46 protein-coding genes, 1 tRNA gene, 1 pseudogene and 2 riboswitches (2 of these 50 cut by a window edge) are annotated in these 56,900 nt (G+C 69.1%); of the genes and pseudogenes, 24 read left to right on the forward strand and 24 right to left on the reverse strand.

Going from position 1 to position 56,900, the window contains the following annotated elements; all coding sequences use genetic code 11:
* Nucleotides 1-978, reverse strand: partial view of an acyl-CoA dehydrogenase family protein gene (locus CFB49_RS00545; protein ID WP_089490529.1) — the 5' portion only. It extends 675 nt beyond the left edge of the window; the window shows 978 of its 1,653 coding nt (coding positions 1-978); it begins with the start codon at nt 976-978; its stop codon lies beyond the left edge, outside the window.
* Nucleotides 979-1,099: 121 nt separating this feature from the next.
* Here CFB49_RS00545 and CFB49_RS00550 point away from each other — a divergent pair, with 121 nt between their 5' ends.
* The 4 genes from CFB49_RS00550 (at nt 1,100) to CFB49_RS00565 (ending at nt 5,415) form a co-directional block, all read left to right on the forward strand.
* A complete protein-coding gene (locus tag CFB49_RS00550) occupies nt 1,100-1,768 on the forward strand; it encodes a TetR/AcrR family transcriptional regulator (protein ID WP_069618773.1) in 669 nt (222 codons plus the stop codon).
* A 208-nt stretch (nt 1,769-1,976) separates the two neighbouring features.
* Nucleotides 1,977-3,131 (forward strand): pyridoxal phosphate-dependent aminotransferase, encoded by a 1,155-nt coding sequence (locus CFB49_RS00555; protein ID WP_011694020.1) that lies wholly within the window; start codon nt 1,977-1,979, stop codon nt 3,129-3,131.
* 49 nt (nt 3,132-3,180) lie between these two features.
* On the forward strand, nt 3,181-3,969 hold the full coding sequence (locus CFB49_RS00560; protein ID WP_089434426.1) for an ABC transporter substrate-binding protein: 789 nt from the start codon (nt 3,181-3,183) through the stop codon (nt 3,967-3,969).
* 15 nt (nt 3,970-3,984) lie between these two features.
* Nucleotides 3,985-5,415 (forward strand): FAD-binding oxidoreductase, encoded by a 1,431-nt coding sequence (locus tag CFB49_RS00565; protein ID WP_089490530.1) that lies wholly within the window; start codon nt 3,985-3,987, stop codon nt 5,413-5,415.
* A gap of 45 nt (nt 5,416-5,460) precedes the next feature.
* On the opposite strand, the gene CFB49_RS00570 is transcribed toward CFB49_RS00565, so the two are convergent.
* Nucleotides 5,461-6,033, reverse strand: coding sequence for a PadR family transcriptional regulator (locus CFB49_RS00570; protein WP_069618771.1), 573 nt, complete (start codon nt 6,031-6,033; stop codon nt 5,461-5,463).
* A 68-nt stretch (nt 6,034-6,101) separates the two neighbouring features.
* On the reverse strand, nt 6,102-6,533 hold the full coding sequence (cadR, locus tag CFB49_RS00575; protein ID WP_006477300.1) for a Cd(II)/Pb(II)-responsive transcriptional regulator: 432 nt from the start codon (nt 6,531-6,533) through the stop codon (nt 6,102-6,104).
* 82 nt (nt 6,534-6,615) lie between these two features.
* Here cadR and CFB49_RS00580 point away from each other — a divergent pair, with 82 nt between their 5' ends.
* Nucleotides 6,616-9,162 (forward strand): heavy metal translocating P-type ATPase, encoded by a 2,547-nt coding sequence (locus CFB49_RS00580; RefSeq protein WP_089490531.1) that lies wholly within the window; start codon nt 6,616-6,618, stop codon nt 9,160-9,162.
* 10 nt (nt 9,163-9,172) lie between these two features.
* Nucleotides 9,173-9,547, forward strand: coding sequence for a zinc ribbon domain-containing protein (locus tag CFB49_RS00585; RefSeq protein WP_089490532.1), 375 nt, complete (start codon nt 9,173-9,175; stop codon nt 9,545-9,547).
* Between the two features lie 159 nt (nt 9,548-9,706).
* Here CFB49_RS00585 and CFB49_RS00590 read toward each other — a convergent pair whose 3' ends face one another.
* Nucleotides 9,707-10,588: an AraC family transcriptional regulator gene (locus tag CFB49_RS00590; RefSeq protein ID WP_089490533.1), complete on the reverse strand. Its 882-nt coding sequence runs from the start codon at nt 10,586-10,588 to the stop codon at nt 9,707-9,709.
* A 275-nt stretch (nt 10,589-10,863) separates the two neighbouring features.
* Between CFB49_RS00590 and CFB49_RS00595 the strand changes: the two genes are divergently transcribed.
* The 4 genes from CFB49_RS00595 to eutC all read left to right on the forward strand — a co-directional run bounded on the left by CFB49_RS00595 (nt 10,864) and on the right by eutC (nt 16,253).
* Nucleotides 10,864-12,327, forward strand: coding sequence for a mechanosensitive ion channel (locus CFB49_RS00595; RefSeq protein ID WP_089490534.1), 1,464 nt, complete (start codon nt 10,864-10,866; stop codon nt 12,325-12,327).
* A gap of 221 nt (nt 12,328-12,548) precedes the next feature.
* Complete coding sequence (gene eat, locus CFB49_RS00600) at nt 12,549-13,961, forward strand: ethanolamine permease (protein ID WP_069618767.1); 1,413 nt, start codon at nt 12,549-12,551, stop codon at nt 13,959-13,961.
* A gap of 100 nt (nt 13,962-14,061) precedes the next feature.
* Nucleotides 14,062-15,459 (forward strand): ethanolamine ammonia-lyase subunit EutB, encoded by a 1,398-nt coding sequence (locus tag CFB49_RS00605; RefSeq protein ID WP_059580563.1) that lies wholly within the window; start codon nt 14,062-14,064, stop codon nt 15,457-15,459.
* Nucleotides 15,456-16,253: an ethanolamine ammonia-lyase subunit EutC gene (gene eutC, locus CFB49_RS00610; protein ID WP_069618765.1), complete on the forward strand. Its 798-nt coding sequence runs from the start codon at nt 15,456-15,458 to the stop codon at nt 16,251-16,253. Before CFB49_RS00605 ends, eutC begins: the two co-directional genes overlap by 4 nt.
* Here eutC and CFB49_RS00615 read toward each other — a convergent pair.
* Nucleotides 16,246-17,130, reverse strand: a complete 885-nt coding sequence (locus CFB49_RS00615; RefSeq protein ID WP_069618838.1) for a LysR family transcriptional regulator — start codon at nt 17,128-17,130, stop codon at nt 16,246-16,248. The two genes, eutC and CFB49_RS00615, sit on opposite strands and share 8 nt — an antisense overlap.
* A 157-nt stretch (nt 17,131-17,287) precedes the next feature.
* On the opposite strand from CFB49_RS00615, the gene CFB49_RS00620 reads away from it, so the two are divergent.
* The gene (locus CFB49_RS00620) at nt 17,288-18,901 is read left to right on the forward strand and encodes an MFS transporter (RefSeq protein ID WP_089490579.1); all 1,614 of its coding nucleotides are present in this window, start codon (nt 17,288-17,290) and stop codon (nt 18,899-18,901) included.
* A 246-nt stretch (nt 18,902-19,147) separates the two neighbouring features.
* On the opposite strand, the gene CFB49_RS00625 is transcribed toward CFB49_RS00620, so the two are convergent.
* On the reverse strand, nt 19,148-19,576 hold the full coding sequence (locus CFB49_RS00625; protein ID WP_069618837.1) for a pyridoxamine 5'-phosphate oxidase family protein: 429 nt from the start codon (nt 19,574-19,576) through the stop codon (nt 19,148-19,150).
* Nucleotides 19,577-19,907: 331 nt separating this feature from the next.
* Between CFB49_RS00625 and exaC the strand changes: the two genes are divergently transcribed.
* The 3 genes from exaC (at nt 19,908) to CFB49_RS00640 (ending at nt 23,378) form a co-directional block, all read left to right on the forward strand.
* Nucleotides 19,908-21,434 (forward strand): acetaldehyde dehydrogenase ExaC, encoded by a 1,527-nt coding sequence (gene exaC / locus CFB49_RS00630; protein ID WP_089490580.1) that lies wholly within the window; start codon nt 19,908-19,910, stop codon nt 21,432-21,434.
* A gap of 176 nt (nt 21,435-21,610) precedes the next feature.
* The gene (locus CFB49_RS00635; protein WP_089490535.1) at nt 21,611-22,156 is read left to right on the forward strand and encodes a hypothetical protein; all 546 of its coding nucleotides are present in this window, start codon (nt 21,611-21,613) and stop codon (nt 22,154-22,156) included.
* 205 nt (nt 22,157-22,361) lie between these two features.
* Nucleotides 22,362-23,378, forward strand: coding sequence for a helix-turn-helix domain-containing protein (locus tag CFB49_RS00640; protein WP_069618761.1), 1,017 nt, complete (start codon nt 22,362-22,364; stop codon nt 23,376-23,378).
* A gap of 196 nt (nt 23,379-23,574) precedes the next feature.
* Here CFB49_RS00640 and CFB49_RS00645 read toward each other — a convergent pair whose 3' ends face one another.
* Both CFB49_RS00645 and CFB49_RS00650 read right to left on the reverse strand, forming a co-directional pair.
* Nucleotides 23,575-24,672, reverse strand: coding sequence for an ADP-heptose--LPS heptosyltransferase (locus tag CFB49_RS00645; RefSeq protein ID WP_089490536.1), 1,098 nt, complete (start codon nt 24,670-24,672; stop codon nt 23,575-23,577).
* Nucleotides 24,669-26,372 carry a thiamine pyrophosphate-binding protein gene (locus CFB49_RS00650; RefSeq protein ID WP_089490537.1) on the reverse strand — a complete coding sequence of 568 codons (1,704 nt, stop codon included), beginning with the start codon at nt 26,370-26,372 and terminating at the stop codon, nt 24,669-24,671. The genes CFB49_RS00645 and CFB49_RS00650 overlap by 4 nt, the downstream gene beginning before the upstream one ends.
* Nucleotides 26,373-26,663: 291 nt before the next feature.
* On the opposite strand from CFB49_RS00650, the gene CFB49_RS00655 reads away from it, so the two are divergent.
* From CFB49_RS00655 to CFB49_RS00670, 4 genes are all read left to right on the forward strand, one after another.
* Entirely contained in the window at nt 26,664-27,125 is a 462-nt protein-coding gene (locus tag CFB49_RS00655; RefSeq protein ID WP_069618758.1) for an antitoxin PaaA2 family protein, read from the forward strand.
* The gene (locus CFB49_RS00660) at nt 27,122-27,406 is read left to right on the forward strand and encodes a type II toxin-antitoxin system RelE/ParE family toxin (protein ID WP_069618757.1); all 285 of its coding nucleotides are present in this window, start codon (nt 27,122-27,124) and stop codon (nt 27,404-27,406) included. The genes CFB49_RS00655 and CFB49_RS00660 overlap by 4 nt, the downstream gene beginning before the upstream one ends.
* 119 nt (nt 27,407-27,525) lie before the next feature.
* Nucleotides 27,526-27,762, forward strand: a complete 237-nt coding sequence (gene vapB, locus CFB49_RS00665) for a type II toxin-antitoxin system VapB family antitoxin (RefSeq protein ID WP_069618836.1) — start codon at nt 27,526-27,528, stop codon at nt 27,760-27,762.
* Complete coding sequence (locus CFB49_RS00670) at nt 27,762-28,163, forward strand: type II toxin-antitoxin system VapC family toxin (protein ID WP_069618756.1); 402 nt, start codon at nt 27,762-27,764, stop codon at nt 28,161-28,163. Before vapB ends, CFB49_RS00670 begins: the two co-directional genes overlap by 1 nt.
* Before the next feature lie 67 nt (nt 28,164-28,230).
* Here the strand turns inward: CFB49_RS00670 and CFB49_RS00675 are convergent, their stop codons facing one another.
* The 8 genes and pseudogenes from CFB49_RS00675 to CFB49_RS00710 form a co-directional block, all read right to left on the reverse strand.
* Nucleotides 28,231-29,619 carry an L-serine ammonia-lyase gene (locus CFB49_RS00675; RefSeq protein ID WP_069618755.1) on the reverse strand — a complete coding sequence of 463 codons (1,389 nt, stop codon included), beginning with the start codon at nt 29,617-29,619 and terminating at the stop codon, nt 28,231-28,233.
* Between the two features lie 30 nt (nt 29,620-29,649).
* On the reverse strand, nt 29,650-30,792 hold the full coding sequence (locus tag CFB49_RS00680) for an alginate lyase family protein (RefSeq protein WP_089490581.1): 1,143 nt from the start codon (nt 30,790-30,792) through the stop codon (nt 29,650-29,652).
* A 154-nt stretch (nt 30,793-30,946) separates the two neighbouring features.
* Complete coding sequence (gcvP, locus tag CFB49_RS00685; protein ID WP_089434359.1) at nt 30,947-33,874, reverse strand: aminomethyl-transferring glycine dehydrogenase; 2,928 nt, start codon at nt 33,872-33,874, stop codon at nt 30,947-30,949.
* Nucleotides 33,875-33,935: 61 nt separating this feature from the next.
* A complete protein-coding gene (gene gcvH / locus CFB49_RS00690) occupies nt 33,936-34,316 on the reverse strand; it encodes a glycine cleavage system protein GcvH (protein WP_069618752.1) in 381 nt (126 codons plus the stop codon).
* A gap of 124 nt (nt 34,317-34,440) precedes the next feature.
* Complete coding sequence (gcvT, locus tag CFB49_RS00695; protein ID WP_069618751.1) at nt 34,441-35,559, reverse strand: glycine cleavage system aminomethyltransferase GcvT; 1,119 nt, start codon at nt 35,557-35,559, stop codon at nt 34,441-34,443.
* Nucleotides 35,560-35,642: 83 nt separating this feature from the next.
* Nucleotides 35,643-35,776, reverse strand: a riboswitch (glycine riboswitch).
* Nucleotides 35,777-35,808: 32 nt separating this feature from the next.
* Nucleotides 35,809-35,911, reverse strand: a riboswitch (glycine riboswitch).
* 114 nt (nt 35,912-36,025) lie between these two features.
* Nucleotides 36,026-36,391, reverse strand: coding sequence for a hypothetical protein (locus CFB49_RS00700; protein ID WP_027811833.1), 366 nt, complete (start codon nt 36,389-36,391; stop codon nt 36,026-36,028).
* A gap of 227 nt (nt 36,392-36,618) precedes the next feature.
* Nucleotides 36,619-37,671, reverse strand: coding sequence for an oxidoreductase (locus CFB49_RS00705; protein WP_089490538.1), 1,053 nt, complete (start codon nt 37,669-37,671; stop codon nt 36,619-36,621).
* 241 nt (nt 37,672-37,912) lie between these two features.
* Nucleotides 37,913-38,095 (reverse strand): annotated as a pseudogene (locus CFB49_RS00710) (SGNH/GDSL hydrolase family protein); the annotation flags it as partial.
* A gap of 311 nt (nt 38,096-38,406) precedes the next feature.
* Here CFB49_RS00710 and CFB49_RS00715 point away from each other — a divergent pair.
* Nucleotides 38,407-40,494, forward strand: coding sequence for a UvrD-helicase domain-containing protein (locus CFB49_RS00715; protein ID WP_089490539.1), 2,088 nt, complete (start codon nt 38,407-38,409; stop codon nt 40,492-40,494).
* Nucleotides 40,495-40,606: 112 nt separating this feature from the next.
* On the opposite strand, the gene CFB49_RS00720 is transcribed toward CFB49_RS00715, so the two are convergent.
* Nucleotides 40,607-41,494 (reverse strand): c-type cytochrome, encoded by an 888-nt coding sequence (locus tag CFB49_RS00720; RefSeq protein WP_050015913.1) that lies wholly within the window; start codon nt 41,492-41,494, stop codon nt 40,607-40,609.
* 251 nt (nt 41,495-41,745) lie between these two features.
* On the opposite strand from CFB49_RS00720, the gene CFB49_RS00725 reads away from it, so the two are divergent.
* Both CFB49_RS00725 and CFB49_RS00730 read left to right on the forward strand, forming a co-directional pair.
* Nucleotides 41,746-41,821, forward strand: a tRNA-Arg gene (locus CFB49_RS00725).
* A gap of 189 nt (nt 41,822-42,010) precedes the next feature.
* Nucleotides 42,011-43,558 carry a TIGR04222 domain-containing membrane protein gene (locus CFB49_RS00730; RefSeq protein ID WP_089490540.1) on the forward strand — a complete coding sequence of 516 codons (1,548 nt, stop codon included), beginning with the start codon at nt 42,011-42,013 and terminating at the stop codon, nt 43,556-43,558.
* A 70-nt stretch (nt 43,559-43,628) separates the two neighbouring features.
* Here the strand turns inward: CFB49_RS00730 and CFB49_RS00735 are convergent, their stop codons facing one another.
* The 7 genes from CFB49_RS00735 to CFB49_RS35415 form a co-directional block, all read right to left on the reverse strand.
* On the reverse strand, nt 43,629-46,997 hold the full coding sequence (locus tag CFB49_RS00735; RefSeq protein ID WP_089490541.1) for a glycosyltransferase: 3,369 nt from the start codon (nt 46,995-46,997) through the stop codon (nt 43,629-43,631).
* A gap of 2 nt (nt 46,998-46,999) precedes the next feature.
* Nucleotides 47,000-48,157, reverse strand: coding sequence for a dTDP-4-amino-4,6-dideoxygalactose transaminase (gene rffA / locus CFB49_RS00740; protein WP_089434367.1), 1,158 nt, complete (start codon nt 48,155-48,157; stop codon nt 47,000-47,002).
* A gap of 56 nt (nt 48,158-48,213) precedes the next feature.
* Nucleotides 48,214-48,861: a class I SAM-dependent methyltransferase gene (locus tag CFB49_RS00745; protein ID WP_069618720.1), complete on the reverse strand. Its 648-nt coding sequence runs from the start codon at nt 48,859-48,861 to the stop codon at nt 48,214-48,216.
* A 10-nt stretch (nt 48,862-48,871) separates the two neighbouring features.
* Nucleotides 48,872-49,594, reverse strand: a complete 723-nt coding sequence (locus CFB49_RS00750; RefSeq protein WP_089434369.1) for a WbqC family protein — start codon at nt 49,592-49,594, stop codon at nt 48,872-48,874.
* Entirely contained in the window at nt 49,591-50,976 is a 1,386-nt protein-coding gene (locus CFB49_RS00755) for an NAD(P)/FAD-dependent oxidoreductase (RefSeq protein ID WP_089490542.1), read from the reverse strand. The genes CFB49_RS00750 and CFB49_RS00755 overlap by 4 nt, the downstream gene beginning before the upstream one ends.
* Complete coding sequence (locus CFB49_RS00760) at nt 50,973-51,758, reverse strand: TylF/MycF/NovP-related O-methyltransferase (RefSeq protein WP_089490543.1); 786 nt, start codon at nt 51,756-51,758, stop codon at nt 50,973-50,975. The genes CFB49_RS00755 and CFB49_RS00760 overlap by 4 nt, the downstream gene beginning before the upstream one ends.
* A 144-nt stretch (nt 51,759-51,902) precedes the next feature.
* Entirely contained in the window at nt 51,903-52,166 is a 264-nt protein-coding gene (locus tag CFB49_RS35415) for a hypothetical protein (RefSeq protein ID WP_124504389.1), read from the reverse strand.
* Here CFB49_RS35415 and CFB49_RS00765 point away from each other — a divergent pair.
* From CFB49_RS00765 to CFB49_RS00775, 3 genes are all read left to right on the forward strand, one after another.
* The gene (locus tag CFB49_RS00765; protein WP_089434373.1) at nt 52,165-53,937 is read left to right on the forward strand and encodes an O-linked N-acetylglucosamine transferase, SPINDLY family protein; all 1,773 of its coding nucleotides are present in this window, start codon (nt 52,165-52,167) and stop codon (nt 53,935-53,937) included. The genes CFB49_RS35415 and CFB49_RS00765 overlap by 2 nt on opposite strands.
* A gap of 199 nt (nt 53,938-54,136) precedes the next feature.
* Nucleotides 54,137-56,335, forward strand: coding sequence for an O-linked N-acetylglucosamine transferase family protein (locus CFB49_RS00770; protein WP_089490544.1), 2,199 nt, complete (start codon nt 54,137-54,139; stop codon nt 56,333-56,335).
* Nucleotides 56,332-56,900, forward strand: partial view of a tetratricopeptide repeat protein gene (locus CFB49_RS00775; RefSeq protein WP_089490545.1) — the 5' portion only. 1,918 nt of this gene lie beyond the right edge of the window; 569 of the gene's 2,487 nt are visible here — the first part of the coding sequence; it begins with the start codon at nt 56,332-56,334; its stop codon lies beyond the right edge, outside the window. The genes CFB49_RS00770 and CFB49_RS00775 overlap by 4 nt, the downstream gene beginning before the upstream one ends.

Raw genomic sequence — 56,900 nt, forward strand, 5'->3', positions numbered from 1 at the left:
CTGGCGCGTGTAGGCGATCGCCTGCACGACGCCCTGGCGCAGCATCGCCGCGCTGCCGAGCACGCAGTTCAGCCGCGTGTAGGTGGCCATCTCGATGATGGTCGGAATGCCGCGGCCTTCGTCGCCGAGCATGATCCCCCACGCGTCGTTCAGCTCGATCTCGCTGCTCGAGTTGCTGCGGTTGCCGACCTTGTTCTTCAGCCGCTGGATCTCGACCGCGTTCTTCGTGCCGTCCGGCCGCCAGCGCGGCACGTAGAAGCACGACGGGCCGCCGGCTTCGGTGCGCGCGACGACGAGGTGCGCGTCGCACATCGGCGCCGAGAAGAACCACTTGTGGCCGCGCAGCCGGTATTCGCCGCCGCGGCCGCCCGCGCCGGCCGGCGTGGCGAGCGTCGTGTTCGCGCGCACGTCGGAGCCGCCCTGTTTCTCGGTCATGCCCATGCCGAACCAGATCGCGCGCTTGTCGGCGATCGGCACGTCGCGCGGGTCGTAGTCGTCGCTGTAGAGCTTGTCGCGCAGCAGCTCCCACAGCGCGGGCTCCTTCTGCAGCACGGGAATCGCGGCCTGCGTCATCGTCGCCGGGCACAGCGTGCCGGCCTCGATCTGGCCGTGCAGGTAGAAGCCGGCGGCCGTCGCGGCCCAGCGGCCGCGGCGCGACTCGCGGAACGCGAGCGACACGAAGCCTTCGTGGCGATACTGGCCGAGCAGCGCGTGCCAGGCGGGATGGAAATCGACGCGGTCGATGCGCCGGCCGCGCCGGTCGAACGCGTTCAGTTCCGGTGTGTGGCGGTTCGCTTCGTCGGCGAGCCGCGCGGTGTCGGCGCTGCCGAGCCGCGCGCCGTACGCGTCCAGCTGCGGCACGGCCCAGTCGGCGCCCGCCCGGGCGAGCGCGTCGCGCAGCGCGAGATCCGTCGCGAAGAGGTTATAGTCGACGAGTTCGTCGAACTGGTTCGTGACGGCGTGAGTCGAGTCGGTCATCGCGGTTGTCTCCGGTCTCGTGCTGCGCGGTCAGCCGGCGTCATGCCGCGCGAAAGGGCGCGTCGGCGCGGGTTCCGGCTTCCGGTAAAACGTATTCCCTGCTGAATTCAGAGTAGCAAATATGCCGCCGCGACATGTTCAGGTTCCGGCGCCGCCCGGCTCGCCGGCGGCGCAACCCGCGCCCGCGTTGCGCCGCCGGCCGCGCCAGTCGCGCGCGCAGGCGAGCTCCGACGCGCTGCAACAGGCGTTCGTTCAGCTTTTGCTCGAACGCGGCTACGCGAAGGCGACGATCCGCGAGATCGCGGCCGTCGCGGGCGTCAGCATCGGCACCTTCTACGAGTATTTCGGCGACAAGCAGAGCCTCGCGGCGCTCTGCATCCACCGCCGCGTGCTGGCACTGGCCGACCGGCTGCGCGACACGGTGCAGCGGTTGCGCGGCGCGCCGCGGGCCGCGCTCGCCGGCGCGCTGGTCGATCTGCAGGTCGATACGATCGCCGCCGACGCGGCGCTGTGGGGCGCGCTGTTCGCACTGGAGCGGCAGGTGTCGCCGCTGGCCGCCTATCGCCGGCATTACGACGCCTATGTCGCGCTGTGGCGCGACGCGCTGGCCCACGCGGCCGATCCGCCGCCGGCCGCGCGGCTCGACGGGCTCGCGCGGATGGCCCACACGATCTGCTACGGCGGACTGTCGCAGGCGCTGCTGACGCTCGGGCCCGCGCTCGATTTCGCCGCGCAACGCCGCGAATTGCGGGCCGTGCTGCTCGCGTACCTCGCGGCGGCGGACGCCTAGCCTTTCGTACGGAAAATGCCCGATTTGCATGCCGGCCGGTCTAGCCGGCCTTGCCGTGGCGTGCTTCTCCCGGCGGGCCATGAGAAAAATGCATGGCCGCCATGACGAACTTTCGATTGTCCGCCGATATTGGCTCGGGCTAAATCATGCGGCAGATGCAGGGTTGCGCAGGGCGCGCCCCGCCCGAAGGACATCAGGAGGAGGAGTCATGCGAAGCGCCACCGCGCCCCGTTCGAAACTGCCCGACGTCGGGACGACGATCTTCACGGTGATCGGCCAACTGGCTGCTCAACACGACGCGCTGAACCTGTCGCAGGGCGCGCCGAATTTCGCGCCCGATCCGGCGCTCGTCGAAGGCGTCGCGCGCGCGATGCGCGACGGTCACAACCAGTACGCGCCGATGGCCGGCGTGATCGCGCTGCGCGAGCGGCTCGCCGAGAAGACGGAGGCGCTGTACGGCGCGCGCTACGATCCGGCGACCGAGATCACGGTGATCGCGAGCGCGAGCGAGGGGCTGTATGCGGCGATCAGCGCGCTCGTGCATCCGGGCGACGAGGTGATCTATTTCGAGCCGTCGTTCGACAGCTATGCGCCGATCGTGCGGCTGCAGGGCGCGACGCCGGTCGCGATCAAGCTGTCGCCCGAGCATTTCCGCGTGAACTGGGACGAGGTGGCCGCGGCCATCACACCGCGCACGCGGATGATCATCGTCAACACGCCGCACAACCCGACCGCGACGGTGTTCTCCGCCGACGATCTCGAGCGGCTCGCGCAGCTCACGCGCGACACGGGCATCGTGGTGCTGTCCGACGAAGTCTACGAGCACGTCGTGTTCGACGGCGCGCAGCACCAGAGCGTCGCGCGCCACCGCGAGCTGGCCGAGCGCAGCGTGATCGTGTCGTCGTTCGGCAAGTCGTTCCACGTGACCGGCTGGCGGGTCGGCCATTGCCTCGCGCCGGCCGAACTGATGGACGAGATCCGCAAGGTGCACCAGTTCATGGTGTTCTCGGCCGACACGCCGATGCAGGTCGCGTTCGCGGAGATCCTCGCGCGGCCCGACAGCTATCTCGGCCTGTCGGCGTTCTACCAGGCCAAGCGCGACCTGCTCGCGCGCGAGCTGGCCGATTCGCGTTTCGAGCTGCTGCCGAGCGAAGGCTCGTTCTTCATGCTCGCGCGCTTTCGCCACTTCTCGGACGAAAGCGACAGCGATTTCGTGCTGCGCCTGATCCGCGACGCGCGTGTCGCGACGATTCCGCTGTCGGCGTTCTATACCGACGGCACCGACGCCGGCGTGATCCGGCTCAGTTTTTCGAAGGACGACGCGACGCTGGTCGAAGGCGCGCGGCGGCTGCGTTCGCTGTAAGACAACCGGCGACGGGGACGTCGCATCGACCGGACACTTGGAGATCACGATGAAACACACGGCTACCCTGAAACTCGCGTTCGCACTCGCGTGCGCGATCGGCGCCGGCGCGGCGCTCGCCGATGCGCCGACGCTGCGCTTCGGCCTCGAAGCGCAATACCCGCCGTTCGAATCGAAGGCGCCGAACGGCGACCTGCAGGGCTTCGACATCGACGTCGGCAATGCCGTCTGCCAGACGGCGAAGCTGTCGTGCAAATGGGTCGAGACGTCGTTCGACGGGCTGATTCCGGCACTGAAGGGCCGCAAGTTCGACGCGATCAACTCGGCGATGAATGCGACCGAGCAGCGGCGCCAGGCGATCGACTTCACGACGATCATCTATCGCGTGCCGACCCAGCTGATCGCGCGCACGGGCAGCGGGCTGCTGCCGACGCCCGAATCGCTGAAGGGCAAGCGCGTGGGCGTGCTGCAGGCGTCGATCCAGGAAACCTTCGCGAAGGCGCACTGGGAGCCGGCCGGCGTCGCGGTCGTGCCGTACCAGGACCAGAACCAGGCGTATGCGGATCTGGTCGCGGGCCGCCTCGACGCGACGCTCGTGCTCGCGCCGTCCGGCCAGCGCGGCTTCCTGTCGCGCCCGGACGGCAAGGGCTTCTCGTTCGTCGGCCAGCCGGTGCACGACGACAAGATCCTCGGCAGCGGCATCGCGTTCGGCCTGCGCAAGGGCGACGACGCGCTGAAGGCGAAGCTCGACGCGGCGATCGACAAGCTGAAGGCGGACGGCACGGTGAAGTCGCTCGGCCTGAAGTATTTCGGCGATATCGACATCTCGACGAAGTAAGCGGGGCCGCGCACGATGCCGACCCCGAACCCGAGCGCCGCGGGCAGCGAACCGGGCGGCAGGCCGCTGCCGGACGATGCCGTCGATGCCGTGCTGGCCGCCGAACTGGGCGACGCGCTCGTCACGCGCGCGGCCGATATCGATCCGCGTTACTTCACCGCGTACAACGAGCCGGCCGGCGTGCGGCCGCGTGCGCTGGTGCGCCCGCGCAGCGTCGACGACGTGTCGCGCACGCTCGCGTTATGCATGCGGCTCGGTCAGCCGGTCGTGCCGCAAGGCGGACTGACGGGGCTCGCGCGCGGCGCGGTCGCGCTGGGCGGGGAGGTCGTGCTGTCGATGGAGCGCTTCGCGGGCATCGAGGCGCTCGACGCGGCGGCCGGTACGATCACCGTGCGCGCGGGCACGCCGCTGCAGGCGGTGCAGGAAGCCGCGGGAGCGGCGGGCTTCACGTTCGGCGTCGATCTCGGTGCGCGCGGCTCGTGCCAGATCGGCGGCATGCTCGCGACCAACGCGGGCGGCACGCGCGCGATCCGCTACGGGATGATGCGCGAGCAGGTGCTCGGGCTCGAGGCCGTGCTCGCGGACGGCACGGTCGTGTCGTCGATGAACCGGATGCTGAAGAACAACGCGGGCTACGACCTGAAGCAGCTCTTCATCGGCAGCGAAGGGACGCTCGGCGTCGTCACGCGCGCGGTGCTGCGGCTGCATCCGTTGCTCGCGGCGCCGGCCACGGCGCTCTGCCGCGTGCGCGACTACGGGGCGGTGGTCGCGCTGTGGAACCGCGTGCGCATGCTGCCGGAAGTCGTCAGCTTCGAGGCGATGTGGCCGGCGTTCTACGACTATGTCGCGCGCCATACGCCCGGTGTGTCTGCGCCATTTGTCGGCGATGGCGGTTTCGCGGTGTTGATCGAATGCGCGACGAGCGCGCCGGGCGGCGATGCGCACCGGGCGCTCGAAATGGGGCTGGCCGCCGGATTCGATGCTGCGCTCGTCGACGATGCGGTGCTCGCGGCCTCCGAGCGGCAGGCGCGCGATTTGTGGACGCTGCGCGAAGGGCTTGCGATCGATGCGCTGCCCCATCTCGTCAACTTCGACGTGAGTCTGCCGACGGGCGAACTCGGCGCGTTCGCCGAACGCTGCGAGGCGGCGTTGCGGGCGCGCTGGCCGGCGCTCACGTGCCTGTTCTTCGGCCATGTCGGCGACGGCAACGTGCACATCGGCGTGTCGCTGGCCGGGATGACCGACGCGGATGCCGATGCGCTCGATCGCTGCGTGTATGCGGTGGTGCGCGACATGGGCGGCTCGGTGTCGGCCGAGCACGGGATCGGCGTACTCAAACGCCCTTATCTGGCGCACACGCGCAGCGACGCGGAAATCGGGTTGATGCGGCGCCTGAAGGACGCGCTGGACCCGCGCGGCATCCTGAATCCCGGCAAGGTGCTTTGACGCGACCGACGCCCGTCGCCGACGGGAAACGGCCGGCGCGATGCATCAGCCGTCCACCCAGCGCAGCGCGCCGATCTTCAGGTGTTCGACGACGCTGCGCGCCCAGTCGAGCTCCGCATTGAGCAGCACGAGCGCATATTCGTTCTGCAGCAGGAACAGGCGCGGCACCTGGTCGGCCTGCGCGGTGGCGCGCAGCGCTTCGAGCCGCTCGCGCTCGGCGTCGAGCCGTGCGATGCGCAGCTCGAGCTGGCGACGCGCATCTTCCGCATCGAGCAGCGGCAGGAACGCGAGGCCGGCGCCGAATGCCGGAAATTCACGCGCGGGCTCCGCGAGCAGCGCATGCAGCCACGCCTGCCCCGCCGTGTGCCCGGCTTCCGTCAACGCATACAGCGTGCGCTCCGGAAACGCGCCGTCGCGCTCGGTGTCGTGCACGACGATCAGCCCGTCGCGCAGCAGCCTGTCGATCGTCTGGTAGAGGCTCGTGCGCTGTCGCACGTTGACGACTTCGTCGTAGCCGCGGGCCTTCAGTTGCTGCAGCATCCCGTACGGATGCATCGGCGTTTCGGTGAGCGTCGCGAGGACGGCCAGCGCGAGCGGGGACGGTCGGCTCGTAGACATGAATAGTTAAAGTATATCTAGTAATAATATAACTATTATCTATCAGACTATCATGTTTGACAAGGGTTTCAGCCGAGATGCGAGCGCTTCGCGGCCGGGGCGACGGTTTCCATCGTCGCAAGACCGTGCACGATGCCGCAATCCTCGACCGAGTGCTCGCCGACGCACTGGCGGCGCAATTCAGTCAGCTGGTCGCGCAGGTGCGTGAGTTCCGCGAGGCGCGCATCGACGTGTCCAATGTGATCGTCGAGCAGCGAATTGATCGAATCGCAGCGGTCGGCCGGCGTGTCGGTGAGCCGCAGCAGCGCGCGGATTTCGTCGTGCGCCATGTCGAGCGCGCGGCAATTGCGGATGAAGCGCAGCCGTTCGACGTGCACGTCGGTGTAGTTGCGATAGTTCGAATCGGTGCGCTCCGCATCGGGCATCAGGCCCTCTTTCTCGTAGAAACGGATCGTCTCGGGCGTGCAGCGGGCTGCTTTGGCCAGTTCGCCGATCTTCATGTCGTGCTCCCGTGTAAGGGTTGACCTTGTAGTGGCTTCAGGGTGTTAACTCTACACCGTCAAGCCACAAAAGGAGGTTGTCATGACCGACGCCCAGCGTCCCCACGACCCACGACACCGTCATGCCGGCGGCGCCGATGCCTGCTGCGCCGATGCGCGCGACGCGCAGACGGTGACCGTGGCCGATGCGGCGCCGGCGGCCGGCGAGCGCGCGCACGGCCATGATCATGACCACGATCACGATCACGACGAAGCTGGTGGCGATACGCATCGCCATGGCGCCGCGTGTTCGCCCGACCATGCCGACCACGACCACGACCACGACCACGACCACGACCACGACCACGACCACGACCACGACCACGACCACGACCACGACCACGACCACGACCACGACCACGACCACGCGGCCGGCGACTGCTGCGCGCCCGCCGCGCTGACGCTCGCGCCGCTGCCGGTCGCGCAGGCGACCGCGTCTGGCCACGTGCGCTCCGCGTTCCGGATCATGCAGATGGACTGCCCGACCGAGGAAACGCTGATCCGCAAGAAGCTCGGCGGCATGCAGCAGGTATCGGCGCTCGAATTCAACCTGATGCAGCGGATGCTGACCGTCGAGCACGTGGCCGGCGCGCAGCCGGCGATCGAAAGCGCGATCCGCACGCTCGGGATGACGCCTGAGGCCGCCACGACGGCCACGGCCGGCGGCCCGGCGGCGCGCGTCGCCGACGCGCCGGCCAAACCGTGGTGGCCGCTGGCGCTGGCCGGCGTCGCCGCGATCGCGTCCGAAGGCGCGACCTGGGCCGGGCTGCCTGTGTGGCTGTCGGCGGCGCTCGCGCTCGCCGCGGTGCTCGCGTGCGGGCTGACGACGTACAAGAAAGGCTGGATCGCGATCCGCAACGGCAACCTGAACATCAACGCGCTGATGAGCATCGCGGTGACGGGCGCGATGGCGATCGGCCAGTGGCCGGAAGCCGCGATGGTGATGGTGCTGTTCACGATCGCCGAGCTGATCGAGGCGAAGTCGCTCGACCGCGCGCGCAATGCGATCCAGGGGCTGATGCAGCTCGCGCCGGACACCGCGACCGTGCAGCAGGCCGACGGCGCGTGGCGCACGATCGAGGCCGCACAGGTCGCGCTTGGCGCGGTCGTGCGCGTGAAGCCGGGCGAGCGGATCGGGCTGGACGGCGAAGTCGTCGCCGGCCGCTCGACGGTCAACCAGGCGCCGATCACCGGCGAGAGCCTGCCCGTCGAAAAGGCGAGCGGCGACGCCGTGTACGCGGGCACGATCAACGAATCGGGTTCGTTCGAATACCGTGTGACGGCCGTCGCGGCGAACTCGACGCTTGCACGGATCATCCATGCGGTCGAGGAAGCGCAGGGCGCGAAGGCGCCGACGCAGCGCTTCGTCGACCAGTTCGCCCGCGTGTATACGCCGATCGTGTTCGCGGTCGCGCTGCTGGTCGCGGTGGTGCCGCCGCTCGCGATGGGCGGCGCGTGGCACGACTGGATCTACCGCGCGCTCGTGCTGCTCGTGATCGCGTGCCCGTGTGCGCTGGTGATCTCGACGCCCGTGACCATCGTGTCGGGGCTCGCGGCCGCGGCGCGGCGCGGGATTCTCGTGAAGGGCGGCGTCTATCTGGAAGAAGGGCGCAAGCTCGCGTGGCTTGCACTCGACAAGACCGGCACGATCACGCACGGCAAGCCGGTGCAGACCGACTTCGACGTGCATGCGGACGACGCCGATGCGGCGCGCGTGCGGCACCTCGGCGCGAGCCTCGCGGCGCGCTCCGATCACCCGGTGTCGCAGGCGATTGCCGGGGCGGCCCGCGACGCCGGCACGACGGCATTCGCCGACGTGCAGGACTTCGAAGCGATTGTCGGGCGCGGCGTGCGCGGCACGATCGACGGCACGCGTTACTGGCTCGGCAATCACCGGCTCGTCGAGGAGCTGCAGCGCTGCTCGGCGGCGCTCGAGGCGAAGCTCGACGCGCTGGAGCGGCAGGGCAAGAGCGTCGTCGTGCTGGTCGACGCAACGCGCGTGCTCGGCATCTTCGCGGTGGCCGACACGATCAAGGACACGAGCCGCGATGCGATCGCCGACCTGCATGCGCTCGGCATCCGCACCGCGATGCTGACGGGCGACAACCCGCATACCGCGCAGGCGATCGCGCGGCAGGCCGGCATCGACGATGCGCGCGGCAACCAGTTGCCGGAAGACAAGCTCGCGGCGGTCGACGAACTGTCGGCGGGCGGCGCGGGCGCGGTCGGGATGGTCGGCGACGGGATCAACGATGCGCCGGCGCTCGCGCGCGCCGACATCGGCTTCGCGATGGGCGCGATGGGCACCGACACCGCGATCGAGACGGCCGACGTCGCGCTGATGGACGACGACCTGCGCAAGATCCCCGCGTTCGTGCGGCTGTCGCGCGCGACGCACCGCGTGCTGGTGCAGAACATCGGTTTCGCGCTCGGCGTGAAGGTCGTGTTCCTCGGCCTCACGGTCGCGGGGCTCGGCACGATGTGGATGGCGGTCTTCGCCGACGCGGGCGCGAGCCTGATCGTCGTGGCCAACGGTTTGCGGCTGCTGTCGTCCTCCGGCGCGTTCGGTGGCGCCCAGGCCGCGCGTTGAGGAGCCGGCGATGAGCTTTCTGAAACGGATTCTCGGCGGCCACGGCGGCCATGGCGGCGGGCACGGCAATAGCGGGAACGGCGGCCACGGCGGCGGGCATCACGGCGGCCCGCGCCAGGGCGGGCACGGCGGCCACGATGCGCGCGGCCGCGATCGCCACGGCTGGGGCCGGCAGGCGCCGGCCGACGCGGCCAACGGTGGTCAGGGCGGCAGGCTGGCGCCGAGCCAGCTCGCGTGCGCGGGCTGCGGCGCACTCTACGCGGCCGATGCACGCTTCTGCGCGCAGTGCGGCGCGGCGCAACGCGGCAAGGCCTGCAGCCGCTGCCACGCGGCGCTGGCGGCCGACGCGCGGTTCTGTCCCGGCTGCGGAACGCAGGCGGCTTGAAGCTATCCGCGTGTTCGTGCCGGCTGCGCATCAGCACAGGCCGGCACGCTTCGCTCGACGGCCGGCGCACCGGCATGCCCGATGCCGTCCCGGGCATGCTCGCACCCGCAATATCGTCGCGGTCCGTCCAGATACACGGCGCCGCGACACACCCGTCGCTCAGCGCAGCGGCAGGTGAATTTCGGTGCGCAGGTCGGCCGGCGCCGTATCCATCGGCGTATTGAGGTACAGCTCGAACGGCGGCGCGTCGGCGGCTTCGCGCCCCGAGTGACGCAGCCAGTCGCCGTAGAGCCACTGGTAGGCCGTCTTCAGGTCCGCATACGGCCCGGTATGCAGCAGCACCGCGTAGTCGCCGCCTGCGATCGTCGCACGCTCGACCGGCGGCGCGGGCGCGACGTCCGGCGCGCCGTCGGCCGGCATGATGCACGCTTTCGCGCGCAACTGCGCTTCGGGCGTCGTGTCCGGATCGTCGTAGAAAATCCCGATCATCTTCGCGCCCGGGCCGAACAGCCCGTTCTGCGCGGCCCACGCGCCGATCCGGCCGAACGCGTCGCCCACCTTCAGGTATGCGCCGGTATGCGTCACCGCGTAGCCGCTCAGTTCCGGCAGGCGCCGGATCTCGACCTCGTGCTTGAACATGTCTTCCTCTCCTCGCTGTAGTGGATAAATCGGCCGGTGGACGCCCGTGCGCCGGTGCTGCGCGGGCAGCACGCCGTACGCGTCGCGAAACGCCCGCGCGAACGCGTGCGTCGAACCGTAGCCCGCGCGCCGTGCGATCTCGTCGAGCGGCCGCGTGGTACAGACCAGATCCTCGGACGCCCGCACGATCCGCATCCGCCGCACCGTCAGCACGATCGATTCGCCGTACAGCGCGCGGTAGACGCGCTGCCAGTGATACGGCGACAGGCACGCGACTTCGGCGAGCCGGTTCAGATCGAGCGGGCCGTCGAGATGCGCGCCGATGTACGCATGGACGCGCGCCACGCTGGCCGCGTAGCGCACCCATGCGGGCGGGTCGGGTTTCGTTTCGGCTGGGGGCATCGACGTGTCCGGGCTGGAACCGACGCCACGGTAGCACGGGCCGAATGGACAAATCTTGCGGAAATGCCGGACACCGGACGATCAGCCCCTTTTTGATTTCAACGAAATGGGGTCTTGCCCCTCCGGGATCTCGAACTAAAGTTAAAGACGGTGAAATCGGGTGAACGCGTCATTTTTCTCGGGTAAGTTGCTCGGACGGGGCAGCACGCATTTCGAATTACGCAGGTCGTTCGTCGATGTTCAATCGCCACACCACGTTTTCGGGAGAAGAAGAAATGGATGCTTCCAGCTTCATCACGTCGCTGCAGGCCACGCTAGGCGGATACCTGCCCAAGATCGCCGGCGCGATCGGCATCCTGGTGATCGGCTGGCTGATCGCCGTTGCGGTGCGGGCCGGCGCGCTCCGGCTGCTCAGTGCACTGAAGGTCGATCAGCGGATCACCGACAGCACGGGCCAGGGCGCGTGCGTCGAACGCATCATCGCCGGCGGCCTGTTCTGGCTCGTGCTGCTCGTCACCGCGGTGGGCATCTTCAACGTGCTCAACCTGTACGCGGTCTCCAATCCGTTCTCGCTGCTCGTCACGCACATCGTCAACTACCTGCCGAACCTGATCGGCGGCGCGGCGCTGACGCTGATCGCGTGGCTGATCGCATCGCTGCTGCGCAGCCTCGCGAACCGCGCGCTGAAGGCGAGCAAGGTCGACGCCACGCTGTCCGAAAGCGCCGGCATGCAGCCGATGAGCGGCTATCTCGGCGACGTGCTGTTCTGGCTCGTGATCCTGATGTTCCTGCCGGCGATCCTCGCGTCGTTCGCGCTGTCGGGCCTGCTCTCGCCGGTGCAGGGCATGGTCGACAAGCTGCTCGCGATCGTGCCGAACCTCTTCGCGGCCGCGGTGATCGGCTTCGTCGGCTGGGTCGTCGCGCGCGTGCTGCGCGGCCTCGTGACGAACCTGCTGGTCGCCGCCGGCGCCGACCGCCTCACGCAAGGCATCGACAGCCCGACGCCGGTGCGCGTGTCGAGCCTGGTCGGCACGATCGTCTACGTGTTCGTGTTCGTGCCGACGCTGATCTCCGCGCTCGACGCGCTGAAGATCGACGCGATCTCGATCCCCGCGACCAACATGCTGAACCAGTTCCTCGGCGCGGTGCCGGACATCGTCGCGGCGATCGTGATCGTGCTCGTCACGTTCTACTTCGCGCGCTTCGTCGCGTCGCTCGCGCAGAAGCTGCTGGAAGCCGCCGGCGTCGACGGGCTGCCGGCCGTGCTCGGCGTCGAGCGCGTGTTCTCGGGCATCCTGCAGCCGTCGGTGCTGGTCGCGCGGTTGATCGTGTTCTTCGCGATGCTGTTCGCGTCGGTCGAGGCCGCGAACCGGCTCGGCTTCACGCAGGTGCGCGACATCGTCACGCTGTTCATCGAATTCGGCGGCCACGTGCTGATGGGCGGCGTGATCCTCGTGATCGGCGTGTGGCTCGCGGGCCTCGCGCGCCGCGTGATCGAGCAGGCCGACCGCGAGCACAGCGTGCTGTTCGCGCGCATCGCGCAATTCGCGATCCTCGGCCTCGTGTTCGCGATGGGGCTGCGCGCGATGGGCATCGCGAACGAAATCGTCCAGCTCGCGTTCGGCCTCGTGCTCGGCGCGATCGCGGTGGCCGTCGCGCTGTCGTTCGGCCTCGGCGGCCGGGAAGCGGCCGGCAAGCTGCTCGACCGCTGGTTCAACCAGCGCGGCGGCGGCCAGTAACGCCGGCCGGCACGGCCGCTCCGGCCCGCATCGCGCGGGCCGGAGCGGCGTGGCAACGCGCGCGGCCGGCGTCGCCGCGAGCGTTACCGCGAGCGTTTCCGCAAGCGAAATGTCAGCCGCGATCTTTGCCGAATTTCGATAACACGTCGTTTAATGACTCTCTAGCATCGATTCTCAGTCGCGCGGGCCCGCAGGTCCGGCGCCTTTGAGGAGAGAGTCCGATGAAAGCAGAGTCGAATGGCCGGCCCGCCGCCGGCGTCAAGTCCTCCGGCCAGCCCGCGCTGCAGCAGACGCTCGGGACCTGGCAACTGTGGGGCATCGCGGTCGGCCTCGTGATTTCCGGCGAATACTTCGGCTGGAGCTACGGCTGGGCCAGCGCGGGCACGCTGGGTTTCGTGATCACCGCGCTGTTCGTCGCGGCGATGTACACCACCTTCATCTTCAGTTTCACCGAGCTGACGACGTCGATCCCGCACGCGGGCGGCCCGTTCGCGTATGCGCGCCGCGCGTTCGGCCCGACCGGCGGTTATCTGGCCGGTGCCGCGACGCTGGTCGAGTTCGTGTTCGCGCCGCCCGCGATCGCGCTCGCGATCGGCGCGTACCTGCACGTGCAGTTTCCGGGGCTCGAACCGAAACACGCGGCGATGGGCGCGTATCTCGTGTTCATGGCGCTGAACATCGTCGGCGTGCAGATCGCCGCGACCTTCGAGCTCGTCGTCACGCTGCTCGCGATCTTCGAGCTGCTGGTGTTCATGGGCGTCGTGTCGCCGGGCTTCGCGTGGAGCAATTTCACGAAGGGCGGCTGGTCGGGCGCCGATCACTTCAGCATGGGCGCGTTCCACGGGATGTTCGCGGCGATTCCGTTCGCGATCTGGTTCTTCCTCGCGATCGAAGGTGTCGCGATGGCCGCCGAGGAAGCGAAGAACCCGAAGCGCTCGATTCCGATCGCGTACGTGGCCGGGATCCTGACCCTCGTCGCGCTCGCGATCGGCGTGATGGTGTTCGCCGGCGGCGCGGGCGACTGGACCAAGCTCGCGAACATCAACGATCCGCTGCCGCAGGCGATGAAGTACATCGTCGGCGCGAACAGCGGCTGGATGCACATGCTCGTGTGGCTCGGGCTGTTCGGGCTCGTCGCGTCGTTCCACGGGATCATCCTCGGCTATTCGCGCCAGATCTTCGCGCTGGCCCGCGAAGGCTACCTGCCCGAATGGCTCGGCAAGGTGCATCCGCGCTTCAAGACCCCGCATCGCGCGATTCTCGCGGGCGGCGTGGTCGGGATTGCCGCGATCTACAGCGACGAGCTGATCCAGTTCGGCGGCCAGACGCTCACCGCGAATATCGTGACGATGTCGGTATTCGGTGCGATCGTGATGTATATCGTCAGCATGGCGGCGCTGTTCAAGCTGCGTCGCTCGCAGCCGAACATGGCGCGGCCGTTCCGCGCGCCGCTGTACCCGATCTTCCCGGCCTTCGCGATCCTGGCGGCGCTCGTCTGCCTCGGTACGATGGTGGTTTTCAACGGGCTGGTCGCGCTGGTGTTCGTCGGCTTCCTCGCGGTCGGCTACGCGTACTTCCTCGCGACCCGTTCGCAGCGCGCGAGCGCGCCCGGCGACGCGCTGCTGGAGGAGTAAGCAGGGTGACGACGGTGAACGAGAAAGGCCGTTCCTGACGGCATCCGGCGCGCCCCGTCGAACGGGCGCGCCGTCGGCTTTTGGCAAGGAGATTCGCACGATGTCCTATACGGAGACGATCGGTCCGCGCACGTACCGCTTCGCGGACCTGAAGACGCTGCTCGCGAAGGCGAGCCCGCTGCGTTCCGGCGACCAGCTCGCCGGCGTCGCGGCGGCGAGCGAGGAGGAGCGCGTCGCCGCGAAGATCGCGCTCGCGGGCGTGCCGCTGAAGGCGTTCCTGAACGAAGCGGTGATCCCGTATGAAGACGACGAGGTCACGCGCCTCATCATCGACGATCACGACGCGCACGCGTTCGCGGAGATCTCGCACCTCACCGTCGGCGATTTCCGCAACTGGCTGCTGTCGCCCGCGGCCGACGGCGCGGCGCTCGAACGGATCGCGCCCGGCCTCACGCCCGAGATGGTCGCGGCCGTGTCGAAGCTGATGCGCAACCAGGACCTGATCGCGGCCGCGCGCAAGCGCCGCGTGGTCACGCGCTTTCGCAACACGGTCGGGCTGGCCGGCCGGATGTCGGTGCGGCTGCAGCCGAACCACCCGACCGACGACGTGAAGGGGATCGCCGCGTCGATGCTCGACGGGCTGATGTACGGCTGCGGCGACGCGATGATCGGCATCAACCCGGCCACCGACAGCCTCGCGGCGATCGTGAAGCTGCTCGCGATGATCGACGGCTTCCGCGAGCGCTACGGCGTGCCGACGCAGTCGTGCGTGCTCACCCACGTGACCAACACGATCGCGGCGATCGAGAAGGGCGCGCCGGTCGATCTCGTGTTCCAGTCGATCGCGGGCACCGAGAAGGCGAACGCGAGCTTCGGGATCTCGCTCGCGCTGCTCGGCGAGGCGCGCGAGGCCGCGCTGGCGCTGAAGCGCGGCACGGTCGGCGACAACCTGATGTATTTCGAGACGGGCCAGGGCAGCGCGCTGTCGGCGAACGCGCACTTCGGCGTCGATCAGCAGACCTGCGAAGTACGCGCGTATGCGGTCGCGCGCAAGTTCGAGCCGTTTCTCGTGAACACGGTGGTCGGCTTCATCGGGCCCGAATACCTGTACGACGGCAAGCAGATCATCCGCGCAGGGCTCGAGGATCACTTCTGCGGCAAGCTGCTCGGCGTGCCGATGGGCTGCGACATCTGCTACACGAACCACGCGGAAGCCGACCAGGACGACATGGACACGCTGCTGACGCTGCTGGGGGCGGCCGGCATCAACTTCATCATGGGGATTCCGGGCGCGGACGACGTGATGCTCAACTATCAGAGCACGTCGTTCCACGACCAGCTCTACGTCCGCGAGGTGCTCGGCCTGCGCCGCGCGCCGGAATTCGAGGAATGGCTGGAGACGATGGAGATCGCCGACGCGCACGGCGCGCTGCGCGCGGCGTCGGCACGCGTGCCGCTGCTCGCGGGCGCGAACGACTGGATGGGGATTTCCGCATGAGCGACGCCGTCGAGAAGAATCCGTGGGGGCAGCTGAAGTCGTTCACGAACGCGCGGATCGCGCTCGGCCGCGCGGGCAACAGCCTGCCGACCGCGCCGCTGCTGGCCTTCAACCTGTCGCATGCGCAAGCGCGCGACGCGGTGCACCAGCCGCTCGACGCGGATGCGCTGCGGCGCGAGATCGAGGCGGCCGGCATGCTGCCGACGCTGCGTGTGCAGAGCGCCGCGCCCGACCGCGACCACTACCTGCGCCGGCCCGATCTCGGCCGCAAGCTGTCGGACGACAGCCGCGGGCTGCTGGCCGGTTACGGGGCGGCGCTCGACGACGCGCCCGATGTCGTGTTCGTGGTCGGCGACGGGCTGTCGGCGTTCGCGGCCGCGAAGCAGGCGCTGCCGCTGTTGCAGGCCGTGCGGCCGCGGCTCGACGCGGACGGCTGGCGGATCGGCCCGGTGGTGGTCGCGACGCAGGCGCGCGTCGCGCTCGGCGACGAGATCGGCGAGCTGCTGCGCGCGAAGGTGGTCGCGATGCTGATCGGCGAACGGCCGGGGCTCAGTTCGCCGGACAGCCTCGGCGTGTACCTGACGTGGGCGCCGAAGGTCGGCTGTCACGACGCGCTGCGCAACTGCATCTCGAACGTGCGGCCCGAAGGGCTGCCGCACGCGGCCGCCGCGCACAAGCTGCATTACCTGATGACGCACGCGCGCCGTCTCGGGCTGACGGGCGTCGGGCTGAAGGACGACAGCGACGCGCTGCTGCCACCGGCGGAAGCGGAGCGGATCGGCGCGACTACGTGAACAGCCGTTCGCACAGGAAATCGACGAACACGCGCAGCTTCGGCGACAACTGCCGGCTTGACGGCCACACGATCGAGAATTGCCCCGGTGCGATCCGGTAGGCGTCGAGCACGGTGACGAGCGCGCCGTGTTCGAGCGCGTCGCGCGCGAGGAAGTCGGGCATGTAGCCGATGCCGAGCCCCGCGAGCACGGCGCCGCGCAGCGCTTCCATGTTGTTGCAGGTCATCGCGGTGCGCAGCGTGAGCGGCGTGCCGTCGTCGGCCGCGAGCGCCCAGTCTTGCAGCTTGCCGGTGGTCGGGAAGCAGTAGCGCACGCAGTCGTGCGCTTCGAGTTCGCGCGGCGTGCGCGGCGTGCCGGCCCGCGCGAGATACGCGGGCGTCGCGCACAGCACGAACGCGAACGGGCCGAGCCGCCGCGACATCAGGCTCGAATCGGACAGCGGGCCGCTGCGGATGACCGCGTCGAAGCCGCCTTCGACGACATCGACCATCCGGTCGTTGAAATCGAGATCGAGCTCGACGTCCGGATAGCGCTGCCGGAACTCGGGCAGCACCGGCAGCAGGAAGCGGTAGCCGATCACCGGCAGGCTCACGCGCAGCTTGCCGCGCGGGCGCTGCGCGGAGGCCGTCACGGTCGCCTCCGCGTCGCGGAAATCCTCGAGGATCCGCTGGCAGCGCTCGTAGAAATGCCGCCCCTCGTCGGTGAGCGTCACGCGCCGCGTCGTGCGGTTGAACAGGCGCACGCCGAGCGACTGCTCGAGTTTCGCGATCGTCTTGCCGACCGCCGACGCCGAGATGCCGAGCGTGCGGCCGGCCGCGACGAAGCTCAGCGCTTCGGCGGTGCGGACGAACGCGACGATGCCGGTGAGGTTTTCCATCGAATCGAACGGTGCGCGGGCGACGCACGCTGGCGGGGTAATTACGGAATTTTAGTCCGTTATATACGGAGCTTCGCGTGGTTTTTCGCGGATTGAATCCGATTTATCTTCTGTCGCTCTGATGGCGCATCCGCGCCGGCTTTTTCGAGGAGCGATGATGGATCACCCTGTTTCAGCCGTTTCTGCCCACGCGGCGCGCCGGCGCGCATGGGTGCTGGCCGCCGTCTGCATGGCCGCCGTCGCGCTGCCGCTGTCGTTTTCGGGCGGCGCGGTCGCGACGCCGGCGATCGGCCGCGACCTGCACGGCAGCCCGGTCGCGATGAACTGGATCACCAACGCGTTCATGCTCGCGTTCGGCAGCTTCCTGATGGCGTCGGGCGCGCTGGCCGACCAGTTCGGCCGCAAGCGCCTGTTCGCGATCGGCGTCGGCGGCTTCACGCTGATGTCGGTCGCGCTCGCGTTCGCGCCGTCGATACTCGCGGTCGATCTGCTGCGCGCCGCGCAAGGGCTCGCGGCGGCCGCGGCGCTCGCCGGCGGCACGGCCGCGCTCGCGCAGGAATTCGACGGCCCGGCGCGCACGCGTGCGTTCAGCCTGCTCGGCACGACGTTCGGGATCGGGCTCGCGTTCGGGCCCGTGCTCGCCGGCGGGCTGATCGGGCATTACGGCTGGCGTGCGATCTTCGTGACGAGCGCGGTGGCCGGCGTGCTGTCGCTCGCGTTCGGGCTGCCGCGCATGCACGAGTCGCGCGATCCGCACGCGACGGGGCTCGACTGGCCCGGCACGGCCGCGTTCACGGCCGCGCTGACGCTGTTCACGTTCGGTGTGATCGAGGCGCCCGCGCGCGGCTGGTCGAGCCCGCTCGTGATCGCGCTGCTGGCCGGCGCGGCGCTCGGCGCGTGCGCGTTCGTGACGATCGAGACGCGCGTCGCGCGGCCGATGCTCGATCTGTCGCTGTTTCGCATCGCGCGCTTCGTCGGCGTCCAGGTGCTGCCGGTGTCGACCTGTTGCTGCTACATCGTGCTGCTCGTCGTGCTGCCGCTGCGCTTCATCGGCATCGACGGCTTCAGCGAGATCGACGCCGGCTGGCTGATGCTCGCGATCTCCGCGCCGATGCTGGTCGTGCCGCTCGTCGCGGCGACGCTCACGCGCTGGCTGTCGGCCGGCGTGATTTCCGGGCTTGGGTTGCTGGTCGCCGCGGCGGGGCTCGTGTGGCTCGGTATCGCGCTGCGCGGCGGCGCGGGGCCGGCGGCGATCGCGCCGATGCTCGCGATCGGCGTCGGCGCCGGCATGCCGTGGGGGCTGATGGACGGGCTGTCGGTGAGCGTCGTGCCGAAGGAGCGCGCGGGGATGGCGACGGGCATTTTCAGCACGACGCGCGTGGCCGGTGAGGGGATTGCGCTCGCGATCGTCGGCGCGGTGCTGGCCGCGCTCGCGCAAACGGGGCTGGCGCGGGCGGTGGGGGCCGCCGGCACGCCGGACGCGACGCTGCGGGCCGCCGCGCGGCTCGCGACCGGCGATCTCGCGGGCGCGGCTGCCGCGTTGCCGGGCGTCGGCCGTGCGGCGTTGATCGCGAGCTACGCGCGCGCGTTCGACCGGCTGTTGATCGCGCTGGCCGTCGTCACGGTGCTGTGCGCGGTGGTGGTGTTCGGGTTTCTCGGCGGGCGGCCGGCCGTCGACGAAGCGGGCGACGAGATGGACGGCCACGCGCAGGCCGATACGTCGGTGCGCAGCCGGAGCGAACCGGCGTGTGCGGAGATGCACGGGCGCTGAGGCGAACGGGCATGCGCAAGCCGATGCGTCGGCGGGCAGTCGGCGTGAACCGGCGTGTGTGGAGACGCACGGGCGTCGAGCATTGCATCGTGGTGCTCGGATGCTTCGATGTTTTCGGTGCTTGGTGCTCGGTGCTCGGTGCTCGGTGCTCGGTGCTCGGTGCTCGGTGCTTGGGTACTTCGGTATTTCGGTCGACGCAGCCGCCGCGCCCGCGTTACCCATTCGTAAAGCCTCACCCGCCGCGCGTCACGCCAGCACGAGCGGCGGCAGCCCCGCCTCCGCGCGCGCTTCTGCACATTCCACATCGATCACCAGATAGCGCAACGCATCCGGCCACAGCTGGGTACGCGCTTGCGTATCCTCGTCCAGCATCGCACGCCCCTGCACGTGCCAGGTCGTCTGACGCACGAAATCGACGAACAGCAGCGCGATGGCCGGATTCACGAGCAGGTTGCCGATCGTGTTGAGCAGGTTGTTGCCCGCGAAGTCGGGCAGTACCAGCGTGCGGCGGTCCGGGATATCGACGAGCGGCGCGAACGAGCCGTCGGCGCGCGGCTGGCGGCCGCGGTACGAACAGTCGGCGTTGCCGGCTGCATCGGCGGTTGCGACGATCAGGAAAGCCTGTTCGCGGATGAATGCGATGGCGTCGTCGGTCAGCGGGCCGCGATCGTTCATGGTGTCGGTCGGCGCGTTCGCCGTGGCGTGTGGATCCGCGATTCGCACGCAAGCGACATGCCACGCGGCGCGGCGCGCGTTCGCGGGCAGCGCGGCGGCGCGCACTGTGGAAATTCCGAACACCGGCCCCATTGCTGCGCACTCGCGGTGTTCAGAATCGGTACACCGGCCGTGTTGCGGACGTGAACACCGCGCGGTGCGAACCCGCGCCGGCCGCGATCGACGTGCGCCCGCTCCCGCCCGTTCCGTTTGGCACGCATGTTGCATGAACGGGATCAGCGCATTCCAACCGGCGCTGTACTCACACAAGCACGATGAACAGGAGACATGTATGAACCCGTTTGACCTGAAACAACTGGGCCTCGACGTCGAATACCCGTACCGTCAGCAATACGACAACTACATCGGCGGCAAGTGGGTTCCTCCGGTGAAGGGCGAGTATTTCGAGAACGTGTCGCCGATCAACGGCCAGCCGTTCTGCCGCATCCCGCGCTCCGGTGCCGACGATATCGAGCTCGCGCTCGACGCCGCGCATGCCGCGCGCCGCAAGTGGGGCAAGACGTCCGTGGCCGAGCGCTCGAACCTGCTGCTCGCCGCCGCCGACCGGATGGAAAAGAACCTGAAGCTGCTGGCCGTGGCCGAGACGATCGACAACGGCAAGCCGCTGCGCGAGACGATGGCGGCCGACCTGCCGCTCGCGGTCGACCACTTCCGCTACTTCGCGGGCTGCATCCGTGCGCAGGAAGGCGGCATCTCCGAGATCGACGACAACACCGTCGCGTACCACTTCCACGAGCCGCTCGGCGTGGTCGGCCAGATCATCCCGTGGAACTTCCCGCTGCTGATGGCCGCGTGGAAGCTCGCACCGGCGCTCGCGGCCGGCTGCTGCGTGGTGATGAAGCCGGCCGAGCAGACGCCCGCGTCGGTGCTCGTGCTGATGGAGCTGATCGGCGACCTGTTCCCGGCCGGCACGATCAACATCGTGAACGGCTTCGGCAAGGAAGCGGGCGAAGCGCTCGCGACCAGCAAGCGGATCGCGAAGATCGCGTTCACGGGCTCGACGCCGGTCGGCAAGCACATCCTGCGCGCGGCGGCCGACAACCTGATCCCGTCGACGGTCGAACTGGGCGGCAAGAGCCCGAACATCTTCTTCGCCGACGTGCTCGACCAGGACGACGCGTACCTCGACAAGGCGCTCGAAGGCCTCGCGATGTTCGCGCTGAACCAGGGCGAAGTGTGCACGTGCCCGTCGCGGATCCTGATCCAGGAATCGATCTACGAACGCTTCATCGAGAAGGCCGTCGCGCGCGTCGAGCGCATCAAGTCCGGCCACCCGCTCGACCTGCAGACGATGATCGGCGCGCAGGCGTCGCAGCAGCAGCTCGACAAGATCCTGTCGTACATCGACATCGGCCGCGACGAAGGCGCGCAATGCCTGACGGGCGGCGAGCGTACGGCGCCGGCCGCCGACCTCGGCACGGGCTACTACGTGAAGCCGACGATGCTGCTCGGCAACAACAAGATGCGTGTGTTCCAGGAAGAGATCTTCGGGCCGGTCGCGTCGGTGATGACGTTCAAGGACGAGCAGGAAGCGATCGAACTCGCGAACGACACGTTCTACGGGCTCGGCGCGGGCGTGTGGACGCGCAGCGGCACGCGCGCGTACCGGATGGGCCGCGAGGTCGAGGCCGGCCGCGTGTGGACCAACTGCTACCACCTGTACCCCGCGCATGCGGCGTTCGGCGGCTACAAGCAGTCGGGGATCGGCCGTGAGACGCACAAGATGGCGCTGTCGAACTATCAGCAGACGAAGTGCCTGCTGGTCAGCTACCAGGCCGAGGCGCTCGGGTTCTTCTGATCGCCGAAGCCGGGGCGACGTGCCGGGGCCGGTTGGGCCCGGCACGTCGCCCGGTTCGATTTCCCTGTTCGACAGCCGGCGCCGGTCGCGCGTTCTTGCGCAGCGGGCGCCGGCAACGCTGCCGGCCGCCGCGCACGCGTGGCGGCACGGCGCGCCGATGCGACGCCCCCCTCAGCATGGCAGAACCGCCCCGATCCTTTCCCCGTCACCCGGTCTTCCATCCGGGCGAACTCGACGCGCAACACCGCTTCGGCGTCGCCGACGAAGCCGAGCGCATGAGCGACGTCGTGACGACCCGATTGAGCGTCGGTGTGCGGCAGTTCGTCGAATCGCAGCCGTTCATGTTCGTCGGCATGGCATCCGCCGCGGGTGCCTCGATGACCTGCGACATCGTGCAGAGCCGGCGCGACGCGAACGGTGATCTGCTGCCGGTGGTGCGCGTGATCGATACGAAGACGCTGCGGTTCGCGTTGCCGGCCGCGCCTGACGGCGGCGGCCGGATCGACGCGGCCGCCTGCGACGGCCGTGGCGTCGGATTGCTCTTCGTCGATGTCGTGCGCGGCCTGCGCTACCGGATCAACGGTCGCGCCACGCTGCGCGCCGATCTGCCGGAAGCGGACGCGGCGCCGTGGGCGGCGGGCAGCGCGATCGTCGAACTGGCGATCGCGCAGGCATACGGCAATTGCGGCACGCGGGTCGTGCGGCTGAAGCCGGCCCGGTAGCCGGTATCCGGGCGCGGGCGGCGGCGCGCATGCGCGCTCGCCGCGCGGATCGCACCGGCGGCGTGCGCGGCATGCCGCCTTCGGGTGCGCCCGCATGGCGCGCATCGGCCGGACAGCGTGCAATGGCGGCTTGCTCGCCGGGCCGTGCGGTTCGGCACGGGACTTGCGTGACACGCAGGGTTCCGCGCAGGTGAGGGAGGACACGATGAATCAACACGTGGCGTATACGGAAGAACCGACCGCCGAGGACACGCGGCGCAGCGCGCTGGGCGACGACGCGTTCGCCGGGCAGGCCGTCGTCAGCGTCGCGCACGATGCGGACGAGCAGGCGCGCAACCTGATCGGCTGGCGGCAAACCTACGACCAGCTCGCGGCCGGCCGCTTCGTCGGCACGCTGACCGAGCTGCCGCTCGATACGATGAAGCTGTTTCGCGAATCGACCAGCCACCTGCTGCGCCAGGCGTGCGAAGTGCGCGGCGACGCGTACTGGTTCGGCATCCCGCTTGTGTGCGACGGCTCGGCGCGCGTCGATGCATGCCGCATCGGCCCCGGCGCGCTCGCGTTCCGGCCCGGCAACGTCGAATTCGAACTCGTGACGCCCGCGCAGTTCTCGATCTACGGCGTCGTCGTGCGCGGCGACGTGCTGCGCCGCTACGCGGAGGAAGTCGAGCACCGCGCGCTCGACGAGCGGCTGTTCACGCAGCGCGTGATGCAGGTCGGCGACGCGCGGCTCGCGCGCCTGTGCGCGCTGCTCGGCCGCCGGCTCGACGGCGCGGTGGCGATGGCCGGCCCGCTGCCCGATGCGCAGCGCGACGACCTGCAGGCCGAAGTGCTGGCCGCGCTGTTCGATGCGTGCGCGCAACCGGCCGACGACGGCGGCGGCGCGGCGCCGTCGACGCGCCGCTGGATCGTCGACCAGGCGCGCGACTACGTGCTCGCGCACCGCACGCGGCCGGTCGGCGTGCCCGAGCTGTGCGAGCAGTTGCACGTGAGCCGGCGCACGCTGCAGTACTGCTTCCAGGACGTGCTCGGGATGGCGCCCGCGACCTACCTGCGCACGCTGCGGCTGAACGGCGCGCGGCGCGACCTGTGCGGGCGCGCGGCCGGCTCGGTGCAGGACGTCGCGGAGGCGTGGGGCTTCTGGCATCTGAGCCAGTTCGCGACCGATTACCGGCGCCTGTTCGGCAAGCGGCCGTCGGAGACGCTGCGCGATCGCGCGTGAGGGCCTCGGCGCGGTGAGCCGGGCGGCCGGAGCGGCGTTGGCGGTTCGACCGTTCCGCTTGCCGCCGCGCCCACTTCGCTCGCGTGGCCGGTAAAAGCCTGGCGGGATCAGACGGGTGGGCGAAGCGGCACCGGTGCCGGCGCGGCGTGCGGGCTGCCGCCGGTTCGATCGTCGCGCCTGCGCCGCGCCGCTTTGCTCAGATGATTGGCGCTGCCCCGTCGCGCGGGGCGGGCCACGCCAGCGCGTCCCAGTCGATTGCGCGGTACGCAGCTTCGACCGCCGCGAGATCGTCCGGCCGCTCGCTGCGATGCAGCCCGTGCAATGCGGCCGGCACGTCGAGCGTGACCGGCACGCAATGCGGATAGTCGCGCACGCGCAAGGCCGGCCCGATCGTCGTGAAGCATGCGATTGTCGGCACGTCGAAACCGTCGGCGAGGTGCACGGCCGCCGTGTCCGGCGCGAACAGCAGGCTCGCGCCCTTGACCCACGCGATGAAGCGCGCGGTGTCGGTCGCGTCGCGGCTCACATCCACGTAAGCGGGATGCGCGATCGGGCCGAACCCCACCACCGGCAGCCCGTAACGCCGCGCGAGCCGTTCCACGAACGCGACGCGCAGCGCGGGCGGCACGCTGCGCACCGCGGTGCTCGCATTCGGGCAGAACAGCACGTACGGCCGCTGCCACCTGGCCGGCAGCGCGGGCAGCGATAGCCGCGCGAGCCAGCGATTGCGCTTCGCGGCGGCCGGCACGGCGTCTGGATCGACGCCGAGCGCGTCGAGGAAGAAATCGATCATCGGCAGCCGCGCGAACGCGGGCCAGTACAGGTGATTGCCGACGTCGATGCAGTGCGCGTCGGCGGGCAGCGCGTTGGCGGGGCACGGCAATGCGCATGACGGCGCGACCACGTCGGCCGCGAGCGCATACAGCGCATCGACGTAGCGCGGCGCGCGCGCCGGCCGGTACAGCGTGAAGCGGAGATCCGCATGGGTCGCACGCAGCGCGGCGACGGCCGTCAGCCCGATCACCGAATCGCCGAGCGCGACACCCATCCCGTTGATCACGTGCACGTGCCGCTTATCGCCGTGATCGAGCCGGAACGGCCGGTGCGCGGCGTGCAGCAGGCCGAGCGCCGGCGCCGCCGCCACGTAGCCTTCGGCGCGCACGTCGCCGTATTCGAGGTCGTACGGCGCGACGAGCGTGCCGTCGGGCGCGAGCAGCGTGCCGGGGCAGGCCAGCGCGTCGTCGTGCGACAGCGCGGCGACGGGCGGCGCGGCGTGCATGTTCACCATCGTCATGCGCCGCGCGCGCGGCGGCCCTGCTCGCGGATCTGCTCAAGCGTCGCGGCCGGCGTGCTGGCGTCTTGCGGGATGCGGATCTCGATTACCGCGGGCAGCCCGCAGGTCAGCGCGCGTTCGAGCGCGGGCGCGAAATCGGCGGTGCGCTCGACCGTCTCGCCATGCGCGCCGAACGCACGCGCATACGCGGCGAAATCCGGATTCGTGAGCCCCGTGCCGTGCACGCGGCCCGGGTAATTGCGCTCCTGATGCATGCGGATCGTGCCGAAATGGCCGTTGTTGACGACGATCGCGACGATGTTCAGCCCGTATTGCATCGCGGTCGCGAGCTCGTTGCCGGCCATCATGAAGCAGCCGTCGCCGGCGAGCGCGACGACGGCGCGCTGCGGATACAGCGACTTCGCGGCGAGCGCGGCCGGCAGCCCGTAGCCCATCGCGCCGCTCGTCGGCGCGAGCTGCGAGCGGAAATGCCGGTACGCGAAGTGGCGATGCAGCCAGATCGCATAGTTGCCCGCGCCGTTGGTCAGGATCGCGTCGTGCGGCAGGCGCTCGCGCAACTGCACCATCACGTCGCCGAGCTGCACGTCGCCGGGCATCGGCAGCGGCGCATGCCATTCGCGGTACGCGCGGTGCGCGTCGGCGGCCGCACCGGCCCATGCAGGCCGCTCGGGCGGTTCGAGCGCGGCCAGCGGCGCGGCGATCTCGGGCATGCCCGACACGATCGGCAGGTCGGCGGCGTACACGCGGCCGAGCTCGTCCGCGCCCTGATGCACGTGGATCAGCGTCTGGCGCGTTTTCGGGATGTCGAGCAGCGTGTAGCCGCCCGTCGTCGCTTCGCCGAGGCGCGGCCCGATCACGAGCAGCAGGTCGGCGTCGCGGATGCGTTTCGCGAGCGCGGGGTTGATCCCGAGCCCGACGTCGCCCGCGTAGTTCGGGTGCGCGTTGTCGATCGTGTCCTGGAAGCGGAACGCGCATGCGACCGGCAATTGCCAGCGTTCGACGAAGGTGCGCAGGTTCGCGCACGCGTCCGGCGTCCAGCCGCTGCCGCCGACGATCGCGAACGGCCGCTCCGCGCGCGCGAGCCGCTCGCGCAGCTCGTCGAGCTGCGCGGCCGACGGCGCGGCCGCGATGCGTTTCGCGGCCGGCACGACGGGCTGCGGCGCGCATGCGTCGGACAGCACGTCCTCGGGCAACGCGAGCACGACCGGGCCGGGCCGGCCGGACGTCGCGACGTGGAACGCGTGGCTCAGGTATTCGGGGATACGGCGCGGGTCGTCGATCTGCGCGACCCATTTGGCCATCTGGCCGAACATCCGGCGGTAGTCGATTTCCTGGAACGCTTCGCGGTCGAGGTGTTCGCGTGCGCACTGGCCGACGAACAGGATCATCGGCGTCGAATCCTGGAACGCGGTGTGCACGCCGATCGACGCATGGGTCGCGCCGGGCCCGCGCGTGACGAACGCGATGCCGGGGCGGCCGGTCAGCTTGCCGACCGCTTCGGCCATGTTCGCGGCGGCCGCCTCGTGGCGGCAGACGACCGTCTGGATGCGGGCGGTGTCGTCCGCGAGCGCATCGAGCACGGCGAGGAAGCTCTCGCCCGGCACGCAGAACACGCGTTCCACGTGATTGGCGAGCAACGCATCGACGAGCAGTCGCGCACCGGTGGTGGCGCGCGGCTCGAGATCCTTGGAATGCGACATGGGCTGCCGTCTCCCTGGGTAGCGGGACGTACAGCTTACGCCGGTTGGCCGTGGGCCGGTGCGACGGCGGCTGAAAAGTGTCGGAACGCTGGGCGGTTCGGGGATTGCGTGCTGGCTTCGGTTGGCCATCCGGCCAGCTTGTGCATGCTTGTGCGAAGACGGAAAGTGAGCGCTATGGATGGCGGGCTGGCGCTTGTCTCGATCCGAAAAGAGGGCATCCCAAATAACAATAAAGTGGGGTTCCGTTCAATAGTAAAATTTCAGCGAACGAGTGGAGAAGGGGCGAGAGCCATGACGACCGAAACGATCGATCAAAAGACGCTGACGGAGCTGATCGAAGCCGGCGCGGTGCGTGCGGCCCGCGTGGTCGGTTGCGGCAACGGCTGGGCGCTGTCGGCCCGGTGCGGCGCGCACGAGCGCTTCCTGTCGGCCAAGCGCGGCGACGTGCGGGTGTTTCGCCGTTTTGAAACGCTGGTCGGCTTTCTGCGCGACATCGGCATCAACCGGTTCGATGTGGATGCGTCGGCATTCGACCCGGACGCGGCCGGGCGGGCGACCCGACCCGATCGTGCGGCGGCGTTGAAGGCGGCACACGAGGCGGTGGCTCACGATCGCTGGTTTCGCGAGCAGGTGCAGCAGGCGCTGGATGACCCGCGTGCGTCGATTCCGGACGCCGAAGTCAGCGCCGACTTCGCATCGCGCCGTGCGGCGTTGCGTGAGCGGCTTGCGGGCAAGCGCGGGGATGCTTCTTGACCCTCGCGTTGCACTGGAATCCGAAGGCGTACGAGGATCGCGCCGCGATCATGGAATACATCGCCGAGGACGACCCGTTGGCCGCGCTCGAACTCGACGAACTGCTGGAAGAAAGGGCGGCGGCGCTACCGGCCCATACCGAGTTGTATCGGCAAGGGCGGGTGGCCGGCACGCGCGAGCTGGTGATCGCGCCGAACTATGTGCTCGTCTATCGCCTCCGGCCGGCCGAGGGCATCGTGGAGATTCTCCGCGTGCTGCATGCGCGGCGGCAGTGGCCGTGATGTGCGTATTCATTGCCGGCTCGTCAGCCGAAGGAGTACCTGTTATGTACACACATGGATTTACATCTCGGCCCGCATCGGATAATGTACATACAATGTACATCCGATCGGAGATCGACATGCATACCACGAGGGTATTCAGGAACGGCAACTCGCAGGCCGTGCGTATTCCTGCGGACCTTGCCTATGAGCGCAGTGATATCGAACTGGAAATCGAGCGCGTCGGTGACGAAATCCGCATTCGGCCGATGCGGCGGCCTTTGACTCAGGTACTGGAGAAGTTCGCGAAATTCGGGCCGGACTTCATGACAGAAGGACGCGGCGACCAGGAGCAGGCCGAACGCGAGGGTTTGTGATGCCGCGCTTCATGCTCGACACCAACATGTGCATCTATCTGATGAAAAATCAGCCGGAGCAGGTCGCGAGACGATTTGCGCAGTGCTACACGGGCGACGTCGTCATGTCGGCGATCACCTATGCGGAACTCGAGTACGGCGTGACCGCATGTGCGAGCCCCACCCGGGAGCGCCGCAATCTCGCCGCATTGATCGAGGACATTCCCGTCGCGCCTTTCGACGCCCCGGCAGCGCAAGCGTATGGTCCGATCCGGGAGGCGACTCGCGAGCGGAAGAAGGATCACCTCGACAAATTGATCGCCGCGCATGCGGTGTCGCTCGATGTCGTCCTCGTCACCAACAACGAGCGGGATTTCGTCAGCTATCCGGGGTTGCGACTGGAGAACTGGCTGAACGACTAGCGTCGGGCGCCATGCCCGGCGGCAATGCGGGGTATCGATCCACCCCGCGCCACCGCCGGGCCGGACATCAGCACTCGACGATATTCACCGCCAGCCCGCCGCGCGACGTTTCCTTGTACTTGGTCTTCATGTCGGCGCCCGTCTCGCGCATGGTCTTGATCACGGAGTCGAGCGACACGTAGTGCGAGCCGTCGCCGCGCAGCGCCATGCGCGCCGCGTTGACGGCCTTCACCGACGCCATCGCGTTGCGCTCGATGCACGGGATCTGCACCATCCCGCCGACCGGGTCGCAGGTCAGGCCGAGGTTGTGTTCCATCCCGATCTCGGCCGCGTTCTCGACCTGCTGCGGCGTGCCGCCGAGCACGGCCGCGAGCGCGCCGGCCGCCATCGAGCAGGCCACGCCCACTTCACCCTGGCAGCCTACTTCCGCGCCCGAGATCGATGCGTTGAGCTTGTAAAGGATGCCGATCGCGGCGGCCGTCAGCAGGAAGTCGATCACGCCCTGTTCGTTCGCGCCGGGCGTGAAGCGCGTGTAGTAGTGCAGCACGGCCGGGATGATGCCGGCCGCGCCGTTGGTCGGCGCGGTGACGACGCGGCCGCCGGCCGCGTTTTCCTCGTTGACCGCGATCGCGTACAGGTTGATCCAGTCGATCATCGACAGCGGGTCCTGCAGCGCGCGCTCCGGGCTGCCCGTCAGCGTGCGGTACAGCTGCGGCGCGCGGCGCTTGACCTGGAACGGGCCGGGCAGGTTGCCGTCGGCGTCGGGATTGCCGATCCCGCAGCCGCGCGACACGCACGACTGCATCACGGCCCAGATCTTCAGCAGCCCGTCGCGCGTTTCTTCGTCGGTGTGCCACGCGCGCTCGTTTTCCCACATCAGCTGCGCGATCGACTTGCCGGTCGACGCGGTCAGCGCGAGCAACTCCGCGCCGGTGCGAAACGGGTGCGTCATCTGCTCGGCCGCGCTCAGCACCTTGGTGTTCGGGGCGCCGGCCGTCACGACGAAGCCGCCGCCGACCGACAGGTAGGTGCGCTCGACCAGCACCGCGCCGTTCGCGTCGCTCGCGCGCAGCTTCATCGCGTTCGGGTGTTCGGGCAGCGCCTGGCGGTAGAACGCGATGTTCTCCTTCAGCACGAACGGCACCGGATGCGTGCCGAGCAGCGCGAGTTGCTTCGTCTTGCGGACATCGTCGAGCCGCGCGTCGATCGTGTCGGGATCGACGGTGTCGGGCGCGTCGCCGAGCAGGCCGAGCATCACGCCGCGGTCGGTGCCGTGGCCCTTGCCGGTGGCGCCCAGCGAGCCGTACAGCTCGACCTTCACGTGGGCCGTCGCGTCGAGCAGCCCGTCGCGCTCGAGGCCCTGGACGAACATCAGCGCCGCGCGCATCGGTCCCACCGTGTGCGAACTGGACGGACCGATGCCGATCTTGAAGAGGTCAAACACGCTGACTGCCATTTCGATACCTGCCTTGCTGTAAGAATGGTGCTAGCGCGCCTGCAATGGCAGGCACGCGGCGAGCCATGCGGGCGGCGTTGGGGAAAGCTGCTGCGCGACGCGGGCGTAGCGCCCGTCGAGCCGCGCGGCCAGATGAAAGAGTTCGGTGGCGTTTTTCGGGTCCCACTGCCCCGTGTAGCCCGGCAAGCCGGCCTCGCGGCGCTTCGCGTCGAACGGCACCGGCGAATTCACGAATTCCTCGTGGGTTTTCTCGCCGAGCGCGTACGGCACGAGCCAGTCGAGCGCGGCCGCGAGCGTCGCGCCGTTCGCGCCGCGCTCGCGCAGCCAGTTGCGGTTGAAGCGGCGCGCGGCGAGCGCGGCCGTCACCAGCGGCTGCAGATCGTAGACCGCGTAATGCAACGCGTCGCGTTCCTCGAAATCCCAGGTCTTGCCGTCCGGGCCGATGTTGTCGGCGAGATGCTCGACGAACAGCCGCTGCGCGGCGTTCATCATCTTGCGGTCGCCGAGCGTGAACGCGGACAGCGCGATCAGCTTGATCCGGTGGCTCTGCCAGTTGTTGCGCCAGGTGCCGGTGAGCGGGCGCTTCTGCGCGTCGACCTGCGCGACATAACCGGCGCCGAGCTTCGCGATGAACGCGGCCGTCGCGTTGCGCGTCTTCACCGGCAGCGCGCTCGCGGTCATGTCGTACGCGACGATCAGGCTGTCGAAGCGCGTCTCGTCGATCGGGTTGAAGCTCGGCTGGTAGGTCGAGACCCACGCGGACAGGAAGCGGTCGACGAGTTGCAGGTAGCGCGGCGCGTTCGTCACGCGCCACGCGAGCGCCGCATCGCGCATCAGGTCCATGTCCTTGAGCGCGGCTTCGCTCTGGTCGTAGATGCCTTCATGCGGCAGCGTGCCCTCGGTGTGCACGCGCGCCATCGCCTTCGGCTGCTCGCCGATACGCGCGTCGACGCTGCGAATCAGCGCCTGCACGCCTGGCTCGGCGTGCGTCGTCTCGCTCGACTGCAGCGCCGGCGCCGCGCAGAAATTCATCGCCGCGCGCGCATTGCCGGACACGCCGAGGCCGGCAGCGGCCAGCGACAGCGCGGCGACGAGCATCGGCGCGTAGCGGCCTGCGCGCGGGCGCGGCCGCCGCGCCGCTGCACCTTGGCCCGGAAACATCGGACGCACCATGCGGAACTCCTTCATTGGCTGGATCGCGTGTGATGTTAGCCGGATTGGCGGGCGAGCGTGAAACGGTTGGCCGGGCGGCGAACGTAAAAACCGCACGCAACCGGCGGCTGCGTGCGGTGGGGTCACGGTCGGACGCTCCGGCGCGGGACGGGCGTTATGCGTAGTCCGACATCGGCACGCACGAGCAGAACAGGTTGCGGTCGCCGTACGCGTTGTCCGCGCGGCCGACCGGCGGCCAGTACTTGTTCGTGCCGAGCGACGCGACCGGGTACGCGGCCTGCTCGCGCGAGTACGCGTGCGGCCATTCGTTCGCGGTGACGACGGCCGCCGTGTGCGGCGCGTGACGCAGCGGGTTGTCCTCGCGATCGGCCCGGCCTTCCTCGACGGCGCGGATTTCCTCGCGGATCGCGATCATCGCGGCGATGAAGCGGTCGAGTTCTTCCTGCGATTCCGATTCGGTCGGCTCGACCATCAGCGTGCCCGGCACCGGGAAGCTCATCGTCGGCGCGTGGAAGCCGTAGTCCATCAGGCGTTTCGCGACGTCGTCGACGCTGATGCCGCTCGTTTCCTTGATCGGACGCAGATCGAGAATGCACTCGTGCGCGACCAGCCCGCCCGGGCCCGAATACAGCACCGGATAGTGCGGCGCGAGGCGCTTCGCGATGTAGTTCGCGTTGAGGATCGCGGTTTCGGTCGCGGCGGTCAGGTTCTTCGCGCCCATCATCGCGATGTACATCCACGAGATCGGCAGGATCGACGCCGAGCCGTACGGCGCGGCCGACACCGCGCCGATGCCGTCTTCCGCCCGCGCGTAGCCGGTCGAGCGCTGGTTCGGCAGGAACTTCGCGAGGTGCGCGCCGACCGCGACCGGGCCGACACCCGGGCCGCCGCCGCCGTGCGGGATGCAGAAGGTCTTGTGCAGGTTCAGGTGCGACACGTCGCCGCCGAACTGGCCGGGCGCGGTCAGGCCGACCATCGCGTTCATGTTCGCGCCGTCGACGTACACCTGGCCGCCGTGCGCGTGGACGATCTCGCAGATCTCGCGGACGTTCTGCTCGAACACGCCATGCGTCGACGGATACGTGATCATGATCGCCGCGAGGTTCGCCGAATGCTGCTCGGCCTTCGCCTTCAGGTCGGCGATGTCGACGTTGCCCTGCGCGTCGCAGGCGACGACCACGACCTTCATGCCGGCCATGTGCGCGGACGCCGGGTTCGTGCCGTGCGCGGATGCGGGAATCAGGCACACGTCGCGATGGCCTTCGCCGCGCGATGCGTGGTACGCGTGAATGATCAACAGGCCCGCGTATTCACCCTGCGAGCCCGCGTTCGGCTGCAGCGACACGGCCGCGTAGCCGGTGGCCGCGACGAGCATCTGTTCGAGCTGGTCGATCATTTCGCGGTAGCCGACGGTCTGCTCGGCCGGCGCGAACGGGTGGATGCCGCCGAACTCGGGCCACGTGACCGGCAGCATTTCCGACGTCGCGTTCAGCTTCATCGTGCACGAGCCGAGCGGGATCATCGAACGGTCGAGCGCGAGATCCTTGTCCGACAGGCTGCGCAGGTAGCGCAGCATTTCGGTTTCGGAATGGTGGCGGTTGAACACGGGGTGCGTCAGGTACGCGCTCGTGCGCTCGAGGCCGGCCGGCAGCGCGGCGACGCCGGCGAGGCCCGCGTCCAGCGCATCGACGGCCGGCGCGGTGCCGCCCGCGGCCTGCGCGAACACGTCGAGGAGATCGGCGAGGTCGTCGCGCGTCGTCGTTTCGTCGACCGATACGCCGACTTGCGTGTCGCTCACGCGGCGCAGGTTGATGCGCTTCGCCTTCGCGAATGCGTGAATCTGCGCGGTACGCGCGCCGGTATCGATCGTCAGCGTATCGAAGAACGTGTCGTTGACGGTCGCGAAGCCGAGCTGCTTCACGCCGGCGGCGAACAGCGCCGCGATGCGGTTCACGCGCAGTGCGATCGTCTTCAGGCCGTGCGGGCCGTGGTAAACCGCGTACATGCTGGCCATGATCGCGAGCAGCGCCTGCGCGGTACACACGTTCGACGTCGCCTTCTCGCGGCGGATGTGCTGTTCGCGCGTCTGCAGCGCGAGACGCAGCGCGGGCTTGCCTTGCGCATCGACGGTCACGCCGACGAGGCGGCCCGGCATCTGGCGCTTGAATTCGTCGCGCACGGCCAGGTAAGCGGCGTGCGGGCCGCCGAAGCCCATCGGTACGCCAAAGCGCTGCGTGTTGCCGATCGCGACGTCCGCGCCCCATTCGCCGGGCGGCGTCAGCACGGTCAGCGCGAGCAGGTCGGCCGCGACGACCACGTGGCCGCCGGCCGCGTGGATCGCTTCGGTGAGCGCGCGGTAGTCGCGCACGTCGCCGTTCACGCCCGGGTACTGCAGCAGCACGCCGAATGCGTTCGCCTGTGCGGCGTCGGCGGCCGGGCCCGTCTTCACGTCGATGCCGATCGGCAGCGCGCGCGTACGGATCACTTCAAGGGTTTGCGGCAGCACGTCGTCGGCCACGTAGAACACGTTCGACTTCGGCTTGCCGGTGCGCTGCAGCAGCGTCATCGCTTCGGCCGCGGCGGTGGCTTCGTCGAGCAGCGATGCGTTCGAGATCGCGAGACCCGTCAGGTCGGCGACCATCTGCTGGAAGTTCAGGAGCGCCTCGAGGCGGCCCTGGGAAATTTCGGGCTGGTACGGCGTGTAGGCCGTGTACCACGCCGGGTTTTCGAGCACGTTGCGCAGGATCACGGCCGGCGTATGCGTGTCGTGATAGCCCTGGCCGATGTACGAGCGGAACACCTGGTTCTTGTCCGCGAGCGCACGCAGCGCGGCGAGGGCTTCAGCCTCGCTCTTCGGCTGCGCGAACGGGCCGAGCGGCAGCGTTTCGGCGCGGCGGATCGAGGCCGGGATCACGGCGTCGATCAGCGCGGCGCGCGACGCGAAGCCGAGCGTGTCGAGCATGGCCTGCTGGCTGGCGGCGTCGGGGCCGATGTGGCGTTCGGCGAACGCGTCGTGCGTTTCGAGCGCGGCGAGCGAGAGGGGCGTGCGGTTCATCAGGCGGTCCGGGTGTTCGAGCTTCATGGCGTGACTCTGGTCCCGCGCGGGCCGGCTGCCCGGCCGCGCGCGGTTCGGGTAAGGAAAATTAGTCGATCAGCTTGCTGTACGCGTCGGCGTCGATCAGCTTGTCGGTCGATGCGCCGGCCGCGAGCTTGATCTTGAACAGCCACACGCCGTATGCGTCGCCGTTCACTTCTTCCGGCGCATCGGTGGCGGCTTCGTTGACGGCGACGATCTCGCCGGACACCGGCGAGTAGATATCGGATGCCGCCTTCACCGATTCGACGACGCCGACGGCGTCGCCCGCGGTCACCGACTTGCCGACTTCGGGCAGCTCGAGGAAGACGATGTCGCCGAGCGTGCTCTGCGCGTGATCGGTGATGCCGACCGTCAGCGTGCCGTCCGCCTCGGTGCGGATCCACTCGTGTTCGTCGGTGTACTTCAGATCGGCCGGGACGTTGCTCATCGGATGCTCCTGGATAAAAGGGTGTGTTCGTTTTGCTGGCGCGCCGCCATGGTGCGCCGGATGGGGTTGCGCCGGGCGCCATCTCCCGGCAGGCCGGGAGGCGGCGCCGGCCGCCTCCCGGTCGTTACGCAGCGAGGACCTTGCCGTTGCGCACGAACGGCAGTTTTACCACGCGCGCGGGAAGATTCTTGTCTCGAATTTGCACCTGGACGGTGTCGCCGATCTGGACGGCCGTCGGCACGCGCGCGAACGCGATCGATTCCTGCATCGACGGCGAGAACGTGCCGCTCGTGATCTCGCCTTCGCCGTGCGGCGTGACGACCTTCTGGTGCGCGCGCAGCACGCCGCCCGCCTTGCCGTTCTCCTTCTGCAGGATCAGGCCGACGAACGCGGCGCGCGTGCCGTTGGCTTCCAGCGCGGCGCGGCCGACGAAGTCGCGCGGCGCGGTGAGGTCGACCGTCCACGCGAGGCCCGCGTCGAGCGGGGAGACGGTGTCGTCCATGTCCTGGCCGTACAGGTTCATGCCGGCCTCGAGACGCAGCGTGTCGCGCGCGCCGAGCCCGCACGGACGCACGCCGTTTTGCCGCAGCGCATCCCACAGCGCGACGACGTGCACGGCCGGGACGATCACTTCGAAGCCGTCTTCGCCGGTGTAGCCGGTGCGTGCAACGGTGAGGTCGCCGAACGGCGTGCCGGCGACCTGCGCGGCGTTGAACGGCTTGAGCTCGCTGGTGGCGGCGCGCGCGGCGGGCACCGTCGCCCAGACCTTCTCGCGGGCGTTCGGACCCTGGACGGCGACGATCGCGAAATCGCGGCGCGGCGCGATCGTCAGGCCGTAGCCGCCTTGCTCGTTCAGCTGGTTGAACCACGCGATGTCTTTCTCGGCGGTGCCGGCGTTGACGACCACGCGGAAGAATTCTTCGGTGAAGTAGTAGACGATCAGATCGTCGATGACGCCGCCCTGCGGGTTGAGCAGGCACGAGTAGAGCGCCTTGCCGGGCGTCTTGAGCTTGCCGACGTGGTTCGCGATCGCATGCTCGAAGAACGCGCGCACGCGGCTGCCGGTGAAATCGACGACGCACATGTGCGATACGTCGAACATGCCGGCGTCGGTGCGCACGGCAGCGTGTTCTTCGATCTGCGAGCCGTAGTTGACGGGCATGTCCCAGCCGCCGAAGTCGACCATGCGGGCATTGAGCGCGCGGTGCGCGGCGTTGAGCGGGGTGTGATTCAGTGCAGTCATCGAGGCCTCAGGCAAGGCGCTTGCGCGCGGATCAGAACGGCCATGTGCCGACCGCCGCGGCCGATGGCCTCGAGCGATCCGTTACATGCCCCTCTGTCCTCGATACCTGAGAGATTGCGCTGCGGGCAAAGCCCGGCGAACGCGCGCCCCTTCGGTGGGCAGCTTGCCCGCGCAGCCAATGCGCTGCGGGCTACTGCCGCTCTCCAGAGTGCGGGGAGTGTCGTGCGCGCAGTGCGCGGACGCGGTTCCCCGACGCGGTCGGTCCTTTTGCCTGAGAGTTTGCGGGTGTGCCCCTTCGGCGGCGCAACCGGTGTCGGAACGACCCGGTCACACGCTCTCCCGACGCGTGCGGGCGACTGTACGCGAGCGGGTCGGCATTGTCAATTTGAGCAAAAGAATGTCGCTTCGCGACAAGCGGCGGCGGCCGGCGCCGCCGCTTCATCCGTGCCGGCAGGCGCCGGGCGCGTTACTCGCCGATCGCGCGCGCGGCCGTGTCGAGTTCCTGGTTCAGCACCCGCTGCTCGTCGCCGGACAGGCCGCCGTTGTGCTGGGCCGACATGTCGTTCGCTTCCTGGCGGATCACGTCGAGGCGGTGGTGAAGCTGCGCGCCGTACGGCGGCGGGTAGTAGCCGCCGTTCACGCGCGCGTCGATGCGGCGATGCAGGTTGTCGATCCGGCCCTGGACCTCCTGCATGCGGTCGTTCGCGACGACCTGCGGATTCGGTCGCGGCGGCGGAGGCGCCTGCCGGGCCGGCCGCTGCGGCTGCACGATACACGCCGCGAGCGAGGAAACCAGGACGCAGCATGCCGCTGCGCGAATCAACCGTTGCATCACATTCTCCTGACGGATAAGTGTCGAATCGACTTTTTGAGAAACGCGTCAGACCGGACGACCGCTGACTTTCGTTCCCGCACCATTTGTAACGGAATGTTGGGGGCTGGGCTGGGCTGGGCCGGGCCGGCCGGCGGTCGGTGTGGCGGCAGACCCGGCGCCGCCGCCGACGCGGGGCGGCGTGGCGCGGTGGGCGGCCGGGCCGACACCGACCCGGCCGGCGGCCATCAGACGGTACGGCGCACGAACGGCACCCGGCGGCCGTCGTGTTCGCTCTGCGCGGCGAGCTCGATGATCGTCATCACGTCGACCGCGTCCTGCGCGGTGACGGGGAACGGCGCGCCGTCGCGGATCGACGCGGCGAGCGCGCGGTAGAACTCCGCGTACTGGCCGTCGAGCGTCGGTACCGGACGTTCGACTTCAAGGTCGCCGTCGAGCACGCGCAGCAGGCCGGGCGGGTTGCCGCCGCCGAATTCGACGTCGTCCGCGGTGAGGCCGGCCTTGAGCTGGTCTTCCTGCGTGTCGAGCCCGAACTTCTGATAGCTGCCGCGCGTGCCGTGCAGCGTGAACCGCGCGGGCTCGATCGCCGCCAGCGCGCTTGCATGCAGCGCGATGTCCTTGTCCGGATAGCCGAGCAGCAGGTGCACGAAATCGGGCGCCGTGCCGTTGTCGCGGCGCGTCTTGACGGTGGCGCTCACCGTGTCCGGTGTGCCGAACAGCGCGAGCGCCTGGTCGATCAGGTGCGGGCCGAGGTCGAGCAGCAGGCCGCCGCCGCGGGCCGGCTCCTCGCGCCAGCGCGTGCGCGGCGTCGGCCGGAAGCGGTCGAAGTGCGACGCGAAGTAGGTGACGCGGCCCAACTCGCCCGATTCGACGACGCGGCGCACGGTGAGGAAATCGCCGTCCCAGCGGCGGTTGTGGAACGGCGCGAACAGCCGGCTGCGCGCGTTCGCGAGCCGCGCGAGCGCGAGCGCCTCGTCGGCGGTGAGCGTGACCGGCTTGTCGACGACCACGTGGCGGCCCGCTTCGAGCACCTGGCGTGCGAGCGTGAAGTGCGTGTCGTTCGGCGTGGCGATCACCACGCACTCGATATCGTCGAGGCCGAGCAGCGTGTCGAGATCGGGGACGATGCGCGCGCCCGGATACGCGGCGTGCGCGCGATCGGACTGACCCGTCGCGATCGCGGCGACTTCAGTGCGGCCGCTCGTGGCGATCACGGGCGCGTGGAACGTCGCGCCGGCGAAACCGAAACCCATCAAACCAATCCTGAGCAATGACGACATGGCAATTCCTGGCTGCGAAGGAAACTAAAGGATGGCGCGCCGGAGCGGCGCGAAGACGACTGGCTATTTTGGCATGGCGCCGCGGCTTGCACAGACGCGTCGGGCGAAACGCGCGAGGCGATGCGGCAACTGCGCAAGGGGTGCGGGCGTTTGCGCGGGACCGGGCGCCATGCGCGCGACTATCCGGCTTTCGGCTTTCGGCTTTCGGCCCTCGGCTCCGCTCGCGGCTTTCTGCGCCGCGCGCCGCGCGGCAAGCCGCGGCGGCCGAATCGCCGACCGCCAGCACGCTCAGCGGCGGGCCGCCGCCGGCGACGCCGTCGCGCGGGCCGGCCGCCTCGGGCAGCCGCGGCGTGACGCGGCGCACGTAGCGCCCCTGCGCGAACAGCAGCGGGCCGAGGGCGGCGATGGCGAACGGGTATCCCATGAGGTCGATCCGGTGACGGTTCAGGCGAATTGAAGCGGGCCGGCGCGGGTGGTGCCGGGGGAGTGCGTATTGTGTCCGATCGCCGCGCGGACGGGGCCAGATTGGCCGAGCGGACAGGCACGACCCCGCCGAACGGACAGGGGGCGCCCGCTCGGCAAGCCTGCGCGCGCCCGTCCGGCCGCGCGCCCGAAACACGCGCCGCCGACGTGTTAACATGCGCGTCCTGCCCGCGTGTCCGCCTGCTTCGCCAGCCTGTCGCGTACGGCATCCTCCCGGCATTCCGCCGTCAACCAGCAACACCATCCGCCATCATGTCCGCAGGCCTCAATCCCGCTCAGAATGAAGCGGTGCGCTACCTCGACGGTCCCTGTCTCGTGCTCGCCGGCGCGGGCAGCGGCAAGACTCGCGTGATCACGCAGAAGATCGCGCACCTGATCGAAGCGAAAGGCTTCGAGCCGCGCCATATCGCCGCCGTCACGTTCACGAACAAGGCGGCCGCCGAAATGCGCGAGCGCGTGTCGAAGCTGCTGGAAGGCAAGACGCTCACCACGCCCGGCAAGGAAGGCCGCAAGGTGCCGGTCAACCAGCTCACCGTCTGCACGTTCCACTCGCTGGGCGTGCAGATCCTGCGCCAGGAGGCCGAGCACGTCGGCCTGAAGCCGCAGTTCTCGATCATGGATTCGGACGACTGCTTCGGGATGATCCAGGAGCAGCTCGGCACGACCGACAAGGGGCTGATCCGCAAGATCCAGAGCATCATCTCGCTGTGGAAGAACGGCCTGATCATGCCCGACGAGGCGATGGCGATCGCGGCCAACGAGGACGAGCACCAGGCCGCGCTGGTCTACCGCAACTACGTGGCGACGCTGCATGCGTACCAGGCGGTCGACTTCGACGACCTGATCCGCCTGCCCGCCGAGCTGTTCGCGAAGAACGAGCCGGTGCGCGACCGCTGGCAGAACAAGCTGCGCTACCTGCTGATCGACGAGTACCAGGACACCAATGCGTGCCAGTACGAGCTGCTGAAGCAGCTCGCGGGCCCGCGCGCCGCGTTCACGGCGGTCGGCGACGACGATCAGGCGATCTACGGCTGGCGCGGCGCGACGCTCGAGAACCTCGCGCAGCTGGGCAAGGATTTCCCGAAGCTGCACGTGATCAAGCTCGAGCAGAACTACCGGTCGACGGTGCGAATCCTGACCGCCGCGAACAACGTGATCGCGAACAACCCGAAGCTGTTCGAGAAGAAGCTGTGGTCCGAGCACGGGATGGGCGACTCGATCACCGTCACGGCGTGCAACGACGAGGAGCACGAGGCCGAATCGGTCGTGTTCCGGCTGTCCGCGCACAAGTTCGAGCGGCGCGCGCAGTTCCGCGACTACGCGATCCTGTATCGCGGCAACTTCCAGGCACGCATCTTCGAGCAGGTGCTGCGGCGCGAGCGGATCCCGTACGTGCTGTCGGGCGGCCAGTCGTTCTTCGACAAGGCCGAGATCAAGGATCTGTGCGCGTACTTGCGGCTGATCGCGAACGCCGACGACGATCCCGCGTTCATCCGCGCCGTCACCACGCCGCGCCGCGGCATCGGCAACACGACACTCGAGGCGCTCGGCTCGTTCGCGGGGCAGGCGAAGGTGTCGCTGTTCGAGGCCGTGTACATGGGCGGCATCGAGGCGCGGCTGTCGGCGCGCCAGGTCGAGCCGCTGCGGATGTTCTGCGACTTCATCCAGCGCCTGACCGAGCGCGCGGACAAGGAGCCCGCGACCGTCGTGCTCGACGACATGATGGAGGCGATCCACTACGAGGCGTACCTGTACGACGCGTTCGACGAGCGGCAGGCGCAGTCGAAGTGGCAGAACGTGCTCGAATTCCTCGAATGGCTGAAGCGCAAGGGCACCAAGCCCGAGACGGAGGCCGTCGACGGCGAGGCCGACGGCTTCCACAACGCGGACGGGCTCGCCGATACGGGCAAGAACCTGCTCGGGCTGATCCAGACCGTCGCGCTGATGTCGATGCTCGAAGGCAAGGACGAGGATCCGGACGCCGTGCGGCTGTCGACCGTCCATGCGTCGAAGGGGCTCGAGTATCCGCACGTGTTCCTGGTCGGCGTCGAGGAAGGCATCATGCCGCACCGCGGCGGCAGCGAGGACGACGGCCCGATCGACAACGAGCGGATCGAGGAGGAGCGCCGGCTGATGTACGTCGCGATCACGCGCGCGCAGCGCAGCCTGCACCTGAACTGGTGCAAGAAGCGCAAGCGGGCGCGCGAGACGGTCGTGTGCGAACCGTCGCGCTTCATCCCGGAGATGGGGCTCGACGAAGCGCCGCCGCCGACGCCGGAAGAAGCGCCGATGTCGCCGAAGGACCGGCTCGCGAGCCTGAAGGCATTGCTGCAGAAGTGACGCGGCGGCGCTGCCGCGAGCACGATGGCGCGCCGAACCGGCAACCCCAAAACGAAACCCCCGCGATGCGCGTGCGTCGCGGGGGTTTTTTACGGACGGCCGTGCGGGCGCGTTACTTCGCCGCGTTGACCATGTAGTCGACGGCCGCCTTCACGTCGGCATCCGACGCGTTCGACCCGCCCTTCGGCGGCATCGCGCCCTTGCCGTGCAGCGCGTAGTTGTAGACCGTATCCATCGATTCCTTCAGGCGCGGCGCCCAGTCTTCCTTGCTGCCGAACTTCGGTGCGCCGAGCACGCCGGCCGCATGGCAGGCCTGGCAGGTCGACGCGTACAGCGCCTTGCCGGCCGTTGCCGCATCGGCGCCGGCCGGGGCGGCCGCGGGCTTTTCGCCGGCCTTCGGGATCGCGGCGATCGCGGCCATGGCCGCGGCGGCCTGCGCGTTCGATGCGTCGGCGCCCGACGCGGGCGCGCCGCTGGCGGGCTGCGCCGCGTTGGCGGCCGGCGCGGCCGGTTCGGGGAAGTTCGCGCCGTCGTTGTTCGCCATGTAGACGATCGCGCGGGCGATTTCATAGTCGCTGACGTCGTCGGGGCTCGTGCCGCCGCGCGCCGGCATCGCGCCCTTGCCCGCGAGGGCCGTCTTCAGCAGCGTGTCGAAGCCTTGCGAGATGCGCGGCGCCCAGTCGTCCTTGTTGCCGAACTTCGGCGCGCCGGCGGCGCCGGTGCCGTGGCAGGTCACGCAGACGGCCTTGTAGACTTCCTCGCCGGTCTTGTACGTGCGGGGCGCGTTGGCGTCCTTCACGTCGACCTTCGCGATCGGCGCGATACGGGCGGCGACCTGCTGGTCGGATAGCGCGTCGGTGCCGGCGCCGGAACGGAATGCATGGTTCGCGTAATTGGCGAACAGGACGATCAGGACGATCGGAATCGCGAACGACGCGATGATGACGGCAATCAGCTGCCCGGGGGTTTTGACGGGAGATTCGTGGGGTGCTTCGCTCATGCTTGCCTCGTCTCCGTGAATAGGAATTGTGAGCGCGGTGCAACGGCAAAATGGCAGTCCAATGAAGCACGGACGATTATAGACGGAACGTTTACATCACGGCGAGCGGCGCGATGGCGCGTGTTTACCCGCACGCAGGGCCGTCCGGCGGCGATTCGACGGGCAAGGTGGACGCTTCTCGGGAAACCGGGTATCCTTGCCGTCTTGCCAATCGTGGGCGGCCTGTATATGGGGTCGCTTCACTGTCTCACGCGCCCGTAGCTCAATGGATAGAGTACTGCCCTCCGAAGGCAGGGGTTGCTGGTTCGATCCCAGCCGGGCGCGCCAAATAGCCTGATTCCAGGCGTCGAATTCCCCAATCCGTTTTCCTGAAATCGCCAAGCGTAGCGTCACCCCACGGTATCGCATCGCCATCTTCCGCACCGCTTCCCCCGCTTTCCCATTGTGCGAGAATCGCCCGCACCGACAACTCCAAGCGTCGATCGCGGCGGCCGTCCGCGCATCGCGCCGACTCCGATGGCTGCCATTCCATCCACCTCGACCGCAGTCGCTGCCTGCGCGCTGACCGATGCGCAGCAGGCGCTGCTCGCGCGTCTGCGCGCATATTCCCCCGACGATCCGCACGCGCCGCTGCCGTACAGCCGGCGTCTTGCCGAAGCCGAAGGCTGGTCGCATGACCACGCGCTGGCCGTAATCGACGAATACAAGCGCTTCGCGTTCCTCGCGCAGGTAACCGGCCATCCGGTCACGCCGTCGGTCGCGGTGGACGCCGCATGGCACCTGCACCTGCAATACACGCGCGAATACTGGGACGTGTTCTGTGCCGACGTGCTGCGCGCGCCGCTGCATCACGTGCCGGGCGCGGGCGCGCCCGGCGAGGCCGCGCAGTACGCGTGGCACTACCGGCAGACGCTCGACAGCTACCGCAGGCTGTTCGGCTGCGAGCCGCCCGAAGCGATATGGCCGCGCCCCGTGGCCGAGCCGGCCGTGCCCGCCGACGCCCCGGTGCAGCGCGCGGCACTGCGCGACGGCCCTTCGAGCGCGCCCGCCGCGCGCCCGCGACTCTGGCGGCGCTTCGCGAAGTTCGCGTGGCCAACGGCGGCGATCAGCGTCGCGGCGACCTGCGCGAGCGCGAGCGATTTCAATGTGCTGGACTTCTCTGGGCCGGACTTTCTCGGATTGTTCTACGTGCCGCTCTGCATCGCCGCGCTGCTGCTGATCGCCGGCCTGCAGTGGATCGAATACCGTCACCGTGCGTGGGGAACGCGTGCCCCCGAATCGTCGCCCGACCTGAGCGCGGAGGAAGCGGCGTATCTCGCGGGCGGCGGCGCGCGGATGGCGCAGGTCGCGATGCTGTCGCTCGCGCATGCCGGTGCGATCGAGCTGCGGATGAGCAAGGTCCACGGCGCGCGGGTGCGGATCGACGATCCGCGACATGCAGGCGCTTATGGCGCCGATTGGGAATGGCTGAGGAGGCAACCTGGCGGCGAGACGAGCTGCCACGCGTTCGGTCAGCGTCTCGCGTGGCGCGAAGCCGACTGCGCCGCAGCGTTGCAGCGCAAAGGCTGGCTCTGGGCGCCGGGCGAGATGCGGGCGACGCGGATGGCCGCGCACGCGATCCTGCTGCTCGTGTTCGGCGCGGGCGCGGCGAAGCTCGCGGTCGGCCTGACCCGCGGCCGGCCCGTGTTGCTGCTGATGATTTTCATGGCGGCGTTCATGGTCGCGTACCATTTCATGGTCGGACGCCTGCCCGGCTTCGGGCGCGGCGGCATGACGCGCGGCGGCGAGGCGGCGCTCGCCGCGCACCGCGACGAACGCCGGGGCGACCGCGCGACGCCGGACGGGCTTTTGTGGACGGCCGCGCTGTTCGGCGCCGGCGCGCTCGCCGGCACCGTGTGGGCCGCGCATTCGAACGTGCTGATGGCGCCGCCGCCCGTCGCCGTGAACACCGGCGGGTCGAGCGGTTCGTCCGACTCCGGCGCCGGGGACGGCAGCAGTTCGAGTTCGTGCAGTTCGTCGAGCTCATGCAGCTCGAGCAGTTGCGGCGGCTGTTCGAGCAACTGAGCACCGGGCGCGCTGCCGGGATAGCGCGCCGGGCCGCCAGCGTCAGGCAAGCGGCACGGCGCGCGTCGAACTATGCGATCGCGGCATCGGCGGGCGTTCGTGCCTGCGCGGCACGCCCGTCGCCCGCCTCGACGATCAGCGTCCAGTCGAACGCCGGCAGTGCGCAGAGCTGCTCGACGGTGGCCGTGTATTCGTGCGCGGGCGCGTGCAGGTAGCGCACCTTGTCGGTCCATTCGGGCAGCGTCGCCTGCGACGTGGTCAGCACGACCGCCAGCAGATCCTGTTCCGGCCGCCTTGCGATTTCCTGCAGGCTCAGCCGGACCTTGTCGAGGTCACCCTCGGCGTCCAGGATCAGCGCGCCGGGGATCGGCGCATCCGGCCGGCCGGGCGGGTTGCCGACAGCGCCTTTGTCGATGCACTGCTGATACACATGGCGATAGCGCGGCAGCGCCTGCTGTAGCGCGTGATGCTTGCGGACCTTCGCCTGCGCCGTGCGCGCGAGCCCGCGGCGCAGCGCCGGGTTCGCGATCAGCCGGTCGAGCGCATCGACCCAGGCCTGCGGCTCATCCGGGACCAGCAGGCCGTCGCAGCTGTCGTGCAGCGCGAGGCGATAGGCTGGCCGGTCGCTGACGATCGAGGCGATGCCGGCCGCCGCGTATTCCTGCCACTGTATCGTGCTCGTGCCGGCGTTGTAGTCGTGGTCGGCGAGCGGCAGCAGCGCGATGTCCCAGCACCGTTCCGGCAGGCGTTGTGCGTGCGCGTCGTAGTCGTGAAGCTCGGGCTCGCACCCGGCGTCCGGGTGGCCGGCCCAGCCTGGGGGGACGTCCGCGCCGACGAAACTCACCTTCACCTTGCCGGGATGGCGCGCGCAGATCGCCTGCAGCGCCGCGTCGACGAGCGCGAAGTTGTCGGCGCGCAGCGACGCGCCAGCGATGCCGATCGTCACGCAGTCGTCGCCGCGCGCCGTCACGGGGCGGTAGAACCGGTCGAAGTCCACGCTGTCGGGCAGCACGTGAACGCGCGGGTGCGACAGCCGGTAGCGGCTGGCGATGAACGGCGTGGATACGATCACGGCGTCCGCGTTGCGCAGCACGAGCTCGATCCCCGCGCGGGCCATCCCGCCTTGCGCGGCGAGCCGGTGCGCGGCCGGCAGGTCGGTCAGCAGGTCGTCGGTCTCGTAGATCACCGGCTTTTCATGCTTGAAGATCGTATACAGGTCGTTGCCGGTCAGGATGCCGGGCGTCAGCCGGTGCAGCAGGATGGCGTCGGCCGTGGCCAGCACGCTGCTGTCGATCTGGCCGTCCCGGATGCCCGGGACGAGTTCCCATTCGTCGTTCAGCAGACCGAACGGCAGCGTGAGGCGAATTCGCGATGACGCGCACGCGTCCGGATCGATCGAATACACGATCAGGCGCTTGCGGCGCGGTGCGGCGTCCGCAATCGCGGCGACGGGCGCCCGCGTCCGGTTCTCCGCGAGCAGCCGCGCGTACAGCACGCCGTGGCGCGCGGCGTTGCGGCCGATGTCGTGCTGCGCACGGATCGCATCCTGCGCGGCCGCGGCGAGTCGCGCGCGGGTTTGCGGATGCTCGATCAGGTGCGCGATCGCGTCGACCCACGCGTCGGCGGTGTCGGCGACGAGCCAGCCCGTGCGGCCGTGGACAACCGAGCAACCTTCCGCCGGCGTGGCGACGAGCACCGTGGCCGCGCCGGCCGCCGAGCATTCGAGCCATGCGCGCGGCGGCGCATCGTCGCGCAACGTGACCGGCGACGCGACCAGCGCGATGTCGAGGTCCGCGCGCTTCAGCGCGTCGGCGTAGCTGTCGTAAGGGGCAGGCTCCGCGATCAGCGTGACGTCCGGTTCGCGGTCCCAGCCGGCCGGCAGCGCCGCGCCGACAAACGACACCCGGAGCTTCCCCGGAAACCGGCGGCGGAGCTCGGCCAGCGCGTGGCGGACCTGCTCGAGACGCGCGCGGTCGAGACCGGTGCCGGAAACCGCAAGGTTCACGTGGTCGCGCACGCCGGGCGCCGCGCGGTGCAGACGCTCGAGATCGACGCCGGTCGGCAGCACGTGGACCGATGCGTTGACATGACGGTACTGCCGCACCAGCGCTTCCGACGGCACGACGAGCGCATGCGCACGCTGCACGGCGCTGCGGATGCCCGCCTTGCGGCGCGCGTTGTCGGCCGCGCCGGGGATGTCGGCGAGCAGCGTGTCGAGCGGCGCGTCGATCTCGAGGACGACCGGCTTGCCGAGCGAGAACAGGTGTTCCAGCGTGGCGGGGGACAGCAGGCCCGGCGTGTCGCCCTGCAGCACGATCAGGTCAGCGCGCTGCAGCGCGTCGGGATCGATGCCGGCCGGCGTGACAGGGAACGTCAGTGCCCATTCGCGGTCCAGCCGCGCGAACGGCTGCGCGAAGCGCAGGCTGGTGCGCGCGTGGTCGGCCGGTTCGGCGGTGACGACCGCGATGCACGAGCGCGGCGCGGACGCGGGCTGTCCTTGGGCGGCGGCGCCCGTCGCGACGGCCTGCGCATCCAGCTTGTCCGCGTGTGCCTGGGTTCGCTCGACGAAGTTCTGCAGCTGCTGCCAGAACGCGTCCTCTTCCTTCAGGTAGACGCCGCGCGCTTCGTGAACGGTGGCCTTCGCGTGCGCGATCTCGTGTTCGTCGAGCCCCCACGCGATGCCCTTGCCGTCCATCACCCACCGGGTCGGCTCCGACAGCGACGCGTCATTCATGATGCACACGACCGGGCAGCCGCACAGCAGCGCTTCGAACACGGCGGTGGACCATTCGTACATGTACACGCACTCGACCTGTCGGAACAGCGCCGCGAGTTCGTGCGCCGAACGTTCCGGCACGCGGGTCGAGATTTCGATCGACTCGGCGGTGACCGGATGCAGCGTGCCGCCGCGCCGCAGGTGGCGATTGATGAAGACGGCCGTGCCGTTGCGGCGTGCGTCATCGACACCGTCGCTGTTGAAGATGCGCGTGTCGACCAGCGGTATGCGCAGCAGGTCCGCCTTCCATTCTTCGGGCACCAGCGACGGCCCGAACGTGAAGATGAGGTCGTTCGGCTGCAGGGTAATCGGTTCGCCGTTGATGCGGCCGGGCTCGGCCAGCAGGTAGCGTACGACGCAGCGCGCGTTGAACGGATTGCCGGTGACGACGTCCGGGTAGACGACGATCGGGCTGCGATTCGCGCGGGCGTGCGCCTGCACGATGTCGTCGGTCAGCGGCGGCGTGCGCAGGTCAGGATGCACGACCGGCGTGCAGACGTACGCTTCCTGGCCGAGCAGGTTCAGCACGTGGCACAGATAGTGCATCGCGCGGATCCCGCCGGAGGTTTGCCGGAAATTCGGCGCGAGGATGTAGTACGGGTGGCCGAGTCGCGTAAAAATGCGCGAACCGCCGTGCGCCAGGCCAGGTTTGGGAGTCGTCATCGTTATCGGGTGCGGTAGAAATCGAAGACCACGTCGAGGATGCGATCCTGTTCGGCTTCGGTCATGTCGTGGTACAGCGGCAGCCGGACGAGCCGGTCGGCGACGAGGTCCGTCACCGCCATGCCGGACCCGCAGCGCCCATAGCGCTGCCCGGCCGGCGAACTGTGCAGCGGCACGTAGTGGAACACCGCGTTCACGCCCACCGCGCGGATCTGCTGCAGCAGCTCGGTGCGTTCGGCGAGGTCGCGTGCGAGGAAATAGAACATGTGGCCGTTGCCGCGCTCGGCGAGCGAAATCGCGGGCAACTCGATCAGCCCGTCCGCGTGCAGCGGCCGCAGCGCGTCCTGGTAGCGCTGCACGGTCGCGCGCCGCTGCGCGGTGATCACGTCCGCGTGCTCGAACTGCGCGTACAGGAACGCCGCAATCAGCTCGCCCGGCAGGAACGACGAGCCGACGTCGACCCATGTGTACTTGTCCACCTGCCCGCGGAAGAACTGACTGCGGTTGGTGCCCTTCTCGCGGATGATCTCCGCGCGCTCGACGAGGCGCGGGTCGTTGACCAGCAGCGCGCCGCCTTCGCCCGAGATCACGTTCTTGGTCTCGTGGAAGCTGAGGCACGCGAGGTGGCCGAGGCTGCCGAGCGGCTTGCCGTTCCACGACGACTGCAGCGCCTGAGCGGCATCCTCGATCACCCACAGGTCGTGGTCCGCCGCGAGCTGCCCGATCACGTCCATGTCGCATGCGACGCCCGCGTAGTGCACCGGCACGATCGCGCGCGTGCGCTTGGTGATCGCGGCGGCGATCTGCGTCTCGTCAAGGTTCAGCGTGTCGCGGCGGATGTCGACGAACACCGGCGTCGCGCCGCGCAGCACGAACGCGTTGGCGGTCGACACGAACGTGTAGGACGGCATGATCACTTCGTCGCCGGGCTGCACGTCGGCGAGGATCGCGGCCATCTCGAGCGCGGCCGTGCACGAGTGCGTGAGCAGCGCGCGCTGGCAGCCGATGCGCGCTTCCAGCCAGCGGTGGCAGAGCTTCGTGAACGCCTGGTCGCCGGCGAGGCCGCCCTGCTCGACCGCTTTCGCGATGTAGTAGAGCTCCTTGCCGACCACGAACGGGCGGCCGAACGGAATGACGTCGAGATTGGGTGGGCCGAACATGGTCAGGCTCCGCAGTAAGGGGGACGTTCGGCCGCGCGGCTCGCGCGCGGCACCGCTCAGATGTCCTTGCGGACGAGAATCGTGAATTCGTACAGGCCGTAGTCGTGCAGCAGCGCGACGTGACGCGAATAGCGGCGCTTGCAGCGATCGAACAGCGCGCACGGATCCGCGTAGTACAGGAGGTCCGGGCGCATGAACGGCGGATCGGAATACGACGTCAGGCAGTTGAACGCGAAGCCCAGTCGGCTCGTCGCGTGCAGCGTGTCGAGCGTCGCGTGGATGTAGTCGAGCCATGCGTCGTCGCCGTGACCGCGCCTGACGTTGAAGATGCCGGATGCGATCCCGTAGTCCGACGCGGCCTGCGGCACCGCGCCGACATGAAATGCGACGTTCGCGTCTTCGCGATAGCGCTGCCGCGCGGCGTCGACCATATCGGACGAGATGTCGTAGCCCGCATACGCGAAGCCGTCCGGTAGCGCACGCGCCTTCAGGAAATCGACCAGCGCGCCGTAGCCGCAGCCGATGTCGTTCACCGAGTGGCCGCCGGACTCGGGCAGGATCTTCGTCAGTTGTTCGAAGCGCAGGAACTGGCTGGTTTCGCCGTTCCAGTCGACGCCGCGCGCGGTCGCGCCGTGCTCCGCCAGCCGCGCGCTGTAGTACGCGGCCACTTCTTCCAGCAGGCTCGCATGCCGGGATTCGCTCATGGACATCGCCTCAGTCTTTCGAGGTCAGCGCGTACCGACGCGCTTCGGGACCGCAGTTGAACAGCACGTCGAGCACGGTCACGCCGTGGACGAAGTCGCCCCACTGCTGCGGATACTCGGGATAGCTCGGATAGTCGAACCAGCGCACCGCGACGCCGGCATCGGCGAACAGGTTCTCGTCGAGGTAGCTGCGCGCGGCCGGGCCGGACAGGTACTCGGACGCGCCCGCCTGCACGCACAGGTTCAGCAGCTTCTCGGTGCGGTCGCCGTGGAGCGCATAGTCCGACGTCGACGACACGCGCGTGCCGATCTCCAGTTGCCGCAGGACCCACGTCAGCATCGCGAAATTCAGCTCGCTCAGCATCCCGTAGGTGCGACCGGTGTAGAGCGCTTCGAGCTCGTCCGCATAGCGCGCGAAGTGCGGTGCGCGCGCGTAGTTCTGCTGCAGGGCCTTCCAGTGCAGCGGCGCCCAGTCGGCGCCGTCGATTTCGGTTTCGCGGATCGACTGGTGATACTTGCCCTTCACCTTCACCGGTACGCTCAGCCATTGCACGCCCTGCGGCGTCTTGATCTGGTTGCGGTTGCGCCAGTCGCGGCGCGTGTACTGCGCGTCGTCGTAGAGGATGAACTCGTCGCTGGCGGCGATCAGGTCGAAGTAGCCCTTCCACGGAATGTAGTTGGACTGCACGATCGCCACCCGCTTCGCGTCGCGGTTCATGGTCGCACCGCTCATGCCGGAATGTGACCGTACCGGTACATGTCGACGAGCTCGGGCGGAATGCCCCAGTCCGTTGCGCCCAGCTTGTCGTGCAGCGCCTCCAGGTCCGCGCGCATCGCGTTCCGAAGCTGTTCGACCATGCGATTGCGCGCCGGTACGAAGTCGTGCTGGTACGCGGCATTGATCTGATGGCGTACCGTCTTCGCGATCGCGGCCTCGCGCGTCATGTTGCGGATCAGCGGGCGTTCGGGCGCGAGTTCCGCGTAGCGCGGATCGATCGGCTCGCCGCGCATCGCCGCGACGAGATCGCGGCACAGCACCGGCGACAGGTGGAAACCGTCGCGCTTGGTGCCGCCGAGAATCCACAGGTCGCGCACGCTGGTTTCGCCGAACAGCGGATACAGGTCGGACGTCGTCGGTCGCCAGCCGACGTTGACGTTGACCAGGTTCGCGCGCGAGAAGCGGGTATTGATCTGGTCCATCGCGGACTTGAGCAGCGTGTACGCGCTGCCGGCGTGGCCGTACTCGTGCGGCACCGGGCTGATGTAGTTGCTGGCGCCGACGAGGGTCCGGTCAGGCCCGTACGGCGCCGAATACACACCGCACGCGAGGCCGCGGTTGGTCGTGCGCACGCAGTGCGTGTGCACGTTCTCCGTGCTCTGCAGTTCGATCGACATGCCGATGCCGTAGAACATCCGCTGCACCGGCAGATCGGGCAGGCTCGCCTGCAGCACGCGCGTCACGTTGGCGCCGTTGCAGAGAATGAAGCGGTCCGCGCCGAGCACGCTGCCATCGGACAGGCGCGCCCCGGTGACGCGTCCGGCCGCGGTGTCGAGCCGCTCGACCTCGGCGTCGATGAAGCGCACGTTGCCGGCTTGCGCGACCGACGCGGTCAGCGCGTCGAGAAACTGTTTCGGATTGACCCAGCCTTCGCGCTTCAGGAAGACCGCCTTCAGCGCGCGATAGCGCGGGTCCGGATGATAGTTCGGGATACCTGACGGATCGACCGTCTCGCAGGGCTCTTCGAATTCGCGGCAGAACCGCTGCATGGCCGCGAAGTTCTCGTCGTCGAGCGCGTCGGTCGCCGCGTTGTTCAGCACGAAGGTGCCGAAGCCGTGCGCGACCGCGCGCTCGGGCGTGCAGATTTCAGCGAATACGGCGGGCCAGGCCGCCGTCGCGCCGCGGCTCAGCTCGAACTTGAAGCGGTCGATCGGCGTGCCGAGCGAGTCGCCTTCCAGCTCGGTGAACGAATTGAGCATCGCCGCCGCAGCGCGCGTGGCCGAGCCGGGCCGATGCGCGTGGCCGACGATCACGAGTTCGACGCCCGCGTCGGCCTGCTGCCATGCGCGAGCCGTCATCAGGCCGAGAATGCCGTTGCCGAGGATTGCGATTTTCATTTGCGTGTGCCCCCACCTTCCGGGAATGACAGGTAGCAGAGCGACGGATAGGCTGCAGCCTTGTGGATCTGGTGCGGACGGTTGCCGAGCAGGTCGCGCAGGTAATGGACGCCTTCCGCGGGCAGCTGGCCGCCGCGGGTGAGCTGCCAGAACGCGACGACGCCGCCGGGCACCAGCCGCTCCATCACCGCGTTGAACGCGTGCCGGGTCGGCTCGATCACGTTCAGGTCGAACCACGCGAGCGCGACCATCTCGCCGGGATGCGCTTCGTCGAACGCCGCCAGCGTGTCGCGGCAGTCGCCTTCCCACACGTGGTGCTTGTCATGCACGTGTCCCATCGCGTTGCTGCGCTCGTGCAGGTTCAGCAGCTTGCGCAGCAGGTCGGCGTACTCGCCGGACAGCGAGTACGTGCCGTCGGAGAACAGCTTGCGGTCGCGCGTGTCGTGCTCGGCGAAGCCCGTGTAGCCCGTGAACGTATCGAATGCGTGGATCCGGCGCTGGAAGTTCAGCGGCTCGAGAATCGCGCGGAAGTTCTCGCACAGCACGGCGGTCTGCCCGCGCCACGTGCCGAGATCGAGGATCGCGCCCGGCAGCGGCACGATTTTTTGATAAATCTCAAAGGTCGCGAGAATGCGTGCGAGGAGCGAGCCGCGCACGAACAGGCCGAGCGACCGTTCCAGTTCCTCGCGCGTCGCGGGGTAGGTCTGCATCAGGTCGAACAGTTCGCGGCGCGCCGCGAGCTGATCGCCATCTGCGTTGGTGATGATCGCTGATTCGTGCATACACAGGGCTCCAGGCACAAAGGGTGTGACCGGACGAGCGCGTGTCGGCGCGGTGGCATCGGAATGCGCAACCGTCCTGGCGTCGCAGGTCGGACATCTTTCTACGATCAAGTCTAGCGAGCGCCGCCAGGATCGAATGTCGGATTAGCGGGTGGTTTCACCCCGCATTTCGATGGATGCGCGCGTGTCCGGCGCGAATTCGAGGCGCCCGCGGGTGCGGCTTGCAGTCGTGGGAATAGCGACCAATTCCAGCACCTGCTCGCCAAATTGGAACGCGGCGTGCGCGTGGAGAATTCGGACACGTCGGAGACCGTCGGTGCGTGCGTCCGCGGGCGAAGGCGTGTGCCGACGCAGCGGCGCCGGCCGCGATTCGAATCCCGTATTGGCTACCAGGACGACATAGCTCATGATGCCCACCTCCCCCGCCGCCGCCACGATCGAACAGGCGCTGGCGCACCATCAGGCCGAACGGCTGGAAGAGGCCGAGACGCTGTACCGGCAGATCCTTGACACCGATCCCCGGCACGCGGACGCGCTTCACCTCCTCGGCCTGATCGGCCATCAGTACGGGCGCTATCAGGAGGCATCCGACCTGATCATGGCGGCGATCGAGATCCGGCCGGACGCGATGTACTACTACAACCTCGGCAACGTGATGCAGGCGGACAACCGTCACGCCGCCGCCGTCGAGTGCTTCCGTCTCGCAATCGAGCTGCGACCCGACTACGTCGATGCGTACAACAACCTCGGCAACGCGCTGCGGCTCGCCGGCGACGTCCGCGCGGCCGTCGATGCGTTCTGCCAGGCCATTGCGCTGAAGCCGGACAACGGCCAGGCCTACAACAATCTTGCGAATGCGCTGTTCGACCTGAACGAGATTCCGGCCGCGCTCGAGGCTTACCGGCACGCGGTCGCGCTGCGCCCCGAACTGCCGGAGCCGCGCAGCAACCTGCTGTTCGCGAGCCACTGCAGCGAAGCGTTCGACCACGACGCCTATCTCGCCGAGGCCGCGCGCTACGACGCACTCGTCACGCGGTGCGCGAAGCCGTGGACGGACTGGCTCGTCGACCTGGCTCCCCGGGTCGGGCGGCCGCTGAAGGTCGGCATCGTGTCGGGCGATCTGAAGTCGCATCCGGTCGGCTATTTCATCGAGAGCATGCTGAAGCATCTCGACGCGAACCGGATCGAGATGCATGCGTACCCGACGCGCGACGTCGAGGACGACGTGACCGCCCGCATCAAGCCGGCCTTCTCGACATGGACCAGCATCGCCGGCCTGAGCGACGAAGCGGCGGCTGCGCGTATCCGCGCGGACCGCATCGACGTGCTGCTCGACGCGGCGGGCCACACGGTCTACAACCGCCTGCCGCTGTTCGCGTGGAAGCCGGCGCCGCTGCAGGCGAGCTGGCCCGGTTATTTCGCGAGCACCGGCGTGGGCGCGATCGACTACGTGATCGGCGACCGTCACGTGCTGCCGCCCGCCGAGGCCGCGCATTTCACCGAACGGCCGTGGCATCTGCCGGACAGCTATCTGTGCTTCACGCCGCCGGCCGAGCCTGTCGACGTCGGCGCGCTGCCGATGCTCGCGAACGGCCATCCGACCTTCGGCTATTTCGGCAAGCTCGCGAAGATTACCGATCACGTCGTCGCGGTCTGGTCGCGCGTGCTGCAATCGGTCACGGGCGCGAAGCTGTTCGTGAAGGCCGAGCATCTCGACGATCCGCGCGAGCAGCAGGCGCTTGCCGCGCGCTTCGCGGCGCACGGCATCGACGCGCAGCGCCTGATCCTCGAAGGCCGCTCGCCGCGCGCCGAATACCTGGCCGCGTACGGGCGTGTCGACCTGATGCTGAGCCCGTTCCCGTATCCGGGCGGTACGACGACCGCCGAAGCGCTGTGGATGGGCGTGCCCGTGCTGTGCCGGCGCGGCGAGCGCTTCCTGTCGCACATCGCCGAGAGCCTGCTGCATTCGGCGCGGCTGCCCGAGTGGATCGCGGACGACGACGCCGCGTATGTGGCGAAGGCCGTCGCGCAGGTCGGCCAGCCCGCCGAGCTGGCGGCGCTGCGCACGACGCTGCGTGCGCAGGTGCTCGCGTCGCCGCTGTGCGACGCGCCCCGCTTCGCGCGCCACTTCGAGGACGCACTGCACGGCATGTGGGCGCAGCACGTCGCATCCGCGTGAGGCCGCTCACGACTTGACGTGCATGGGCCTTTCCACGTTGGCGGCAAGCGGAACATGGCGTCCCTCGCGCTGAGCACCGCGCCGCCGTCGTCGGGATGGCGCGCGATGGGATTGCGGCGCCGGCCGTGATGATCGGGCACGGCGGCAGGCTGATCGACTTCCGACGCGAACCGCATCCCTATTGAGCAGGACAGACGAGATGGACGGAACAGGACAGGCATTGCAGGCGGCGCTCGCGCATCATCAGGCGGGGCGTCTCGCGGAAGCGAAGACACTGTACGACGCGATCCTCACCGCGCAGCCGGGCCAGCCGGATGCACTGCATTTCCTCGGGCTGCTGGCATGCCAGCTGAAGCAGTACGACGCGGGGCTCGCGCTGATGGAGCAATCGCTCGTCGAGCGGCCGGATGCGTCGTACTTCAACAACCTGGGCAACATGCTGCGCGAAAGCGGCCGGCTGGACGACGCGATCGCGCACTACCGGCGCGCGGTGGGGCTGCGACCGGACTATCCGGAGGCGCACAACAACCTCGGCAACGCGTTGCGTGACGCACGCGAGCCGGCGGCCGCGATGCAGAGCTGCGCGCGCGCGATCGAGCTGCGCCCCGGTTACGCGGAGGCGTACAACAATCTCGGCAACGCGCTGCAGGACCTGGGTGACCTCGATGGCGCCGCCACGCATTACGGCCGCGCGATCGAGCTGGATGCGTCGATGGCGATGGCTCACGCGAACCTGAGCGCCGTGCGTCACAAGCAACTGCGCTGCGCGGAAGCGCTCGCGCATGCGCAGGACGCGATCCGGCTCGCGCCGAACCTCGGCGACGCACATAACCACGCGGGCAACGCGTATCACGGACTGAACCGGCTCGAGGATGCGCAAGCGAGCCATCGCATGGCCGTCGCGCTCAATCCGGCGGACGCCGGCGCATGCCACAACCTGTCCGTCGTGCTGCTGAAGCTGCAGCGGCTCGACGAGGCGCTCGTGTATTGCCGGCAGGCGTTGCAGGCCGGTCCGCCGGCCGTGTTGATGCACGTCAATCTCGGCGATATCCTGCGCGCGCAGGGCAACGTCGATGCCGCGGTCCAGGCCTATCGCGACGCGCTCGCGCTGGTGCGCGACGATGCCGACGACGTGGCGGCGACCGTGCTGAACCGGCTGCTGTTCAGCGCGGCGGCGTCCGCTTGCGTGAGCCCCGCCGACTATCTGGCCGACGCGCGACGCTACGGCCGGCACCTGGCCGGGCGTTCGACGCGCCATGTGCACGATCCGCGCGAGCGGGACGCGCGCGCGCAAGGGCGGCCGCTGCGCGTCGGCTTCGTGTCCGGCGACCTGCGCCTGCACCCGGTCGGGATCTTCCTGGAAAGCGTGCTCGCGCACCTCGAGCGCACGCGCATCGACCTGCGCGTGTACGTGACCACGGACGAGGAGGACGCGATCACCGCGAAACTGAAGCCGCACGCGAACGGCTGGCGCTCGATCGCCGCGCTGGGTCCGGACGTGGCCGCGCGGATGATTCACGACGACGAAATCGACGTTCTCGTCGACCTCGCCGGCCATACGCAGTCGAGCGGGCTCCCGGTGTTCGGCTGGAAACCCGCGCCGGTGCAGGCGAGCTGGCTCGGTTTCTTCGCATCGACCGGCTGCGACGCGATCGACTACTTCATCGGCGACCGCTACACGCTGCCGGACGCCGAAGCGCATCACTTCGTCGAGAAGCCGTGGCGGCTGCCGGACAGCTTCCTGTGCTTCACGCCGCCGGCCTGCGACGTCGAGGTCGGCCCGTTGCCGATGGCGGCGAGCGGCCATCCGACGTTAGGTTGCTTCGGCCAGCTCGTGAAGATCGGCGACGACGTCGTGCGCGCATGGTCGCGCATCCTGCACGCGCTGCCGAACGCGCGGCTGCTGCTCAAGGCGCACGAACTTAGTCGCGAGGGCGTGCGCGACACGACCGCCGCGCGCTTCGCGCGGCATGGCATCGACGCGGACCGGCTGATCCTCGAGGGCGGTTCGCCGCGCGCGGAATACTTGGGCGCATACAACCGCATCGACGTCGCGCTGAGCCCGTTCCCGTACCCGGGCGGCACGACCACGGCCGAAGCGCTGTGGATGGGTGTGCCGGTGCTCGGCATGAAGGGCGGGCGCTTTGTCACGCACATCTGCGAAAGCGTGCTGCACGCGGCGGGCATGGGCGAATGGGTTGCTGACGGCGAGGACGGCTATGTCGCGAAGGCGATTGCGGCGGTGCACGATCGCGAGCGCCTCGCGGCGCTGCGCGCGAGCCTGCGTGCGCAGCTGCTCGCGTCGCCGTTGTGCGACGCGCGCCGGTTCGCGGCGCATCTCGAAGCGGCGTTCCTCGCCATGTGGCAACGCTATACGAACCCGGAGCAGGAAGCATGAACGATATCCACGACACGCTGCAGTCCGCGCTCGCGCATCATCAGGCGGGGCGTCTCGCGGAAGCGAAGACACTGTACGACGCGATCCTCACCGCGCAGCCGGGCCAGCCGGATGCACTGCATTTCCTCGGGCTGCTGGCATGCCAGCTGAAGCAGTACGACGCGGGGCTCGCGCTGATGGAGCAATCGCTCGTCGAGCGGCCGGATGCGTCGTACTTCAACAACCTGGGCAACATGCTGCGCGAAAGCGGCCGGCTCGACGACGCGATCGCGCACTACCGGCGCGCGGTGGGGCTGCGGCCGGACTATCCGGAGGCGCACAACAACCTCGGCAACGCGTTGCGTGACGCACGCGAGCCGGCGGCCGCGATGCAGAGCTGCGCGCGCGCGATCGAGCTGCGCCCCGGTTACGCGGAGGCGTACAACAATCTCGGCAACGCGCTGCAGGACCTGGGCGAGCACGAAGCGGCGGCCGCGAGCTACGCCAAGGCCGTCGCGCACCAGCCGCAGTACGCGGATGCGTACTGCAATCTCGGCAACGCGCTGCATGCGCAGGAGAAATTCGA

Origin of the sequence: Burkholderia sp. AU17457 (genome assembly GCF_002223255.1) — a bacterium.
Classification (GTDB): Bacteria; Pseudomonadota; Gammaproteobacteria; order Burkholderiales; family Burkholderiaceae; genus Burkholderia; species Burkholderia sola.

Coding starts and splice junctions, on each gene's coding strand:
- CFB49_RS00550 (WP_069618773.1), top strand. CDS start 1,100: ATGCCGCCGCGACATGTTCAGGTTCCGGCGCCGCCCGGCTCGCCGGCG.
- CFB49_RS00555 (WP_011694020.1), top strand. CDS start 1,977: ATGCGAAGCGCCACCGCGCCCCGTTCGAAACTGCCCGACGTCGGGACG.
- CFB49_RS00560 (WP_089434426.1), top strand. CDS start 3,181: ATGAAACACACGGCTACCCTGAAACTCGCGTTCGCACTCGCGTGCGCG.
- CFB49_RS00565 (WP_089490530.1), top strand. CDS start 3,985: ATGCCGACCCCGAACCCGAGCGCCGCGGGCAGCGAACCGGGCGGCAGG.
- CFB49_RS00570 (WP_069618771.1), bottom strand. CDS start 6,033: ATGTCTACGAGCCGACCGTCCCCGCTCGCGCTGGCCGTCCTCGCGACG.
- cadR (WP_006477300.1), bottom strand. CDS start 6,533: ATGAAGATCGGCGAACTGGCCAAAGCAGCCCGCTGCACGCCCGAGACG.
- CFB49_RS00580 (WP_089490531.1), top strand. CDS start 6,616: ATGACCGACGCCCAGCGTCCCCACGACCCACGACACCGTCATGCCGGC.
- CFB49_RS00585 (WP_089490532.1), top strand. CDS start 9,173: ATGAGCTTTCTGAAACGGATTCTCGGCGGCCACGGCGGCCATGGCGGC.
- CFB49_RS00590 (WP_089490533.1), bottom strand. CDS start 10,588: ATGCCCCCAGCCGAAACGAAACCCGACCCGCCCGCATGGGTGCGCTAC.
- CFB49_RS00595 (WP_089490534.1), top strand. CDS start 10,864: ATGGATGCTTCCAGCTTCATCACGTCGCTGCAGGCCACGCTAGGCGGA.
- eat (WP_069618767.1), top strand. CDS start 12,549: ATGAAAGCAGAGTCGAATGGCCGGCCCGCCGCCGGCGTCAAGTCCTCC.
- CFB49_RS00605 (WP_059580563.1), top strand. CDS start 14,062: ATGTCCTATACGGAGACGATCGGTCCGCGCACGTACCGCTTCGCGGAC.
- eutC (WP_069618765.1), top strand. CDS start 15,456: ATGAGCGACGCCGTCGAGAAGAATCCGTGGGGGCAGCTGAAGTCGTTC.
- CFB49_RS00615 (WP_069618838.1), bottom strand. CDS start 17,130: ATGGAAAACCTCACCGGCATCGTCGCGTTCGTCCGCACCGCCGAAGCG.
- CFB49_RS00620 (WP_089490579.1), top strand. CDS start 17,288: ATGGATCACCCTGTTTCAGCCGTTTCTGCCCACGCGGCGCGCCGGCGC.
- CFB49_RS00625 (WP_069618837.1), bottom strand. CDS start 19,576: ATGAACGATCGCGGCCCGCTGACCGACGACGCCATCGCATTCATCCGC.
- exaC (WP_089490580.1), top strand. CDS start 19,908: ATGAACCCGTTTGACCTGAAACAACTGGGCCTCGACGTCGAATACCCG.
- CFB49_RS00635 (WP_089490535.1), top strand. CDS start 21,611: ATGGCAGAACCGCCCCGATCCTTTCCCCGTCACCCGGTCTTCCATCCG.
- CFB49_RS00640 (WP_069618761.1), top strand. CDS start 22,362: ATGAATCAACACGTGGCGTATACGGAAGAACCGACCGCCGAGGACACG.
- CFB49_RS00645 (WP_089490536.1), bottom strand. CDS start 24,672: ATGACGATGGTGAACATGCACGCCGCGCCGCCCGTCGCCGCGCTGTCG.
- CFB49_RS00650 (WP_089490537.1), bottom strand. CDS start 26,372: ATGTCGCATTCCAAGGATCTCGAGCCGCGCGCCACCACCGGTGCGCGA.
- CFB49_RS00655 (WP_069618758.1), top strand. CDS start 26,664: ATGACGACCGAAACGATCGATCAAAAGACGCTGACGGAGCTGATCGAA.
- vapB (WP_069618836.1), top strand. CDS start 27,526: ATGCATACCACGAGGGTATTCAGGAACGGCAACTCGCAGGCCGTGCGT.
- CFB49_RS00670 (WP_069618756.1), top strand. CDS start 27,762: ATGCCGCGCTTCATGCTCGACACCAACATGTGCATCTATCTGATGAAA.
- CFB49_RS00675 (WP_069618755.1), bottom strand. CDS start 29,619: ATGGCAGTCAGCGTGTTTGACCTCTTCAAGATCGGCATCGGTCCGTCC.
- CFB49_RS00680 (WP_089490581.1), bottom strand. CDS start 30,792: ATGGTGCGTCCGATGTTTCCGGGCCAAGGTGCAGCGGCGCGGCGGCCG.
- gcvP (WP_089434359.1), bottom strand. CDS start 33,874: ATGAAGCTCGAACACCCGGACCGCCTGATGAACCGCACGCCCCTCTCG.
- gcvH (WP_069618752.1), bottom strand. CDS start 34,316: ATGAGCAACGTCCCGGCCGATCTGAAGTACACCGACGAACACGAGTGG.
- gcvT (WP_069618751.1), bottom strand. CDS start 35,559: ATGACTGCACTGAATCACACCCCGCTCAACGCCGCGCACCGCGCGCTC.
- CFB49_RS00700 (WP_027811833.1), bottom strand. CDS start 36,391: ATGCAACGGTTGATTCGCGCAGCGGCATGCTGCGTCCTGGTTTCCTCG.
- CFB49_RS00705 (WP_089490538.1), bottom strand. CDS start 37,671: ATGTCGTCATTGCTCAGGATTGGTTTGATGGGTTTCGGTTTCGCCGGC.
- CFB49_RS00715 (WP_089490539.1), top strand. CDS start 38,407: ATGTCCGCAGGCCTCAATCCCGCTCAGAATGAAGCGGTGCGCTACCTC.
- CFB49_RS00720 (WP_050015913.1), bottom strand. CDS start 41,494: ATGAGCGAAGCACCCCACGAATCTCCCGTCAAAACCCCCGGGCAGCTG.
- CFB49_RS00730 (WP_089490540.1), top strand. CDS start 42,011: ATGGCTGCCATTCCATCCACCTCGACCGCAGTCGCTGCCTGCGCGCTG.
- CFB49_RS00735 (WP_089490541.1), bottom strand. CDS start 46,997: ATGACGACTCCCAAACCTGGCCTGGCGCACGGCGGTTCGCGCATTTTT.
- rffA (WP_089434367.1), bottom strand. CDS start 48,157: ATGTTCGGCCCACCCAATCTCGACGTCATTCCGTTCGGCCGCCCGTTC.
- CFB49_RS00745 (WP_069618720.1), bottom strand. CDS start 48,861: ATGAGCGAATCCCGGCATGCGAGCCTGCTGGAAGAAGTGGCCGCGTAC.
- CFB49_RS00750 (WP_089434369.1), bottom strand. CDS start 49,594: ATGAGCGGTGCGACCATGAACCGCGACGCGAAGCGGGTGGCGATCGTG.
- CFB49_RS00755 (WP_089490542.1), bottom strand. CDS start 50,976: ATGAAAATCGCAATCCTCGGCAACGGCATTCTCGGCCTGATGACGGCT.
- CFB49_RS00760 (WP_089490543.1), bottom strand. CDS start 51,758: ATGCACGAATCAGCGATCATCACCAACGCAGATGGCGATCAGCTCGCG.
- CFB49_RS00765 (WP_089434373.1), top strand. CDS start 52,165: ATGATGCCCACCTCCCCCGCCGCCGCCACGATCGAACAGGCGCTGGCG.
- CFB49_RS35415 (WP_124504389.1), bottom strand. CDS start 52,166: ATGAGCTATGTCGTCCTGGTAGCCAATACGGGATTCGAATCGCGGCCG.
- CFB49_RS00770 (WP_089490544.1), top strand. CDS start 54,137: ATGGACGGAACAGGACAGGCATTGCAGGCGGCGCTCGCGCATCATCAG.